Origin of the sequence: Luteipulveratus flavus (assembly GCF_029439465.1) — a bacterium.
In the GTDB taxonomy this organism is placed as follows: domain Bacteria; phylum Actinomycetota; class Actinomycetes; order Actinomycetales; family Dermatophilaceae; genus Luteipulveratus; species Luteipulveratus flavus.
In genome coordinates, this window is the sequence record NZ_JAROAV010000012.1 from 1 (window position 1) to 55302 (window position 55302).

Sequence of the window (55302 nt, forward strand, 5' to 3'; positions counted from 1 at the left end):
GGTGGTTTCGACACGGGCTCGCCCAGCGGCTCGCCCGGCTCAACCGGCGGGAGGCTCACCCGGCTCAACCGGCGGAGCGGCTCGCCCTATTCGACCGGCGGGGGGCCGATGGTCAGCGTTCGCGGGGAAACACCTGGCTCTGGGAGGTGAACTGGATTGTCTCCCAACGAGATTCGGCCGAGCACGCGTGGCTGGTCCGCGCCGGTCATTCCGGGGAGGACGCCGGGGACCTGGTGCCAGGTCAGGTACCCGATCAGCGCCATCAGGTACGCCTCCTTGTCGTCGGCCGGCAGTCCGACCGCGTCGCTGGTCTTCACCTCGACGCGACCGAGCGCCCGCTCCAGCGCAGCCATCAGCACCGGGTTGTGCACGCCCCCGCCGGACACCACCAGCCGATCCACGTCGTACGGCGCCAGTGCCCGCCCGACCGTCCGCGCGGTCAGCTCGACCAGCGTGGCCACCAGGTCGGCGTCGGCCACCGGGGCCACCTTCGCGACGTACGGCTCGACGTACGCGGTCGTGAACAGCTCGCGCCCGGTGGACTTCGGCGCGGGTAGGTCGTAGTACGGCTTGGCGAGCAGCAGGTCGAGCAGGTCCTCGCGTACGGTGCCCGCCGCGGCGATCGCGCCGCCCGCGTCGTACGACGCCTCGCCGCGGGTGATGCGCGTGACGGCGGCGTCGATGAGGCAGTTGGCGGGACCCGTGTCGAACGCCACCGGCTCGCCGTCGGCCGGGACGACGGTGACGTTGGCGATGCCGCCGAGGTTGAGCGCGGCGCGCGTCCCCGGGCCGCCGAACCCCCGCAGCAGCAGGGTGTCGAGCGTCCCGGCGAGCGGCGCGCCCTGCCCGCCGGCGGCGATGTCGCGCGCCCGCAGGTCCGACACCACCGGTAGGCCGGTCGCCTGGACGATCGGGGCCGGCTGACCCAGCTGCAGCGTGCCCTCGGCCCGGCCGTCGGTGACCCAGTGGAAGACCGTCTGGCCGTGGCTCACGACCAGGTCCGCGCCGCCCACGTCGGCGACCACGGCGGTCGCTGCGGCAGCGCAGGAACGCCCCACCAGCTCGTCCAGCTGCGCGACCTCCGCGACCGTGGTGGACGACGGCGGCAGCAGCGCCAGCAGCCGCTCCCGCAGCGACTCGGGCCAGCGCCAGGTGCGCGCCTGCAGCGGCCGCAGGACCAGGTCTCCGGTCTGCGCGCCGGACAGGTCGGCGACCGCGACGTCAAGCCCGTCCATCGAGGTGCCCGAGATCATGCCGACGACGATCATGACCGAGGACGGTACCGTTCTGCGGGTGCGTGTCGTCCGAACGGTCTCCGAGCTGCGTGATGCCCTGCGTCGTGCCCGGCGTGAGGACTCCACGATCGGGTTCGTGCCGACGATGGGTGCGCTGCACGCCGGCCACGAGGCGCTGATGGAGCAGGCGCGGCGCGAGTGCGACGTCGTCGTGCTGTCCATCTTCGTCAACCCGACGCAGTTCAACGACCCGACCGACCTCGAGCGCTACCCGCGCACCGAGGAGGCGGACGTCGCGGCGGCCGAGCGCGCCGGGGTCGACCTGGTGTTCGCGCCGTTCGCGCAGGAGATGTACCCGCGCGGGGCGACCATCGAGGTCCGCCTCGCCGGTCCGCTGGTCGACACGCTGGAGGGCGCCCACCGCGGGTCCGACCACTTCCACGGCGTGACGACGGTCGTCGCCAAGCTGTTCAACATCGTCCAGCCGGACGTCGCGTACTTCGGGCAGAAGGACGCCCAGCAGGTCCTCGTCGTGACGGCGCTCGTCCGCGAGCTGAACTTCCCGGTCCGGATCCAGGCGGTCCAGACCGTCCGGGAGCCCGACGGCCTGGCGATGTCCAGCCGCAACGTGCACGTCCAGGGGCGCGACCGTGAACGCGCGCTCGCGCTCAAGGCAGGCCTGGACTCCGCGCAGGCCACGTACGACGGGGGCGAGCGCGACGCGGACGCCGTTATCGCCGCCTCGGTCGCCGCCATGGCGTCCTACGAGGTGGACCCGGAGTACCTCGCGATCGTCGACCGGGTGACGCTGGAGCCGTTGCGGACGGTCGAGCCCGGAGCGCTCGTCGTCGTCGCGGCGCCGGTCGGCCCGGTCCGCCTCATCGACAACGCCACCATCCACTGATCCACCAGATCCATCCAGATCCATCCGGAGAACGAATGTCCAGCCGCCCCAACGCTTCTCGTACGTCCGACTCCGAACGAGCGCCGCTGACCCTTCCCGCGCTGCGGGCGATGAAGGCCGCCGGGGAACCGGTCGTGATGGTCACCGCGTACGACCACCCGTCCGCGCTCGCCGCGGAGCACGCGCAGGCGGACGTCGTCCTCGTCGGCGACTCCGGTGCGATGACCGTCCTCGGGTACGACTCGACGGTGCCGGCCACGACCGACGAGATGCTGATGCTCACGCGGGCCACCCGCCGCGGCCTGCGGACGCCGGTCCTGGTGGCCGACCTGCCGTTCGGCTCGTACGAGGTCTCCGACGAGCAGGCGGTCGCGACGGCGATGAGGTTCGTCAAGGAGGGCGGCGCGCACGCAGTGAAGCTCGAGCGCGGCGAACCCACCTCGGTCGCGCGAGCGGCGGCGATCGTCGCGGCCGGCATCCCGGTGATGGGCCACATCGGCCTCACCCCGCAGACCGCGACGGCGCTGGGCGGGTACCGCGCGCAGGGCCGCACCGGCGCCGACGCCGCCAAGATCGTCGATCAGGCGGTCGCGCTGCAGGACGCGGGCTGCTTCGCGATCGTGCTGGAGTGCATCCCCAGCCCGGTCACCGAGGCCGTCATGGAGCGGATGGACCGCGCCGTCGTGATCGGCATCGGCGCCGGCCCCGCCACGGACGGCCAGGTGCTGGTGTTCCACGACCTGCTCGGCATCCGCGAGGGCAAGGGCGCCAAGTTCGTGAAGCGGTACGCCGACCTCCAGGACGCGATGGACGCCGGTGTCGCCGCGTACGCCGCCGACGTCCGGTCGCGTACGTACCCCGCGCCGGAGCACGAGTACGGCATGCCCGAGGACCAGGTGGCCGCCCTCCGCGAAGCCCTCGCCGACTGACCCGAGTTCCGGCCCCCAAACTGCGTCTGGTGTTCCTGACCCGGTTCGAACCGCGTCAGGAACACCAATCGCAGTTCAATCAGAGCCCTGCGCGGTACGGCGACCTAGAGTTGCGCCACCGCGACCACTGAGGTCGCCGAGAGACGGGGGTCCCTCATGCCCTACTCCGAACGACGCGGCATCGCCGTGCTCCTGCTGGCCGTCCTGGCCGTCGGGCTGTGCGTGCTCGGCCTCAAGGTCTTCGGCAGCGGCTCGGCCGAGTACAGCTCGGCGGACTGCCCGAGCAGCCAGGCGCCGGTCGGTGCCGACCGGGACAGCCAGCTCGCCGCGTCCCCGGTCGTCCTGAACATGGCGCTGGGGACTCCGTACGACCAGGCCGTCAAGGAGTGGGGCGACATGGCGGACTACCCCAAGACGGAGGCCGAGGCCCGCAGGCTGATGAAGCGGGTCGTCGTCCACGACAACGGCCGCGGCATGCGCTGCACGGACCTACCCAGGTAACTGAGTCGCCCGAGTCTGACCGCCTTGCAATTGCGTCAGATTCAAGTGACTCAGTCACCTTCCAGCCGGGGGGGGGCTGACCGGCGCGCGCACCTCAGCTGGGCCTCAGGCGCGGTGGACGTGGGCCTCGTGCGGGAGATCGTTCCGGTCCAGCAGCAGGGCCGCGCCGTCGAGCGCGTCGCCGACTGCGGCCCGGAGCCGCAGGTCACCGAGCGCCTCACCGAGCGGCCTGAGCAGGAGCGGTCCGAGCCCGGTCAGCCCGCCCACGACGGCCACCTCCCTGACGTCGCCCACCTGACCGGCGGCCTCCGACGCGGTGCTCGCGAGTGCCCCGGCCGCCTCCTCCACGAGCGCGATCGCGTCCGCGTCGCCGGACCGGGCCAGCGCTGCCAGGTCAGGGACGAGGGAGGCGCGCAGCCGTACGTGCTCGTACGACCGGTCGCCCACCAGCTCGCGCCAGTCGCGCCCGATCCGGCGCGCCACGACGTCCGCCCACCGTCCGTACGCCGCGGCTCGGGCGATCATCTCGGCACCGATCCAGCCACCGCTGCCGAGATCGCCGTCGACCGGGCCGAGTCCGTCGGCCACCGCGACCTTGCCGTCGTCGTCGACCGCGACCGCCACCGCTCCGGTACCCGCGACCACCACGACACCGCCTGCTCCGGCGAGCGCGCCGAGGTGGGCGGTCAGCGCGTCACTGGTGACCGCGGCCTGCGGCCCGCCGTACTCCGCGGACAGCCGTTGGGCGAGCTGCTCGGCGGCGACCGGATCGGTCAGAGCCCCGGCGGCGCCGACGGCGATCCGCCCGATGCGGCCACCGTCCGCTGCCCCCACGGCGTCCGCTGCCCGCACGGCGTCCGCTGCCCGCACCGCGCCCGTTTCCCGTACGGCGCCGGCGATGCTCGCCAGGGCCGCGAGCACCCCTGCCGGCGAGGCGAGGCCGGGGGAGCCGGGCGCCTCGGCGACGCCGTCGTCCGATCGGGCTCGGCAGCGCGTCTTGCCCAGGTCCACCACGACATCGGTCACCGCGCCAGCCTTCTGCGGCACGTCAGGAGATGTCAACGTTTTCCCGGGCTGCGGGCGAGAGGTTGGTTGTTGCCATGGCCGGTGGCTAGGGTGACTCCAGTTTCCGACTGGAGGGTGCACATGCCACGGGCCATGAATGCGGCGGGCGCGCCGTCCGGGGGTCAGCCGGGTGATGTGCTCGTCCGTCTGCGCTCCTCGTTGCCGAGCCTGCAGCCGGCCGAGCAGCGGGTCGCCCAGGTCGTCATCGGAGATCCTGCCGCATCCGCGCACCTGTCCATCACCGGGCTCGCCGAGAAGGCAGCCACGTCGGTGGCCACCGTGGCACGGTTCGCCCGCAAGGCCGGCTTCGACGGGTACCCCGAGCTGCGCATCGCGCTCGCCGGCGCGGCTGCCCGCGAGGACATGCTCGGCGTGGGCGGCCGGCAGCCCCCGGCCGAGCTGGACGAGTCGGCCTCGCTGGCCGACGTCGTGAGCTCGATCGTGCACCACGAGACCCGCGCGCTGCAGGAGACGGCCGAGCACCTGGACCTGGACGCGATGCAGGCGGCCGTGGACGCGATCGGAGCCGCTCGGCGCATCGACATCTTCGGCGTCGGCGCCAGTGGCGGGGTCGCCACCGACCTGCGGGCCAAGCTCCACCGGATCGGACGTATCGCGTTCTCCTGGAAAGAGGTTCACGCGGCGTCGACGGCTGCTGCCCTGCTTGGTGAGGGGGACGTCGCGATCGGCATCTCGCACAGCGGTGCCACCCTCGACACGGTCGAGCCGCTCACCGTGGCCAGGAACGCCGGCGCCAGGACGGTGGCGGTCACCAACTTCGCGGGGTCACCGCTCGCCGAGGCCGCCGACATCGTCCTCACCACCGCCGCACGCGAGACGACGTTCCGCTCGGGGGCGACGGCGAGCCGTACGGCGCAGCTCGCCGTCGTCGACATCCTCTTCGTGGCTGTCGCCCGCCTCGACCTGGCCGGGTCGACGTCGGCGCTCAGCAAGACCCACGACGCCCTGTCGGCGCGGCGGCTGAGCTCGTCCCGTGCGGGAGCGGCGGACGGACGGAGCGGTTCGTGAGTGCGCCCCCCGGACCCGACCAGCACCTGGCCCGGCTGGTCACCGAGGCGCGCAACCCGGCCTCCCGCTCGCTGGACCGCATGTCGACGACGCAGGTCGTGGAGCTCATGAACGCCGAGGACTCCCATGTCGCCGCCGCGGTCGCTCGGGCGATCCCGCGGATCGCGCAGGCCGCCGACCTCGTCGCGGGCTCCCTGCAGGCCGGTGGCCGGCTGGTCTACCTGGGGGCCGGCACCAGCGGGCGCCTGGCGACGCTGGACGCGGCCGAGTGCCCGCCCACCTTCAGCACCGACCCGGAGCAGGTCATCACGCTGCTGGCCGGGGGTGACGCCGCGATCACGCAGGCCATCGAGGGTGCGGAGGACGACACCGCCGGCGCGGCGAGGGACGTCGACGCGGCCGAGGTCGGCCCGCGCGACACCGTCGTCGGACTCACCGCCAGCGGGCGCACGCCGTACGTCGTCGCCGGGCTCACCCGCGCCCGCGAGCGGGGCGCGCGCACCATCTCGGTCGCGTGCAACGCCGGTGCGGAGGTCAGCGCGTACGCCGACGTCGCGATCGAGGTCGTCACCGGCCCCGAGGTGCTGAGCGGGTCGACGCGGCTCAAGGCCGGGACGGCGCAGAAGATGGTCTGCAACATGCTCACGACCGCGGCCATGGTGCGCAACGGCAAGACGTTCAAGGACCTCATGGTCGACATGCGCCCGACCAACAGCAAGCTGCTGGACCGCGCCCGGCGAATCGTCGCCGCAGCCGCGGAGGTCGATCTGGCCGCGGCCGGACGCGCGCTGGACGAAGCGGGTGGACGGACCAAGGTGGCGATCGTCATGCTGCTCACCGGTGGTGACGCGGCCTCCGCGGAGGCCAGACTGACCGCCACCGACGGCGTCGTCGCACCCGCGCTCGACGAGGTGAAGTGACCGGAGGAACTCTCGTGGGACGACGCATGTTCGTGGCCGTGGTCCCACCCGAGCCGGTCCAGGAGGATCTCGCCGCCTTCCTCGAGCCACGCGCCGAGCACCCGTGGATCGCGCCCGAGCAGTGGCACATCACGCTGGCCTTCATGAGCGACGTGTCCGCATCGGCCGAGGACCGGTTGGTCGAGGGGCTGGAGGCCGCGGCGGCCCGGCGTACGTCGATGCGGTTGCAGCTGGCCGGTGCCGGAGCGTTCCCGGACCCGTGGGCGGCCAAGGTGCTCTGGGTGGGGGTGCGCGGCGACGTCGACGAGCTGGGTCGCCTCGCCCGCAACGTCCGCAACAGCGCACAGCACGCCGGTGCGACTCCGGACGGGCAGGCGTTCGCGCCCCATCTCACCGTGAGCAGGCTGCGCCGGGTCCAGGAGCAGACCCGGTGGGTCCGGGTGCTCGACACGTATGAGGGACCGTCCTGGGTGGCGGACGAGATCTGCCTGATCGCCTCCGAGCTCGGGGTGGGTCCGCACGGGCGTCCGCGCTACGAGATCGTCGCCACGGCAGGGTTGGGCTGACCCCGCAAGGCTGCGGCTGAGCCCCCGCGGAGCGGCCCGGCCGGTTACGCTGACCGTCATTCGAGCGCGCACAGAACTTGAGTCGCATAGTTTTTCTATGTAATGATGCGCGGATGACGACCTCGAGCCGCCGCGGAGACGAGCTGCTGTCGGCAGTGGCGCGCCTGCACCGCTGGGCCACGCGGAACGCGAGCCTGGACCTCCCCACCGCTCAGGGTCGGGTCCTCGCGCTCGTGGCCGAGCTCGGCCCGTCCCGGATCGGGGACCTGGCGGCCGCCGACCACTGCAGCCAGCCCACGATGACGACGCAGGTCCAGCGCGTCGAGGCGCGTGGCTGGGTGACGCGCGAGGCGGACCCGGCGGACGCTCGTGCCTGGCTGGTCGGCATCACGCCGGAGGGGCGCCAGGCCCTGCGCACGGCTCGGGCGGCGCGCGGGAAGGCCGTCCAGCCGCTGCTCGACTCGTTGAGCCGTGAGGACGCCGCCGTGCTGGAGCGCGCGGCCGAGATCATGCACAGCATGGTCAGCGCCGCCCGGGGCTGAGCCACCCTCGTCGTGGACTACCCGGATTGTCCGCGGCGTTATATATAGACAATAGATACAAATGAGGGAGTACAGCATGTGGCGTCAGCCGAGACCGGTGTGGGCCGTGGCCTTCGCCTCCGTCATCGCCTTCATGGGGATCGGGCTGGTCGACCCGATCCTGAAGCCGATCGCCGATGACCTGGGCGCCAGCGCATCGCAGGTGTCACTGCTGTTCACGAGCTACATGGCCGTGATGGGCGTGGCGATGATCGTGACCGGGGCCGTCTCCAGCCGCATCGGGGCCAAGTGGACACTGCTGGCCGGCCTGGCGGTGATCGTCGTCGGGTCCGCGCTCGCCGGGATGCAGGACGGCGTCGCCGGCATCGTCGCGTTCCGGGCCGTCTGGGGTCTCGGCAACGCGTTGTTCGTCGCCACTGCGCTCGCGACGATCGTCCGGTCGGCCCGCGGGTCGACGGCTCAGGCGATCATCCTGTACGAGGCCGCGCTCGGCGTCGGTATCGCCACCGGTCCGCTGATCGGCGGGCTGCTCGGCAACATCTCCTGGCGCGGGCCGTTCTTCGGGGTCGCCGCGCTGATGGTGGTCGCGTTCGTCCTCACGTCGGTGATGCTGCCGGCCACGCCCACCCATGGCCGGCCCACGTCGCTGGCCGAGCCGTTCCGGGCGCTACGCCACCGCAGCCTGCTCACCGTCGCGCTCACCGCGCTGCTGTACAACTTCGGCTTCTTCACCCTGCTGGCGTTCACCCCGTTCCCGCTCGGCATGGGTGCGATCCCCGTCGGGTTCGTGTTCTTCGGCTGGGGTCTGCTGCTCGCCATCAGCTCGGTCGTGGTCGCGCCGCGCCTGCAGGCCGCGTTCGGCACCCTGCGCTCGACGCTGCTGGCGCTCCTCGGGTTCGCCGTCATCCTCGCGGTGATGGCGCTGTTCACCGACAGCAAGCCGGTGCTGATCGTCTGCGTGATCGCCGCGGGCTTCTTCCTCGGTATCAACAACACGCTGGTGACCGAGTCGGTCATGAAGGCCGCGCCGATCGAGCGCGGCGTGGCCTCGGCGGCGTACAGCTTCGTCCGGTTCGCCGGCGGGGCCGTCGCACCCTGGCTGGCCGGCAAGCTCGGCGAGGAGGTCAGCCCGCACCTGCCGTTCTGGGTCGGCGCCGTGGCCGTGCTGCTCGCGATGGGCGTGCTGTTCTCGGGCCGCCGCGTTCTCTCGCACCTGGACGACGAGGAGTCGGCCGACGAGGAGAGCCTGGACGAGGCCGAGGCGATGACCCTGTCCGACGCCTGAGCGCAGTCAGACCGGTCGCCGCGCAGCGAGTGAGCGTGCCGCGAATCGCCGGGGCAGCGGCGACGAGCTCAGCGCTGGATGTCCCCGCTCGTACGGCGGTGTCGGCCGGCGTGCCGAGTGGGGGCGGCCGCCGTCGTGATCGGGAGGCCGGGCCGCGCGCCGAGCGGCGGCTGGGGTGGGCGCACTCCCGCCGGCACCGCCGGTTCGCGTACGGCCGCGTGCCGGGCCCGGTGGGGCGTGATCGGCTGTAGCGGGGGTAGGTCCGCGGCTCCGGCACCCGCGGCGAGGTGCGCGTCCAGGTCGGCCTGCGCGAACCGCCCGAGGTCGGCCGTCTCCAGCACGTACGCCTCGAACCCCGGCACCGCGAACGACACCCGTCCGCTGCCGGCGCCGTCGATGACGCCCTGCTCGACGAGGCTCTCCCGCACCGGGGCGAGCTCCTGGGCCGGGCGGCCCAGCAGCATCGCGACGTGGTCGGTGCGCGCCTCGCCGATGGGGTTCGTGGTCTGGGCCATCACGCGCAGGTAGGCGCGCTGCTCGTCGGTGGCCCGCCGCCAGGTCGCGCCGAAGGTGCTGGCGTGCAGCCGTTCCTGGACCAGGTCGATGCCGGCGAGCGCGTGCGGCAGCCCGACGTGCGGCGACGCCCCGATCGGTGCGGCCTGCGCCCAGGCCTCGTGCGCGTACGTCCGCAACAGCTGCGGTGATCCCTGCGCCCCGGCGACGATCTCCTCCAGGGCGCGCGGGTCCCACGTGACGCCGAGCCGCTCGGCCGGCTCGAGCACCGCGCGGCGCGCCGCCTCGTCGTCCAGCCGCACCATCGCGACGTACGTGACCGTCTCGTCCAGGCCCCCGGCGGCGGTGATGCGGTCCACGGCGGCGGGCAGCCCCGCCGCGACGACCGCGAGCGGCACCGGCTTCCCGTCCGGGCTCGCACCGACCGCGTCCCGGAGCGCATGGGTCAGCACGGCGAAGTCCTCGGACGAGCCGGCGTGGACGTCGTCGATGGCGACGACGAGCCCGGCGTGACCCTTGCGGACGGCGGTTCTCGCCGCCTTGCGCAGGAGGTCGGCCAACGCGCCGCGGCTTACCTCGGCGTCGGGCCGAGCCTTGGTGGCGACGCCGATCGCGTTGAGGGACAACCCGATTCGGGCCTCCGACTCGTGGGTCGTGTCACGGGCGTGCCAGCGTCGCGCCCACCAGGTGATGCGGCGGAAGCGTTCTCGTACGGCCCGTTCGAGCAGGTGGCTCGCCCGGCTCGTGTCGTCGAGGGTCAGGTCCACGCACACGAACCCGTCCCGTACGGCGTCGTGCGCCAGAGCCTGCATCGCCGCCGACGCGCCGTGCCCCTGGCGACCCACGAGCACCGGGATCTGCGGCATGGCCAGGCCGGTGGCGGCGACCTGGGCCAGTCCGTCCCGGGCGCGACGCAGGGCCGCAGAGGCCGACGTGGACACGGCCGGGCGGATCGTGTCGTCCTGCTCGTACGGGTTGCGCATAGCGGTCTCCTCGGTCGGTCGTACGCGGTGAGCGGCTCAGCGCTCGACGGCTCCGTCGCGTCGTGGCCCGGGGCGGTCGGTCTGGCGGGTGGGCGGCTGCCCGGGGCGTCCGGTCGCGCGCTGCACGGCGGCGGACGGCGGCTGCTGGAACGCGCTGCCTCGCGCGCCACGCACCTGGGCGACGTCGGACGCCGGCCCGGCCGGGGACGTGCGCGAGGCGGAGTCCGACACCAGGCGAGGTGCGGCCTCGCCCTCCGGCAGCCGGTAGCGCACCGTGCGGTGACCGTGCGCCTGCTCGACGTGGTCCACGGTGTGGGCACAGCTCGACCGGCCGTCCTCGTTCTGGAACAGGCTGCGCGCGAAAGCCGGTGGTACCCAACGGCCACCCAGCCTGGCGTCCTGCTCGGTGCGCGTGGTGCCGGTCGCAGCCTCCTCGCGGCCTGAGCGCCACCGGCCGAGCGCCCGTTGCTCGGACTGCGCCTGCGTGCACTCGACGTCGACGACCGTGACGGAGTAGCCCGCGTCGCGCAGCTGACCCATCAGCCGGTCCGCACTCGCCTGATGGCTCAGGGTGCCGTCGATGACGACGCGGTCACCGCGCTCCAATGCGTCGCGGGTCGCCTGCTGGGCCAGCAGACCGGACTCGCCGTGGACGAGCGAGGCGAACTCCCGTGGCTGGAACTCGTGCCCCTGCGCCTCGTACGCCCGCACCTCCGGGCCCTTGATCCACGACTCGTACGACCCGTCGCGCAGCGCCTCGTCCAGCAGCGCGTCCTTGAAGTCGTCGGAGTTGATGACGAGCCACTGCTCCTGCGAGCTGCCCTGGCCGCGGACGACGTCGTCCAGAGACGAGGACTTGCCGGCCCCCGGAGGACCGGCGAGCACGATGGCCTGCCGGTCCTGCACGACGGCGGGGTGGGCGTCCCGGAACTCCTGGAGCACCCGCTCGTGCAGCCGGTCGCGGCCGGCGCGGGGCTCGGGTCCGTCGGGACCCTGTCGCCACCACGACGGGTTGCGCAGCGTGCTGCGCTCGCCGTCGGCGGTCAGCGGGCCGCTCGCCGACGTCAGCTCCTCGAGCGCGTGCTGGTGGGCATCGGTCACGGCGAGATCACCTGCTGTACCCGCGGCGGTCGAGGATCGCGTCGTAGTCCTCGTCGGTGATCCAGCCACGTCGCCGGGCGTCCGTCACGTCGTCCCACGGGTGAGCGTCGGCGACGTAGTTCCACTCCTCGTTCGCGCGCGAGTGGTCGCGGGGCGGGTAGGGCCAGTCGGCCAGCTGCTGGAGCATCGTCGGCCGGTCGATCATCCGGACGGCGTACCGCTGGGCGATCTCCCGAGGCGAGGCGCCGACGAACCCCTCGGGGACCGGGGCCGCGTCACGGGCGACCTTGAGCCGCTGGCTGACGGCGCCCTGGGAGACCCCGAGCGTGTCGGCGAGGGTCTGCTGGCGTACGCCGGCCGCGATCGCGGCGAGCATCGCCCGCTGGGTGTCGAGCCGCGCGACGTCCTCGAGGGCGCGGCTGATCTGCGCCTGGGCGAGGAGCTGCTGCTGCTGGAGGGAGAGAGCGGTCATGGTAGTCATCACCTGAGTCCTTTCATGACAAATATTAGCAACCTTATGAGCGGGCGTCGACTACCCGACCGACGGACCCTGCGTCCGCCGCGACCGACGTGCCGGCCGTACGCGGGCCCTCGCCTGAGCGGGTGCCTGCCCCGGCGGCGAGCCGGCCCGCGCCGGTGTCGCCCGGTCCCGGACCGCCGCGCTCGCGGGGTGCGCCTGGCCACGGTCCGCGTCCAGCCGGGCCGCGCGGGCCTCCGCGCCGACGCCCGCCCGGTCGAGCCGGTCGGCCAGGCCCTCGCGGCGGGCGGAGGAGTCCCACAGCGACCGTTCCTGCGCGTGGTGGCGGGACAGCTCGTCCTGCGGGCCGGCCTGCCGGCCGTGATCGAAGTCGCGGGCGACCGAGGCGTCGACCCCCTGCGCCGACGCCTCGCCCGCACGGACCCGGTCGCCGTCCTCGTCCGGGCGCCGGTCCACGTGCTGCTCCGCCTCGACGGCGGTCTCGCGGGAGAGGCCGCGTGCGCCCTCCCGGTCCAGCTGAGCGTCGTACCGCTCGCGGTCGGCCTGCCGGTGGTCGTGGTGCGCCTGACCGCGCAGGGTGCGCACCTCTGCGTCGCGCCCGGGCACCGGGTCGTCGGCCGCCCAGCGCCGCCCCACCGTCGACTCACGCTCGAGCCGGCGCCGCTGCGCTCGCGTCGATCCCTCCGTGAAGGACCGCCACCCGTCTCGCAGCTCGTGCTCGATGCCGTCGTGCTCGTCCGGGTCCATCGGCTCAGGCCTCCTCGTCGAACAGTCCGGCCGGTGCCGGCTCCAGCGGCAGCGGCGGCAGCGGGCGGGCGGCGTGGCCGCGGGTGACGCCGCACCCCTTGAACGGTCCGTCGCCGTCGGTCAGGGCGGCCAGCTGGTAGTCCGCGTGGTCGCGCCACCAGGACGCCATCCCGAGCGCGGGGTCCAGCCGCAGGCTCTCGAACGCGCGCCACAGCGCGTCCAGCCGCGACACCGCCTCGGCGTGACACCACCAGCGCGGGCACCAGGCCAGGCCGGAGCCGTGCTCGACGGGCCGCCGGTACACGGTCGCCACCCACTCGACGAAGTCCGGCAGCGTCGGGAAGTGCAGCCGCGGCTCCTCGGGCACGTCAGTCCAGTCCTGGGCGAAGTCGGTCATCGAGCTCATCGCACGGCCTCCTGGGCTGCCACGGCGTCGGCGCTCTGCCGGGCCTGGGTGATGGTGGTCGCCGCGCCGGGGTCGTACGCCGCTATCGAGGCCTGCACGGCCTCCGCGTGCGGTCCGGTCATCCACGGCTGCGTACGGATCAGGACGGGCCGGGCGCCGGAGGGGAACACCACCGCGCGCCCCTTCGGCATCGAGGCGAGGTCGGCGACGGACAGCACGCGTGTCTCGCGGTACTGCCGGGACGTCGACCGGCCGTCCTTGCCGCGGTTCACCGAGGTGGACACGACCTCGAAGTCGCCCACCAGCTCGGACATCTCGCGCAGGAACTCCGCCTCGGAGACGCCGCCGCCGTACACCCGGATGTTCGCGGCCGACCACAGCTTGCGCATCCCGTCACGGCCCCACACCTCGACGCCCTGCGACCACGACTGCAGGATCGTCATCGGGATGATCCCGCGAGATCCGTAGTGGGAGTAGAGGTTAGGCAGCTCGCGCCAGCGGCAGACGTTGGCCGCCTCGTCGAGGACGGCCAGCATGGGTACGCCGAGCCGGCCGCCCGGGGACACCTTCGCCAGGTCTTCGGCCGCGTTCGCGACGGCGACGGTCATCGACGTCACGAGCGGACCCGCCGTACCGCGCCCCTCCTTGGAGAGCATGTAGAGCGTGCCGCCCTGCGCGACGAACGCGCGGACGTCGAACCGTGGCCGCCCGTCCTGCGGGTCGCCGGTGCACCAGCGCAGCGCCTCGCGGTTGGTCAGCCACGACGCCGCCTTGAGCGCGGTGCCGTAGACACCCCCGCGCTGCTTGTCGGGCGCGTTGACGTGCGCTCGTACGGTGGCGGCGGTCAGCGGGTACCGCTGGTCCAGCAGGAAGGCCGGCTCGTCGTCGGTCGGGTTCGTCAGCCACAGGTAGACCTGGGTGACCGGGCGCCCGTCCTCGGCGGCGGCCAGGATCAGACCGGCCAGCAGGTCTTGCGCGGCCGAGTCGAAGAACGCGTCCGTCTTCGCGTCGGCCGCTCGCGAGTACGCCATCCACAGGTCGGCCATCTCCGCGGCGCGCACCTCGTCGGTGATGGCGTCCAGCGGGTTCCACCACCACGCGGGGCGCTCGCCGACGATGCCCTGTGGGTCGAACACCCACACCTGCCCGGCGGACTGCCGCGGCCCGCGAGTGGCGTCGACGACGTCCCGCTTGTTCGAGGTGACCAGCACCGTGCCGGGCGCGGCCAGGATCGCCGGGATCGCCCGCGACGTCGTCTTGCCCGTCCGCGGCCCCCAGATGTCGATGTGCGTGTCCTCCCACGACCCGTACACCGGCGTGCCACCGGCGACCGCGCGCCCGACGGGGACACCCGGCTCGCCGCTCACGCCGAGGCGCTGCGCGGTCTGCTGGACGCCATGACGGGACTGAGCCTGCAGGTCACGGCCGTGGCCCATGTGCCGGGCGGCGCGGTCCGCGGTCGGGCGCCGCTTGCGCCGCCGCCACCACACGAGCGTCGGGACGAGCAGCAGCAGGAGCAGGGCGACCTCGCCGCCGAGGACGAGGCTGGTGCTCGGCGTCCACGGGACCGTGCCGCCGAGCACGCCGAAGAACGTCTCGAAGAATCCGTTCGTCGGCAGGGTCCGGTCGTCCAGGGACGCGGACAGCTGTACGGCCGCGTACACCGCGCCGACCACACCCGCGATCAGGGCGACGCCTCCGAGGACGAGCGCGCCCTCGGCTCCGTCAGGACTTCCGGTACGCCGGTTCGTCTGGGCCATCAGACCGTCACCTCCTGCTGTACGGGCGCGGGTACGTCGTCCCGCTCGACCAGGCCGATGCGCGAGGTCTCGGCCCACTTCTGGTTGGTGTTGTTGACCGCGAGCTCGGCCTGGGTCAGCTGCACCGAGACCGGGATGCCCGGACGGCCACCGACCTTGATCAGGAACTTGCCTCGCCCGGGCGGTGCGGACTCACGGCCCGACTTGGGGTCCCAGGCCGGCGGGTCGGTCCAGGAGACGAGCTCGTTCTGCTCGACCCGCGACAGGGGGACGACGTCGGTCAGTGACGGCATCTCGGCCGACGGGAGGCCACCGCAGACGACCATGCCGGCCCGCTCGACGAAGCCCTTGGCCTTCATCACGTCCTCCGAGGTCGCCAGCGCCTGGAGGTCGTTCATCGTGTGGCTGATCATCGCCTGGCCCACGCCGTACGTGCGGTTCAGCCGGGTGAGCGCGTCGACGCGGTCGACCATGCCCTTGCCCGAGCGCAGCGCCCGCCACAGCTCGTCCAGCACCACGAAGTAGTGCCGGCGCGGCTCGAGGCCGGCCTCGGCGAGCTCGTTGGCGATGTTGACGGTGGCGAACCCGCTGGACCAGCAGGCCATCAGCACGGCGGCCTGGAGGTCCTTGTCGCTGTCGCCGAGCGCCGAGACGTCGTACACGACCGGGCGGTCGCGCATCATCGGGTTCGTCGTTTGCGCGGAGAACAGCTCGCCGAACCGCCCGATGCCGGACAGGCCGAGCAGGCTGGCCTCCAGGGCGTCGATGCGGTCGCGGTAGCGGTTCATGTCGCCGCGGTCCAGGGCGACCGAGCGGACGTCCTCGGGCGCCTCGCGCAGGATGCGCAGCAGGTCGGCCAGCACCGGGATGCCCTCGTGCTTCTCGTCCAGCACCCGCAGCGCGCGGTCGATGATGGTGACCTCGTGGTCGGTCGGCTCGGTCTTGCGCGAGATCGTCAGCAGCGCCTCGACCATGGTCAGGCGGCGGGCGTGCGCGTCGGCCAGGACCCGCTTGCGCGCCTCGCCGGTGAGCCGGGCCGCGGCCGAGGTCGCCTCACCGGGGTCGAGCACGTTGATCGACCCGCGCCCGTGGCCGAGGGTGATGACCTGGCCGCCGAGCGCGACGATCAGGTCCACGTAGTCGGGCTTGAGGTCGCCCAGCACCAGCGGCATCACGCCGTAGCCGGAAAGCCCTGTGCACCAACGCCGTACGAGCGTGGACTTGCCCAGGCCGGGCTTGGCGAGGATGAACGCGGACGGGTTGGAGATGAGCGCCGCCCGCTGGAACCAGCTGATCGGGTCGCAGCAGATCGCCGAGCCGGTCATGGTGTGCCGGCCCAGCGGTACGCCGACCGTGGGCGCTCCGGTACCCGCGGCGAACGGCCACATGCCGCACACCTGCACGGTCGTGCCACGGAACTCCTCCGCCGGCTGCACCACGACGCTGCCGCCGTTGGCCGCGCCGAACCAGCCACGGGTGCCGGGACGCGCTCGGGCGGCGCGGGACTTGGCCGCCCGCTCGGCCTTGTCCTCCGCCTTCTTGGCCTGCTTCTCGCTGGGCTCCGCGGGCTCGGCCGGCGCCTGGTCCTTCTGCTTGGCCTGCTTCTTGGCGGCCTTCGCCTGCTGCCGCATCTCACGCTTGCTCGGCTGCGCGTCGGCCTCGGGCGTGCCCGGTCCATCGGTCGACTGCGCGGGTGCGGCTGGAGCGGTCGGCTGGTCGGGTACGGCCGTCGGCGGCGTGGACCACTGGCCGCCGAGCGAGCCGGCCGGCTGCGGCTCCACCGGAGCCGGCGGTGCGGCGGGCGTGGGAGCCGGGGCCGCGGGGGCCGGCCACTGACCACCCAGCGAACCGGGAGGAGGTGGCGTCATCCGGCGAGCTGCCGGAGCGGGCGGCCGCGGCGCCACGGGTGCGTCGGCCCGCTCCGGGGCGGGCACCAGCGGCGGCGGAGGCGTCAGCGACGGGCGACCGGTGATCGGGGGTGGGGGCACCAGCGGGGGACGCGGTGCGGGCGACGGAGTGCTCATCGGTGTCTCCTCACAACCGGCCGGAGATGTCGGCAGGGACCTTCAGGTGGCGGCGCAGCACCAGACCCAGCGGGAGCGCCGCGGCGAACGCGGAGTCCTGCGAGCCGTACACCGGCCGCAGCCGCAGCCGGGCGGTGGCGCCGAGGTTGTCGACGGCGGCGATCGCGTCCGGGAGGCCGTCACGCTTGGCGACGGTCGCCGTGACGAGCAGGCCGAAGTTGACCAGTCCGGCTCCGGCGGCTTCCTCCCGCGCGGTGGCCTCGGCGGCGCGGCGGACCATGACGCTGCGGGCGGTCGGCTTGTCGCTGGTCGACGACAGGAACTCCGCCGTCCGCAGGTCCGACTCGACCATCGCCGCCGCGCGGGCCGCGTCGATCGGGCGGTAGAGCAGCGTGACCCGCTTGCGCGCGACGTCCCGGTGCGGTGCGAGCAGCCGGGCCAGGATGTTCGCCTGCACCAGGCCGCGCGGCGCCTCGGTCATCGACCAGGTCACCGAGGTCGCGTCGTCGTGCCGGTAGGAGTCCCAGTCCGACTGTGCCGCAACGGGACCCACCTCGGGCCAGGTCAGCTCGGGCTCGTGACCCGCCGCGTACGCCTCGTGCAGCGTGAGTGCGACGCCGGGGTTGTACGCGGTCCGGATGACCTCGCACAGCTCCTGCGCGGTCATCGGGCGTGCCGCACCCGCACCGGAGGACACCAGGCCGTTGGCGAGGTGGGGGATGCGTGTGGCGAGGTCGCGGGCGATCTCCTCGTGCGAGCGTCGCTTGCCGCCGACCCGGGTGTTCGCGTTGAACGTCAGCGCGACCATCACGGTGGTCACGGCCGAGCCCTCCGGGTAGCGCTGCACCGCCTCGCGCAGCACGGACTGCGCGAACGCCGGCGCCGACTGGTCGATGTTGGCCTCGACCTCCTGGTTGAGCCGTACGCCCGTGTCCGGGGCGGTCTCGACGGTCACGGACGCGGCGTCCAGACCGGGCTCGTCGCCGAGGTCGGTCAGCCAGTGGCTCCAGCCGGACACCCACTGGTCGATCTGCTCCTCGTCCACCAGGCCGGAGCCGTCCGGCTCGGCGCCGAAGACGATCGTGTAGTGCTTGGTCGACGGGGTGTGGACGAGCGCGAACCGCTGCCCCGACACCGTCTCCGCCTCCAGCAGCTTCGTCTGGGCCGCGAGCCCGGGCAGCTGCGCGGTGCCCCAGCCCTGCCCGAGCGGGCCCGAGCGGTAGATCGTCGCCCGCTGCTGGCGCGCCCGCCAGAAGCCGGCCCGTGCGAAGCCGCGGTTCATCACGTTCTTGCCGTGCCTGTCCTTGGTCTTGACGGTGAGGACGAGCAGGCCGACGACGGCGAACATCCCGACGCCGGCGAGCACGCCCAGCACCATCACGGTGATGACCGAGGCGACCAGGCCGCCGAGCAGGATCGCCGTGCCCAGGCTGCCCAGCCCGAGCAGGCCGGGTGACGCCGGCCGGACCCAGTTGCCGTACGTCCGCGGCGTGTGTCCCGCGGTGGTCTGTGCCGCCATGATCAGCGTCCTTCCTCGGTCGAGCTCATCGCACTGTCAGCGGTGGCCTGACCGACCCGCTTGGTGCCGTCGACGGCGGCCTTGCCCGCCATGTACGCGCCCGCAGCGGCCAGGCCCACCGGACCGGCTGCGGCTCCGGCGCCGGCCGCGGCAGCTCCGCCACCGCCGGCCGCTGCACCGCCACCGGCTGCGGCTGCACCGCCCCCGGCGGCTGTCGCGCCACCGCCGGCCGCTGCACCGCCACCGCCCGCCGCCGACGCACCGCCGCGACCGGCTGCCGAGGCCCCGCCGGAGGACGGACCTGCGGATCCCGGCTGGCCGCTCGTGCCCTGAGCGCCGCGCGACCCGGCCGTACCGGGTGAGCCGGAGGCGCCAGGAGCACCCGAGCCGCCGGACGAGGACGAGCCGCGGCCCTGGCTGCTGGACCCGGACGGGCCGGACCCTCCGCCCCCGTTGCCGCCGCCACTGCCGCGGGCCCGCAGCGCTGCCCCGGACGGGCTCGCCGCAGCACCGGCCGCGGCGCCGCTGAGCGCGAGTCCCGCGCCGCCGCCCGCGACCGCTGCCGTCATCGGGTTCACGAACCGGATCAGCCCCGGCAGCGCGAAGATCGCGACGAACAGCAGCATCACGCCCATGAGGATCTTGGTCGGGCCGGAGTCGCCGTACACGTTGGCGTTGAGAAGCTTGAACGACACGGCGTAGATCAGCGCAGCCGTCGGCTTGTAGAGGATGAACGCCAGCGTCCACGAGCAGGACTTGCGGAACCACGCACGGCCGGACTCCAGGTTGGTGAAGCTCGCGGTCAGCGGGAGGATGCCCGTCAGCAGGATCAGCATCGACGCCCGGACCAGCATCAGCAGGAACTGCACGAGCCCGGCGATCATCGCGAAGCCGAGCACAATGATGGACATCACCGCGCCGAGCGTGCCGACCGCGGCGTTCTCCGGGCCGACGCCCATCATGTCCATGAGGGTGCTGCTGAAGGACTTCCCGCCCAGCGACTGGTCGATGATCCAGCTGCTGAACTGGTCACCCATGTAGATGCCGAACGCGATCACGGTGTTGGCCGCGCCGACGACCCCGAGGATCGTCAGCAACGACCGCAGGACGTCCCTACCGGCCTTCGCGTTCTGCTCGATGGCCATCTTGGCGCCGCCGATGATCACCGACAGCACCATCAGACCGGCCATGTACCACCACAGGTGGTCCTGGATGAACGCGACGATGTCGGTCCGCGGGGTCTGCGCACTCGGGGCGCCGTCCACGCCGAGGCCCGGCGTGGACGGGCGCACCCACCAGCTCGCGAGCCACTCCATCGCCCGGCCGACCGAGTCGGCTGTCATGTGGGCGAGCTTGTCCATCGCCTTCTCGAAGGCGCCGGACGCCGCCTCGACGACGTGGCACTTGATGTCGGTGACGCCACACATGGCTCAATCTCCTTGGGTGGGGATCCACGGGGTGAAGCCGTCCAGGGACGTGATGACCTGGACCTCTCCACCGGGGAGGCTGCCGTCGGGCAGGGTGGTGACCTTCCAGTCGCCGTGCCGCCAGGCCAGGTCGACGGTCAGGGCCGCGAAGACGTTGTCGGGGAAGCTGACGCTCACGCTGACCCGCGCCTGGTCCTTGCTGTACGACAGGATCCGGAAGCCGGACACGTTGCCGTGGCCGATGTCGGAGCCGCTGGAGCTGCCCGGCTCGTGCATCGTGTCGATGAACTTCTGCTTGCCCGGTCCGTCCAGCAGCATCGCGCGGGCCTGGTCGGCGCCCGTACGGTCGTCGCTCGCGCCGGCCATGAAGGCCGCCCCGGCGAACAGCGCGCCGGTCGGGGAGTGGGCGAAGCAGGTGGTGCTGCCGCCGGTGCCGATCCGGCCGGGGCCGAACCTGCGCGCGTCCTGAGGTGCGGCGACGAGCGTGCCGACGTCCTTCCAGTCCCCGCCCGGACCGGCCTGGGGCTGGACCTGCGAGCCCGCGGGCAGCCCGCAGAACGACGCGGAGGAGGACGGGGCCGGGCCGCCGGCCGACGTGGCCGGAGCCGACGGTGCGGGCGCGGTCGCAGACGGGGCCGACCCGGTCGGCGCCCCGGCCACGGTGGTGCTGCCGCCACCGGGCAGCACCACGACCACGATGCCGATGACCGCGGCGGCGAGTGCGCCGACGGCGACGATCCACCACCGGCGGGACAGCGCCGGGGCGACGTCGGGCTCTGAGTTCGACATGACGAGGGGAGTCGGGTCGGTTACTGACCGACGAGGAAGCCGATGAGCGAGACCGCGGCCGAGATGACCATCACGCCACCGAGCACGTAGCCGACCTTCTGCAGGTGCTCGCCGCCGTCACCGCGACGGCTGCCCATGGCCATCGAGACGCCGGCGCCGATCAGGGCGATGACGCACAGGCCGAGCGCGATCCACTTCACCCAGCCCATGACGTCGGTGAACTTGTCGAAGCCCGGCGGCTTCTTGCCCGAGCCGGGGTTCGGGACCTCGGCGGGCAGATGTGCCGCGAGACGAAGAGATGCGTCCTGGATCCACATGAGGGGGTACTCCTAACGGTTTCAGAGGGGCCGGAGCTCCCGGCCTCCACGGCTACCTGGATGCACCTCGTCCGAGTCCGGTTCCGTTCATCAGCAACCTTCTTCGCAGCCGGTCGACGATGGAACCGAACGGCTGTGAGCCGCGTCAGCACCGCCGAGAACGCCCTTCCCGCAGCCGTTCTCGAACACCTGAGACAAGCACCGCTGCACGTCCGTGTGAGCGGTGTTTCGCGACGCCCGGAACCAGCCGCTGCGTCGCCCGGCGGGTCGTCAGGACACGAGAGGAGCGGCGTGAGCGAGCAGGAGACCGCCAAGCGCAGCACGCTTCTCATCGCGGCTGCCGTCGTGGTGTCGCTCGTCGCGTTCGGGCCGTTCGGCTTCCTGCTGATGATGATGGCGAGCACCGCCGCCGGCACGACGGTTGCGTGCGAGAACGGTTACACGACAGGGAATCCCGCGACCGGCGCGTGGCGTGCACCGTTCCAGCAGGCGTACACCACGACCAGTCCGTACGGCTGGCGCATCCACCCGATCACCGGCATCCGCAAGCTGCACGCCGGCCAGGACCTGGTGTCCCAGCCCGGCCCCGGTCCGGTCGTCGCAGCCTCCGCGGGCACCGTGGTCCGCTCCGGCTGGTACGGCGGGCTCGGCAACTCGGTCGAGATCATGCACGCGGGTGGCGTCTCCACCGTCTACGGCCACATGAGGTCGATCGACGGGTCGATGAAGGAGGGCGCACCCGTCCGGATCGGCCAGCAGATCGGCATCGAGGGCACCACGGGCGCGTCCACGGGCGAGCACCTCCACTTCGAGGTGCACCTGAACGGCCATCCGACCGACCCGACGCCGTTCATGCAGCAGCACGGGGCACCGCTGGACGGCCGCGCGATCGCGCCCTCACCGCAGAGCGGCGACGCGACCGCGGTCCCCGTCGCCGCACCGGCTGCGCCCTCGGACGGTCAGGGCGCGGGCGACGGCGAGGGAGGCGGCGGGTTCCAGCTGCCGCCGCCCGGGGAGCCGCGCCAGGACTCGCTGCACAACAAGCCGTTGCCGATCCCGGACCAGATCAAGCAGTACTACGTGAACGCGGCGAACCGGTACAAGGTCCCGTGGACACTGCTCGCCGGCGTCGGGATGGAGGAGACCGCCCACGGCCGCAACAACCGGCCCTCCTCGGTCGGCGCGCAGGGCCTGATGCAGTTCATGCCGGCCACGTGGGAGTCGATGGGGGTCGACGGTGACGGCGACGGCAAGGCGGACATCAACAACGACGCCGACTCGGCGATGTCGGCGGCCAACTACCTGACCAAGTCCGGCGCGCACAAGGGTGCGGAGGGCGTACGGAAGGCGATCTTCGCGTACAACCACGCCGACTGGTACGTCAACGACGTCTTGTACTACGCCCAGCAGTACGGCGGTGGTGTCGTCCCCGGCGACGGCCAGGCGTGCGCGCCCTCGGGGGCGAACGCGGGCAACCCGAGCCTGCCGCCGATCGACGACGCGAAGATCGCCACGGTGCTGCGCTGGGCCCAGTCGCACGTCGGTGACGACTACGTGATGGGCGCGAACGGGCCGCACACGTGGGACTGCTCGTCGTTCAGCCAGAACGCGTACGCGCAGATCGGGGTGTCGATGCCCCGGACCGCGCAGTCCCAGCGCGACTGGCTCGCGCGGGGTAACGGGTTCCGGGTGCAGCCCGGTCAGGAGAAGCCCGGCGACCTGATCTTCTGGGACAGCTACCTCGGGCCGAACACCATCGGGCACGTGATGCTGGTGTTCGATCCGGCCAAGCAGCAGACGGTCGAGGCGATGGGCAGCCAGTACGGCGTCGTCTACGGCAGCTACAAGGGAAAGGCGCAGACGAAGCACATCTTCGAGATCTGGCGGGTGGGTCAGACGAAGCCTCAAGAGAAGGTCTGAGTTTGGTCTAACCCTTTCGGCGGGTAACAAGCCGTTGCATACTCGCGGCAGTAGCGAAAAATTTCCGGCACCCGGTCACAGGAGGGGGAAACGTGGGCAAGCATCGTGCGCCACGTCCTGTCCGTTGGTCGCCGGCGCACACCGTTTCCGCCGCTCGTGCGGGTGCGACCTGGGTGGTCGTGCCGGTGCTGCTGGCGTCGGTCGGGGTCGCGCTGGGGACGAGTACGGCCTCGGCGGCGAAGGCGCCGCGCGATGCTTGTCAGGTCGCGACCGGTGGGGGTGCGTGGCGGCTGCCGTTGACGCAGGAGTTCACGATCTCCAGCCGGTTCGGGGAGCGGTTCCACCCGATCGACAAGGTGACCAAGATGCACGCCGGTACCGACCTGGTGTCGCGTCCGGGGCGTGGCAAGGTCGTCGCGGCGGCTGCGGGCACGGTGGTGCGGGCGGGGGTGTACGGCGGCCTGGGCAACGCGGTGGTGCTGCGCCACCCGGGCGGGGTGACCTCCACGTACGGGCACCTGGCCCGGATCGATGCGGACGTGCGGCCCGGTGAGAAGGTCCGCATCGGTGAGGTGCTGGGCCTCGAGGGTTCGACGGGTAAGTCGACCGGGGATCACCTGCACTTCGAGATCCGGGTGCAGGGGGTGCCGACCGATCCGGTGCCGTTCATGCGTCAGCACCAGGCGCCGTTGAACGGTGACCTGGCCGGTGACACCGCGGTCGCGGCCGGGTCGCGGCTGCCCGCGGCGGGGATGCCGCGCAAGCACACCGTGCACACCAACGCGATGCCGGTGCCGGCGAAGACGTTGCGGCTGTACCAGCAGGCCGCGCAGGCCTACGACGTGCCGTGGACGTTGCTGGCGGGGATCGGGATGGAGGAGACGCTGCACGGCCGCGTCGATGCCACCTCCTCGGCCGGTGCGCGGGGGCTGATGCAGTTCCTGCCCTCGACGTGGGAGCTGATGGGTGTCGATGGTGACGGGGACGGCAAGGCCGAGATCGACAACGACGCCGACAGCATCATGTCCGCGGCGAACTACCTGACCCGCTCCGGTGTCCGCAAAGGCCCGGCCGGGGTGCGGCGGGCGCTGTTCGCGTACAACCACGCCGACTGGTACGTCAACGACGTGCTGGCCTACGCCCAGGCGTACGGCGGCGGCACCCTCAGCTGCGTACCCGGTGAGGCGGACAGCCTCTCCAGCGAGGTGCCCAAGCAGGTCGAGCCGACCCTGCGGTGGGCCGAGCAGCACGTCGGCGACTCCCACCAGCTCGGGGCCGCGGGTCCGCGGACCTGGGACGCCTCCTCGTACGTGCAGCGGGCGTACCGGCAGGTGCGGGTGTACCTGCCGCGTACGGCCGCCGGTCAGCGCGACTGGCTCGCCGACGGGCACGGGACGCGGGTGCATCCGGGGCAGGAGCGTCCGGGCGACCTGATCTTCACCGACAGCTATCGCGGACCCAAGGAGGTCGGCGACGTCGCGCTCGTGCTCGACCCGGTCGAGAAGACCACGCTCGAGGCCAAGGACCCCGCCTCCGGGGTGATCACCGGCTCCTACGCCGAGACCGAGACCGAGTCGCACATCTTCGAGATCTGGCGCCCGGAGGTCCCGCGCAAGCACCACCGCCGCTGACGGCCAACCTCCGCTGGTTGAGCCGCTCCGCACCTCCGCTGGTTGAGCCGCTCCGCCCCTCCGCTGGTTGAGCCGCTCCGGAGCGCTAGCGAAGGAGCGAGTCGAAACCCGGTGCCGCGGAGGGAGACTCTCCCTGCGCGGCACGTGGTTTCGACTCGGTCTCGCCCAGCGGCTCGACCGGCTCAACCGGCGGGGTGGCCGGCTCAACCAGCGGGTGTGCGGCTCAACCCGCGTGGGGGTGGAGCTGGTGGAGGGTGAGGAGGACCAGGGCTGCGGTCCAGGACAGCGGGGCCACGGCGGCGGGGCTGCCGTCGTCCAGCACCTTCTCCGGGAACGAGCCGGCGCTCGTCCGGTGCGCTGCCAGCCAGCGCAGACGGCTCTGCGCGGCCGCGCGGTCGCCGGTCGCGGCCGACGCCAGCGCGAAGGCGGCGGTCTCGGGCGTCCAGCTGATCCCGTCATCCTTCCAGCCCGCTCCGGGGGCGAGCCCGCCCGCGGGCCGGATCATCCGCCCGGCCGCGTGAGCGAGCGCGTCGGTGGCGCCGGCGGGCGCGGTCCGCGCGAACGGCGGTAGTGCGAAGGCGATCGCGGCGTCCTGGTCGTCACCGCCCTTCTCGCGTGGCCAGCCGTGGGCACCGAACGCCTTGCTGACGGCCTCGGCCAGCTCGTCGTGCCGGTCGGCCGCCGCGGCCGCCAGCTCGGTCTCGCCGATCGCGGTCAGGAGACCGGGCGCGACACCGAGGCCGGCCAGCAGCGGCGCGACCGTACCCAGCGTGAGCTCGTCGGTGTCGACCTCCCAGTAGTCCGGTGAGGGAGCGGGAAGGAAGTCAGGAGTGTTGGTACTGATGAGGATTCGGCCGACCGAACGCTTCAGCAGCGTCCGCATGGATCGCACCAGCTCCAGCCCGGCGGGCGGGATAAGGCTCCGGCGTACCTGCTCGGTGGCCCACACCACCCAGCCGGAGCCGTCGAGCTGCCGGGCGCGGTCGTCCGGTGCCTCGTCGGTGCCGGGCAGGTACCTCGCCTCGAACCAGCCGTCCGCGCGCTGGACCCGCTGGAGGTAGCCCAGGGTCGCGACCGCCTCGCTCGGATGACCGGCGACCGCGAGGGCGCTCGCCGTCGCGGACGCGTCGCGAGGCCACACGTACCGCCAGCGCGGGGACCAGCCCGCGACGGTGGCACCGCCGGTGACGCCGGAGGTGAGGACGTGCAGGTCCAGCAGCGCCGAGCGGGCGAGGTCGTCGAACCCGCCCAGCCCGCGAGTCCAGGCGGCCGAGGAGGAGAGCCAGCGCTGCTGGTCGGAGCGCAGTGCTGCGGCCTGCGGCGCGCTCCGCATGACACGGGAGCCCGGCAGGATCAGGTCGGCCCGCCCGGCCTGGACGAGCTCGCGCGACGTCGGCGAGGTCAGCGCGACGGACTCGGCGTACAGCGGCGGCTGATCGTGCCGGCGTTCGGACCACCAGGTCGCCCCGCCGGCGCCCCCTACGACGAGACCCGCGACACCGCCCCGCAGCACCGTACGGCGCGACAGGGGGCGGTAGCGGTCCTTTCCCCCGGACATGCTGCGAGTGTAGGTCGGTGTGCCGATGGTCGGCCTCCCGGGCGTTCTCGCGGCTACGGCGCGGACCTGAGACGGACCGGCCGACCACGGCGGGATCCGCAATAGGCTGGCCCGCATGGTGAAGGCGCACCCTGCAGCACGAGCCGAGGACGCGTTCAACGCGCAGCTGGCCCGGCGGCTGAGCGGCCGTGGATGGACCCACCAGATCCTCCCGTACACGGGGTACGCCAACGCGAGCACCGCGCGGGTGCTCGGCCGGGTGGCGCTCGGCCGGGACGGTCAGCCCGGCACCCGGCCGGCCGACGAGGAGGCGCCCGTACGCCGAGGCATCCGGGAGTTCTTCTCCGCGCCGGTCCGCGAGGTCCCGGTGACGGTCACGTTCGGCGACGCGATCACCCGAGCCACCTCCGACCGCGGCGGGTACTTCGACGTCGACCTGCGCGGGCACGGGCGTCCCCCGGGCTGGCACGACGCGACCATCACCTCGGGCGACATCGAGGTGAGTACGCCGGTGCAGGTCATCGGCGAGGACGTCACCTTCGGGATCGTCAGCGACATCGACGACACCTGCCTGATCACGATGCTCCCGCGGCCGATGCTCGCGGCGTACAACTCCTTCGTCCTGCAGGAGACCGCCCGGCGGGTCGTGCCGGGCATGGCGGCGATGTTCCGCTCGCTGCTGGCGCAGCACCCCGGGGCGCCGATCGTCTACCTGTCGACCGGCGCGTGGAACACCCATGCGGTGCTGGGCCGGTTCCTGCGTCGGCACGGCTACCCCGCAGGCCCGCTGCTGCTCACCGACTGGGGTCCGACCGAGACGGCGTGGTTCCGCAGCGGCCGCGAGCACAAGCGGCACCAGCTGCGCCGGCTCGCGCAGGAGTTCCCGAACATCCGGTGGGTGCTCGTCGGGGACGACGGCCAGCACGACCCCGCGATCTACGAGGAGTTCGCGCTCGAGCACCCGGGCAACGTCGAGTGCGTGGCGATCCGCCAGCTCACCCCGACCCAGCAGGTGCTCTCGCACGGCCACCCGCTCTCGCACGACGAGATGTCCGGTCGGCCGCAGCACGTGCCGACGCTGGAGGGCCCGGACGGCTACACGCTGCACCGGCTGGTCACCTGGACGATGAGGAAGGCGCGCCACCATGCCTGAGCTGCCCGAGGTGCAGGCGCTCGCGGACTTCCTGCGCGGGCGCGTCGTGGACCTGGCCGTCGCCGGGGTCGAGCTCGGCTCGTTCAGCGTGCTGAAGACGTACGACCCTGCGCCACAAGCGTTTTCGGGCCTGATGGTCACGGACGTACGCCGCTACGGCAAGTTCGTCGACCTGGACGTCGACGGGCTGCACCTGGTCTTCCACCTGGCTCGCGCCGGGTGGCTGCGCTGGTCGGAGTCGATGCCGGCCACCGTCCTACGGCCGGGCAAGTCACCCATCGCGCTGCGCGTCCGCTTCTCCGACGGATCCGGCTTCGACCTCACCGAGGCCGGGACGAAGAAGGGGCTGGCGGCGTACGTCGTGCGTGACCCGCAGGAGGTCCCCGGCATCGCGACGCTCGGGCCCGACCCGCTGGCGGACGACTTCGACGAGGCGGCGTTCGCGGCCCTGGTCAACGGGCGACGGACGCAGATCAAGGGCCTGCTGCGCGACCAGTCGGTGATCGCCGGCGTCGGCAACGCCTACTCCGACGAGGCACTGCACGCGGCGAAGCTGTCGCCGTTCGCGATGGCCGCGTCGCTGAGCGACGAGGAGGTCAGCCGGCTGTACGCCGCGCTCCGCGAGGTGCTGACCTCGGCCGTCGCGGCGTCCTCAGGCAAGCCCGCCAAAGACCTCAAGGACGCCAAGCGGTCGGGCATGCGGGTCCACGGTCGGACCGGCGAGGCGTGCCCGGTGTGCGGCGACGTGATCCGCGAGGTGTCGTTCGCGGACCGGTCGCTGCAGTACTGCCCGACCTGCCAGACCGGCGGCAAGCCGCTGGCTGACCGCCGGATGTCCCGCCTGTTGAAGTGACGGTGAGGGCCTCGTCGGGTGCTGTGCACTGCCCCACGGGGTTTGTTACTGGTGGGTAGCGCGGGTTAGGTTCGGAGCGTGACCGAGTTCGACGACGCGCTGCGGCTGACCCCGACCGACACCCCCGGCGCGTACGGCGTCGACCTGTCCGGCGACTGGACGATCGGCGGTGGCATCAACGGCGGCCTGCTGCTGTCGGTGATGGGCAACGCGCTGTCGCAGACGCTCGGGGCCGGCGGGCATCCGGATCCGTTCTCCATCTCCGCGTACTACCTCGCGCCCGGCCGCCCCGGACCGGCCACGGTCGAGACCGCGCTCGTCCGCAAGGGTGGCAGCGTCTCGGTGGGCAGCGCCTCGCTGGTGCAGCGCGACGCCGACGGCAACCCGGTCGAGGCGATCCGGGTGCTCGCGACGTTCACCGACCTGGACCGCACGCCGACCGACAGCGACGTCCGCCTGACCCCGCCGGAGCTGCCGCCGCTGGACAAGTGCGTACGCGCCTCCGACGCTCCGCCGGCCGTGCTCAAGGAGGCGGACCTGCTGCAGCGTAGCGACCTGCGGCTCGACCCGGCCACCGCGATGTGGGCCGTCGGCCAGCCGTCCGGCCGCGGCATGATCCAGGGCTGGTGGCGGTTCGCCGACGGGCGTGAGGCGGACGCGCTGTCGCTGCTCTTCGCGTGCGACGTGCTGCCGCCCGTCTCGATGGACCTCGGCAAGCTCGGCTGGGCGCCGACGATCGAGTTCACCGTGCACGTGCTCGGCAAGCCCGCGTCCGGGTGGTTGCGGATCAAGCACTTCACCGAGCACGTCGCGGCCGGCCACTTCGTCGAGGACTGCGAGGTGTGGGACAGCGAGGACCGGCTGGTCGCCCAGTCCCGCCAGCTCGCCCGACTGCCGCGACCCCTCGGCTGAGGAGGGTGCCTCGCACACCGCCCGCGTTGCCTGGCTCGAACTGCGTTTGGTGTTCCTGACGCAGTTCGAACTGCGTCAGGAACACCAAACGCAGTTCGAGCGGCGGCGGCGGCGGTCTTAAGGGCGCCGGGTCAGATGACCTCGGGCTCCTTGCCGCTGTCGGACACGACGGGCTTGCCGCCCTGGGCCCACGCCTGCATGCCGCCCTCGACGTTGACGACGGGGTAGCCCTGCGCGCTGAGCCACTGCACGGCACGTCCGGACCGGCCGCCGCTGCGGCAGATGACCGGCAGCGGCTCGGCGTCGGGCAGCTCGTCCAGCCGGTTCGGGACCTCGGCCAGCGGAATGTGGACGGCGCCCGGCGCGTGCCCGGCGTCCCACTCGTCCTGCTCGCGCACGTCCAGGACCACTGCGTCGTCGGTCAGGGCCTGCGGTGTCGTCGGCTGATCGCTCATTCCCCCATCGTGCCCTGTCCGTCCCTAGGGTGCGGAGGAGGCCGAGAACCGGCCTTGTGCCAAGAACCGGAGGAACCCATGCGGACCCTGAGCACCATCGCCGCGACCGTCGCCCTCGGCGTCGTCGGCGTCCTCGCCCCCGCCGCGTCCCACGCCGCCGAGGCGCCGTCCGGCACCGCCCCGACCAAGGGGCCGTGCGCGTACACGCCGCTGGAGGACCAGACGTACTCCACCTGGGTCGGGCTGCCGAAGGACCCCGCCCACACGCCGTCGAACGGGACGACGAAGGTGACGCTCGAGACCAACCAGGGCGACATCCCGCTGGTGCTCGACAAGGCCGCCGCGCCCTGCACCGTGCAGAACTTCACCTTTCTGACCCACCGCAAGTACTACGACGACACGACCTGCCATCGGCTGACCGCCTACCAGACACCGCCGTACGCGCTGTCGGTGCTGCAGTGCGGCGACCCGCTGGGTACGGGGTGGGGAGACCCGGGGTACGCGTTCAAGGACGAGCTCGACAGCGCGAAGTCGCTGCCGAACTGGCCTGGCTTCCCCGACGGCAGCCGGAAGGTCTACCCGCGCGGCACGCTCGCGATGGCCAACGGCGGGCCCGACACCAACGGCAGTCAGTTCTTCCTGGTCTACCGGGACTCGCGGCTGCGGCCGGACTACACGGTCTTCGGGCACGTGACCGAGGACGGGATGCGCACGCTCGACAAGATCGCCGCCGGTGGCATCGACCCGGGCACGGAGGGCACCGCCGAGGACGGTACGCCGCGCCTCACGACGACCATCGACCGCGCCAAGTCCGGCCGGTAGCCGACCCTTCCGCCGGTCAGGCGTGCCTCGCTGGTTGAGCCGGGCGGAGCGTTAGCGCAGCCCGTGTCGAAACCCCGTGACTGCGGACGGCCCGTCTCCCTTCGCGGCACCGGGTTTCGACACGGGCTCGGCTAACGCCTCGCCCGGCTCAACCAGCGGGTGGGGCGGGTCGGTCAGCGGGTGATGGTGGTGGCGAGGGTGACGAGGCTGGGGCGTTGTGGCGTGCTGCTGAAACCGAAGCCGGGCTCGGGGCTCACCGGCGCCAGCTCGCCCAGCGGTTCGCCCGCCCAGGTGCCGCCCAACCCGGTGACCGCGCGCATGTCGGTGGCGCCGTACGTCTCGCGCCGCCCCTGACCTGCGGTGCCACGGGTGCGGACCCCGCGCAGCACGACCCGGGCGACGGGGTCGGTGACGTACGCGAGCGCCGTGCTGCGGGCGACCCGCGGCGGGACGAGCCGGAGCAGGCGGCCCAGCGCCGTACGACCACCCAGCTCGACCGAGACCTGCAGCGGGCCGGCGTCGATCCGCCACCGAGTCTCGGACGCATCGACGGAGACCGGCGTACGGACCACCTCGTCGAACGAGTAGGTCGCGCCCACGTACGTGGCGACCTCGGCGGACGGCGCGAGAAGGGTGCGCCGACCGTCCGGGGCCGCGAGCATCACGTCGGCGAACCCGCCGAGCGGTGAGTCGAGCCAGCGCCCGACGACGATGCGCACCCCGCTGGTCGAGCCGGCGCCGAGGATCTGGCCGTGGAAGACGTCACGCACCGGGCCAGTGTCCCCCGCCCGGCCGGCGACTACCCTCGCGCGGGTGAAGATCCTCTCCATCCAGTCGTCCGTGGCGTACGGGCACGCCGGCAACAGCTCGGCCGTCTTCCCGCTGCAGCGCCTCGGTCACGAGGTCTGGCCGGTCTACACCGTGCACTTCTCGAACCACACCGGGTACGGCCAGTGGAAGGGTGTCGTCTTCGAGCCGTCGACCGTGGCGGACGTCATCAGCGGCATCGAGGAGCGCGGCGTCCTGCCGGAGTGCGACGCCGTACTGTCCGGCTACCAGGGCGCGTCCGCCATCGGCGAGGTCATCCTGGACGCGGTCGCGCGGGTGAAGGACGCCAACCCGCGAGCCGTCTACTGCGCCGACCCGGTGATGGGCGACGTCGGCCGCGGCTTCTTCGTCCAGCCGGGCATCCCGGAGTTCATCCGCGACCGTGTCGTCCCGGCGGCCGACATCGTGACGCCGAACCAGTTCGAGCTGGAGTTCCTCACGGGTTCGGAGATCCACTCGGTCGCCGACCTGCTCGGCGCCGCGCAGCAGCTGCGGTCCAAGGGGCCGGAGACCGTGCTCGTCACCTCGGTGCAGACCGACGAGACGCCCGCCGACTCCGTCCAGATGGCCGTCGTCACCGGGAAGGGCGCCTGGTCGGTGACCACCCCACTCCTGCCGCTGTACGTCAGTGGGGGCGGCGACGCGACCGCGGCGATCTTCCTCGCGCACGTGCTCTCGGACGGTGCTGCCGTCGCGCTCGGCAGGACGGCCGACTCCGTGTTCAGCATCATCGAAGCGACGCACGAGGCGGGGACCCGGGAGCTCCAGCTCGTCGGTGCGCAGGAGGCGATCGCGCACCCGCGGGACCGGTTCGAGGTGACCCGCCTGGGCTGAGCGCGCCCAGTGCTCGGCCGTACGGCCGGGCGTCGGGAGCGGTTGACGCCGCCCGGCCGCGGGAGGACCGTGAGCAGATGGCCCTGCAGATGGCCGCCCACAGCTTCGAGCAGGTGGGCGAGCTGCGAATCCATCCCAGCCCCAAACGCGTTCGGGCGTTCTTCGGTGGCCGACCGATCGTGGACACCACGCAGGCGATCGTCGTCTGGGAGCCGCGACGCGTCGTCCCCTCGTACGCGGTGCCGCTCGTCGACATCGACGCCCAGCTGGTGCCGGCCACGAGTCGTGGCGGCGAGGAGCACGCAGTCATGATCGGAGAGGGACCGCCCGTCCTCGATCCGAGCACCGGCTTCTCCGTCCACACGACGCCGGGCCAGTCGTACGACATCGACGTCGGGACGGTCCTGGACCAGGCCGCGTTCGCGCCCGAGGACCCGGACCTCCAGGGGTACGCAGTGCTGGACTTCGCGGCCTTCGACGAGTGGCGGGACGAGGACGAGGTGGACGTCGTCCACCCGCGCGACCCGTTCTCGCGGGTGGAGTGCCGGCGCAGCAGCCGCCACGTGGTGGTGGAGAGCGACGGCGAGGTGCTGGCCGACTCCCACGCCCCGATCATGCTGTTCGAGACGCTGCTCCCGACCCGGTACTACCTGCCCCGGGACGACGTCCGGATGGACCTGCTGACGCCGAGCGACAGCCGAACCGGTTGCGCCTACAAAGGATTCGCGTCCTACTTCAGCACGGCGACGGTGCCGGACATCGCCTGGACGTACCTGGACCCGGAGCACGACGCCGCCCCGGTGAAGGACCTGATCTGCTTCTACAACGAGCGGGTGGACATCACGGTGGACGGCGATCGGCTGGAGCGACCGACGACGCCGTGGTCGTGATCGCGCCGTCCGTCACCCGAGCGAGAAGGCGATCGCCGGTGGCCGGAGGCGAGCGCACCGAGGGCCGCCTCGCTCGTCGGTGAGCTCGACGGTCGCGACCAGCCGGCGTCCGGGTGAGTCAGCGATCTCGACGAGCTCGCGGTCGACGGCGCCGAGCATCAGCTTGGCCCGCCGGAACATCGCGAACTCGTCCCCGTCGACGTCGCCCCAGGTCAGGTAGACGAAGCGGTCGCCCCGCCTGCCCTGCACCGCCGGACCGGCGAAGTCGAGACCGTCCGCGCTCCGGCGGAGCGCGATCTCGACCTGCCAGGTCGCTGCCTCGGCATCGCCGGGCACGAGGTCGGCCGGCTTCCTGCCGACCTGGACGCCCACGTGCACGTTGGTGGCGTTCCCGTCGCTGTGCGCGAACGACCGACCAGGCAGGTGACGGCCGCGGATCTCCAGCAGCATGCCGCTCAGTCAACCAGGCCTGTCGGAGACCCCGCGGCTGGTCGGAACGCCCTCGCGGTCGGCAGACCCGCCGCGACGCTCGTAACGCCAGGCCGGCCTCGCTCTGGTGGTGAGCCAGCCGCCGTTGCGCGCCCACCACCAGTCCGGCGGGAATGCGTTGGCAGGTTTGACGACCAGGTGCGCCGGCAAGCGCCGTCCGGCGTTGTCGCGTGCGACCAGATCACGGGACGGGGCCGCTCCGCTGGGCCGCAGCTGTCTGCGGTGCGACCGCAACGCGTGGGCGAGGTCCTCGCGGACGTCCACGGTCGCCCAGGCTCGGTCGACGGCTGCGTCGAAGCCGGCGACGATGCTCAACGGGTTCTGCGTCATGCGGTCAGCATCGCCGCCCGACGTGCCCACTCGTGCCGGGCGCGGAGCGACTGTGGACGACGTCGCGCTAGCCACGGGGATGTGGACGGTCGGTGAGCGCGACCGCAACGTGTGGGCGAGGGAGGACGGCGGGTCGGTCGTTGCTGTGCACTGGTGCGCCGGGGCGGCCACCGGGCGGAGGCGATCGGTGGCAGGCACCAGTGCACAGCAATCGTCGAAGACCATCGGCGGCCGACTGACGCCCATCGGCCGCGGGCGCCGAGGGCCGGGCCGCCGGCGGGGGCTGATCAGGTCGGTCGTGCGCCGCCGCCCAGTGGGCGGCCGTCGAGACGGCGGGCCATCGTGACGTCGTCGCGCGTGCCGAACGAGAACTGGAGACCGCCCGGGAGCCGGCCGGTCTCTACGTACCCGACGCCCGCGTAGAAGTCGCCGAGGCCGGTGCCGCCGCGGTACGCGATCTCCGCGATGGCCCGCCCGTGCGAACGAGCACGTGCGTGCAAGGTCGAGATCAGCAGTCGCCCCAGGTTGCGACCCTGCAGGTCCGGGTCGACCATCACCCGCAGGAGTGTCGTGCGGTGAGCGAGCTTGGGGTCGTCCGGCAGCGTCACGAACCCGAAGCCCAGCAGCGGGCCGTACGCGTCCGGGTCGGCCCATGACGCCAGGGTGGGCGCGGCGATGCGCACGAGCTCGGCCCGGCCGGACCGGCAGTCGACGAGGTGGGCGTCCAGGGCGGCGGCCACGTCCGACCGCGGTGCGTCCTTCTCGAAGCCGACGGCACCGCCCGCTCCGTTGACGCGGACCCAGAGGTCGAGCACCTCGTCGTACGCGGCGCTGCCGGGCTCGACCGGTCCGACGACGGTGTCCGGGGCGCGCAGCAGCCGGGAGTCCGGCTCGTCGGCCGGGTCGTGCTCCGCGCGCCAGGGGCCGATGTCGGTCATCCCGACAGCGCGGGCGGTGTGCAGGGACGGCTCGTTGCGTGGGTTGATCCGGCAGGTCACCATCAGGCCCGGGACCCACTCAAGCGCGAAAGCCGTTGCGGCAGAACCGATCTGCCGCGCGTACCCGTGACCGCGAGCGTCCGGGGACAGGCGGTAGTAGAGGTTGAGCGAGTCCTTGCCGGGGCCTGGCGTCCGACGTACCCCACCGATGCCGACGGGCACGCCGTCCGCGAGCCGCTCGGCCACCCAGTAGCCGTACCCGTCCCGCTCCCAGGCGTCCGCCCACGTGTGCATGACCTCGCGGGCGCCGACGTCGTCGTACGGCTGCTCGTTCATGAGCGCGTACCCCTCGGCGGCCGTGTGCCAGCCCCGGATGTCCGCGCGGTCGGCGTCCTCGTGCCGCAGCCGCCGCAACCGCAGGTCGCGGGTGGCCGACTCGGCGACGTGTGCGGGAGGGCGGCGGGCGGCGTCCATGGCGCGAGCCTAGGTGGCGACCTACTCTCGAGAGATGGCCAGTGGGGACTGGCCGACAGGGAGGTACGTCATGAAGCGCACTCTGATCGCCGGCATCGTGCTGATGGTCACCGCGGGTACGGCACTCGTCCCGGAGGCAGGCGCCTCCACCACAGCGGACGGACCCACCGGCCGGTTGCTCTACGTCGACCTGACCGCGTCCACCGACAGCGGCGGGCCGCTGCGCAGCGCCACACCGAGCGGCGGCAGCGTCCAGGACCTCGGGAAGGAGGTCAGCTGGTACGCCTCGCCGTCCTACTCACCGGACGGCACCCAGATCGCCTACACCGGGGGTGACATCGGCTTCTCGGTCATGCTCATGAACGCCGACGGCACCGGTGACCATCGCTTGATCGACGCGCCGTGGGCGCCGGCCTACCCACGCTGGAGGCCGGACGGGCGGGCGATCGTCTTCCAGTACGACGGCATCGCCCAGGTGCCGGTGACCGGTGGGCCGTTCACCCAGCTCACCCCGAAAGGGAGGTACGAGCTGATGGCGTCCTGGGCGCCGTCCGGAAAGGCGTTCGCGACGGCGGCGCCGGTGGAGCCGGCCAACGAGCCCGACCCGTCGACCGGATCCGTACGGATCTGGGCGCCACGAGGTCAGACGGTCAGGAAGATCTTCAGCCTCCCGGGTGCCATGCGGGTGGACTGGAGCCCGGACGGTCGCACCATCGCCGCCTCGGCCAATGGCGACCTGTACTTCGTCGACTCGCGCTCCGGTGCGGTCCGCCGCATCACCAACACTCCCGGCGCCCAGGAGCGCGACCCGATCTGGTCACCGGACGGCAGCTGGCTGGCGTACTCCGTCGACCCGACCGACGTGACGGACAGCCCGCCGTCCTCGGCGTCCACGATCTGGTTCATGGACAGGAACGGCGGTAACCGACGCACCGCGGGAGTCCACGGCGTCGCGACGTCCTGGCGGTCCGGCGGCTGAGCCGGCGAGCGGATTCGGGCCCCGGACCGGTCCGGGCCTGCGAGCATGGCCGGATGGCGGGATCCGAGACACCGATCACCAGGCACGCTGGGATGCCCGACGCCGACCGGGTGACCGACGTCGCACCCACGACAGACGTCGTACCTGAGACGGACGCGGGGCCTGCGACGGGTGCGGCGGGGTCGTACGGGCAGGACGTCCGGCTCGGCGGGCTGGTCACGATGCTGCTGTGGGACATCGGTCTGCCCGTGCTCGCGTACTACCTCGGCCGGGCCTCGGGGCTCAGCACGTTCAACGCGCTGCTCCTGGGCACGGTCGTCTCCGCGCTGCGTCTGCTGTGGGTGGTGTGGCGGACCAAGGAGCTGGACGCGTTCGCCGCGTTCATGCTGTTCATCTTCTCGGCGGGCACGATCGCCTCGTTCGTGACCGGCGACCCCCGGTTCATGCTGCTGAAGAACGCGGCGCTGACGCTGGTGGCGGGGCTGGTGTTCCTCGCGTCCTGCCGGTTCGGCAAGCCACTCTGCTACGCCGTGGCGCGCCGGCTGGCCGGCTCGGCGGAGTCCCGCGCGGACCTGGCCCGCGGTTGGGACGAGTCGGCCGACTTCCGGTGGATGTTCCGGATGCTGTCGGTGTTCTGGGGGCTCGGGCTGATCGCAGAGGCGCTGGTCCGGGTGGTGATCATCTACGCGACCTCGGTGGACGTCGCCGTCGCCGCGTCGGTGGCCGTGCAGGTCGTGGCCTTCGTGGTGATGACCGCGGTGACCATCCGCTCCATCAAGAAGGCCCGCTCCCAGGCAACGGCCCCCGCACCCGCCGGCTGACCACCGCACACCCGCCGGTCGAGCCCCATACACCCCGCCGGTCGAGTAGGGCCGGAGCCGCACACCCGCCGGTCGAGTAGGGCCGGAGCTTGCGGAGGCCCGTATCGAGACCAGGTGACCGCGTGCGGCTGGTCTCGATACGGGCCTCACTTCGTTCGCCCTACTCGACCGGCGGTATGGACCGGTTCGCCCTACTCGACCGGCGGTAGGGACCGGTTCGCCCTACTCGACCGGCGGAGGGTGACTCACTGGCCGTTCGGGGGTGGCCAGCCCTGCTGGTTCCAGCCCTGACCGATCGAGCCCGGGTCCTGAGCCGGCGCGTTCTTGCGGCGCACCGCCATCCAGACGCCGCCGCTCACCAGCGCCAGCAGCAGCACCGCACCGCCCGCGATCAGCGGCAGCATCGGCAGGCCGTCGTCGTCGCCGGCGTCGACCGGGGCCGCCGCGGCGGGCGTCGAGTCGTCGGTCGGCGTGGAACCCGGGGTCGAGCCGTTCCCCGTACCGCCCGGCGTACTGGACGGGCTCGGCGACGGGGTCTCGTCCTCGTCCGGGGCGGTCGGCTGGACCGCGCCCGGCTCGCCGTACGTGGGCTGCCCGGTCGGCGTACCCGTCACGTCTCCGCGGATCAGGAAGCTCACCGGACCACCGCCGGCCGCGACGTCCTCGGCGGCCACGGCGATGAAGTAGTCGCCGCCCAGGTAGGAGGGGCTGCCGTACGACTCACGGTTGCGCCAGGTGACCTGGCGGGTGTCGCTGGCGATGTCCTGCCGGTCGTCGGTGTACTCGCTCAGGCTGACCGAGTCGTACCCGGAGAACGACTGGCGCTCGGGGTTGAACAGGCCGAGCCGGACGCCGAGGAACTTGCCGGAGGTGCCCAGCGTCGAGCGCATCTGCAGGGACGGCGGCGCGACGTTGGCGCGGGCGACGAGCTTCTGGCCGTACTGCACCGGCACCTTGAAGATCTGCACCTCGCCCGGCAGCAGCGTGCCGCTGTACGTCGTGTTCGGCGTGATGCGCGGCGCGTCGCTGAAGCCCGCTCCGCCCGTGGTCGGCGTGCCGGTCAGGTCGTACGTCCAGTCGCTGTCCGGGGAGGGGTCGTCCTTGGACGGCGCGGGCAGCGAGGGCACGTTGGTGACCGGGCGCTCCTCCACGACGCGCAGCTCGAACGGCATCGCGTCCTTGCCGAGCGTCTGCTGCGGCCGGCCGCCGCCCTCGGTGGTCACCTTGATCGTGAGGTTCTCGACGTGGCCGCACTCCGTGTCGTTCGCGTCCACGCGGGCGACGGCGCCGATCGGCATGGCGGTGGTGCGCCAGTCCGAGCTCCAGGTGGAGTCGTCGGCGAAGCACGAGTCGCCGTCGGTGCGGCGGACCGCGACGCCGAGCGTGTGGCCGGAGTCGTCCCGGGTGACCGGCCGGCCGGCGACCGACACGTGCAGGGTCGTGCCCGGTGTGTGCTTCACCTGGTAGTAGCGCTCGTCCTTGTTCTCACCGATCTTGGAGACCCACTGGCCGGGTGTGACGACCGGCGCGCCGTCGATGATGGGCGTCCCGTTGACGGGTTTGCCGCTCACCGAGAACGGCCGAAAAGCCCTGGTGGACAACGTCTTCAGGCTCGCGGTGAGGTCCTGCGCGTTGCTCGCGTCGTAGTACGAGCCCCGGCCGACCGTCGCGATGCACTGCAGGTCCTTCTGCGCCTTGCCGCTCACCCGGAAGCCGACGACGTCGATCTTGAGGTCGATGCCCTGGTCGGCGATCTGCTGGGCGATCTGGCACGGGTCCGGGCTGCAGGTGTCCTCGCCGTCGGAGACCAGGATCATGCTGCGCTTGCCGGTGGTTCCGAGGTCGCGGGCGGCCTGCTGCATCGCGTACGCCATCGGGGTCTCGCCGTACGGCTTGTACCGGTCGACCGCCTGGTTGAGGACGGCCTGGTTGCCGGTGCCGATCGGGACGGACAGCTGGGAGTCGGTGCAGGCGCTCGGGCTGGTCTTGTCCTCGACCGTCGCCCCGAAGACCCGCATGCCCGCCTGGGCACCGGACGGCAGGCCGTTGACGACCTGGTGCAGCGCGGTGCGGGCGGACTCGATCTTGGGTCGACCGGTGGCGTCCGGAGCGCTCATCGAGCCGGACGAGTCGAGCAGCATCATCAGCCGGCCGCCGTCGGTCGGCGCGGTGGAAGGGGCAGTGGTCTGGGCGGTGATGCCGGCCGGGGTGGCCAGGTACGGGGTCGCGGACGCGGCGGGCGTCGTACCGGCGAGAACACCGAGGCCGCAGGCCGCGACGAGTGGGGCGGCGAAGGGGCGACGTGCCATCGGGATCAGCTCCTGAGGGGTTTGCGCTAGCAAATTTACAGAAGCAAAGACGGGCCTCGGGTCGGACGGGTTCCACGCAGATGCCGGCGGGCTCGACGCGGATCAGCGACGTCGATGTGTGACAGAAGGTGCGCCATGGCGCACTCTTCGGCACAGGTCAGCGGCGCGGATCGCCGGCGCCTCCGGGCCGGCCTCGCCGCTTGTCTGCGGTGACGGCTCCCGGGGAGGACGAGGAGGCGATCGCCGCGTCTGACCTGGTCTTCGGTGTGGGCTAGACGGCTGGATACATCGGCAGCGTGCGTCAGTCGCCGGTTCGGGCGTGTTCCGTACGAACTCGTCGGAGCAGCCCTCTTTACAACGTTGTCGTCCAAGGGCAAGGTCCGGTCATGGTGCCTCGCGCTGCTGCCCCGGTCGTCCGGCTCGTCACCCTCCTCGCGATGCTCGTCTGGGGGCTCGCCGCTCCCGCGCACGCCGCGCCACAGGCGGCCGCGCCACCGAATCCGTTCGGTCCGAACACGTACGTCTTCACCCCCGACATGCCGCAGGCGCAGATCCAGGCCACGGTCGACCGGATCGCCACCCAGCAGAAGGACAACCAGTTCGGGTCGGAGCGGTACGCGCTGCTGTTCGCGCCCGGCACGTACGGCACCGCGGCGAATCCGCTGAACTTCCAGGTCGGCTACTACACCGAGGTCGCCGGCCTCGGGCGCAACCCGGGCGACGTGACGATCAACGGGTCGGTCGAGGTCTACAACCGGTGCGTCACGAACGCCGACGGCTCGACCAGCTGCTACGCCCTGGACAACTTCTGGCGCTCGCTGTCGAACATGAAGATCGCGCTCGCGGGCAAGTCCGGCTGCCAGGCGAGCGCCAACTTCTGGGCGACCTCGCAGGCGGCGTCGCTGCGCCGGGTGCAGGTCATCGGCGGCAACCTCTCGCTGATGGACTACTGCTCGGCGGGGCCGCAGTACGCGAGCGGCGGCTTCATCGCCGACTCGGACCTGTCCGCCGGCACGACGATCAACGGCTCGCAGCAGCAGTTCCTCGTCCGCGACAGCAAGCTCGGTGGCTGGTCGAACGGCGTGTGGAACCAGGTGTTCAGCGGCGTCGAGAACGCACCGGCGCAGAGCTTCGGCCAGCCGGGTGGCCAGCCGTACACCACGCTGCCGCGCACCGAGCTCTCCCGCGAGCGGCCGTACCTCTACCTGGACGCGAGCGGCCAGTACCAGGTGCTCGTACCGACCGCGCGGCACCAGTCGTCCGGGACGACGTGGGCGAACGGGCCGACCGCGGGGACGTCGATCCCGTTGAGCGACTTCCTGATCGCGAACCCGGCGACGTCCGGGCGCGACATCGACAAGGCGCTCAAGGCGGGCAAGAACCTGCTCCTCGCGCCGGGCGTGTACGACGTGAGCTCGCCGATCCACGTGAAGCGCGCCGACACCGTGGTGCTGGGTCTGGGCTTCCCGACGCTGCGACCGACCGGTGACTCGCCGGTGCTGCACACCGCGAGCGTGCCGGGCATCAAGGTCGCCGGCATGATCGTGGACGCCGGCCCGGCGCTGACGCCGACGCTCGTTCAGCTCGGCGACTGCGGCAAGTGCGCCAAGGGCAGCAACGGCGACGACCCGACCACGCTGAACGACGTGTACCTGCGCATCGGCGGTGCCAGCGCCGGTCGCACGCAGGACGCGCTGACGGTCAACGCCTCCGACGTGGTGCTGGACAACATCTGGTCGTGGCGGGCCGACCACGGCACCGGCGTCGGCTGGACGACCAACACCGCCGACCGGGGCCTCGTCGTCAACGGCGACCGCGTCCACGGGCTCGGCCTCTTCGTCGAGCACTACCAGAAGGACAACGTCGTCTGGAACGGCGAGGACGGCCGGGTGGTGTTCTTCCAGAACGAGTTCCCGTACGACCCGCCGAGCCAGGCGGCCTGGTCGGCGAGCCCGACGATCAAGGGGTACGCCGCGTTCCTGGTCTCCCCGGGGGTCCAGCGGTTCACCGGTTGGGGGATGGGCGCGTACTCGTTCTTCAACCAGGGCGTCGACATCCACGCGACGCGGGCGTTCCAGGTGCCAGTGACGCCGGGAGTGCGGATGCACGACCTGCTGACCGTGTTCCTGAACGGCTCCGGCGGCATCGACTCGGTCGTCAACGGCGTGGGCGCCCCGGTCACCCAGGCCAACTCCGGCCAGGCCTCCCAGGTGGTGTCCTACCCCTGACGACCCCGCTGGTTGAGCCGGGACCACTCGCCGGTCGAGTAGAGCGAGGCGCTGGCCGAGCTCGTCATCGAGACCCGGCGACCGCGGCCCCGGACCCAGCCACCGACGTACCGCTGCGTGACGACTGCGCACTGGTGCCAGTGAGTGGCCAGGTCAGTGGTCGGGCGTGTCCGAGAGGAGGTCCCAGAGGTTGCCCCATGGGTCGCGGACGACGCACACCCTGCCGTACGGCTCGTGGCGGACCGGCCGGACGACGTCGCACCCGGCCTCGACGAGGCGGGCCAGCGTGAGGTCGAGTTCGTCGACCCGCAGGAACAGCCCGACGCGTCCGGCGAACTGACGCCCGATGGCCTGCTCCTGGTCGGTTCCGTCGGCGCGGGCGAGGACGATGCCCGCGCCGCTGCCGCCGTGCTGGACGACGACCCAGCGTTTCGGTCGGCCGTCGGTGGTGGCGGAGGGCGAGTCCTCGACCAGCGAGAACCCGAGCGCCTCGGTGAAGAAGGCGATGGCGGGGTCGTAGTCATCGACGATCAGGGTGACGAGGGCGAGCGGCATGCCGTCACGCTAGGCCGGATGCGCGATCAGGGTCTGCTGGGAGTTCTCGACTCCCCGCTGGTTGAGCCGGTCCGGAGCGCAGCGGAGGCCGAGTCGAAACCAGGGCGACCGCGGCCCCGAACCGGACCCCTCGTACGAACTGTGCGTTGCCCCACAGGTCACCACTGGTTGCGCCGCTCCGCAGCCGGGTAGGCCGGCCGGGCCCCCGGGCGATCGGGCTCGCTAGCGAAGTCTCAGACGAACGCTAGACACCGCCGTACGAGGCACGCCGGCGATGCTCATCCGTTGCCGCTGGCGAGGAGGAAGGCCGCCGCGCTCGCCGCTGAACACGGCCGCGCGGCCACGTCATACGGCAGGATCGTCGGCATGCGCGGGGTGAATGTTCGGTGGTGGCGGCTCGCCCTGGCGGTCGTAGGGGCGATGGGGCTCGGGGTGCTGTCGTCGGTCCTCGACCTCTCACCGTGGGTGCTGGCTCTGCTGTTCGTCGTCGTCATCGTCGTCATGATCCCGTTCGTCATGGGCGTCGACCTGGCGACGATGCGCGAGGGATGGTCGGGATGTCACCCGCTGCGCTCGCCGCTCACCGGTGCACTGATGCTCACCGGTGGAGCTCTCGATCTCGTCGGTGGGGTGCTGGGGATCGCCGTGTCGGGTGCGTGGCTGGCGGTGTGCGTGGTCGGCCTCGCGTTGTTCTTCGGGGCGTTCGTGCTGCACGACCGCGGCCACCGCCGCCGAGGTGAGCCGCCTCATGCCATGTGGGGACCGAGCGATGCCAAGCGGCCAGCCTGGCTGGGCGGCCCGCCTACGGCGAGTACCGGGACTTCCAGCTCGGGTTGAGCTGAACGACTCTCTCCACTGCTGATCTGCGGCAGCGGCGGCCAGGATGAAGCCGTGATCGAGACCTACCGGCAGTGGATCGAGCGCCATCCCGTGGTGGCCGCATTTCTCGTGTGCCCGCTCGCGTGTGCCGTCTGTTACGTCGCGATCGATGCCACCGGCGCGTTCGGGCACCGCGGGGTCTTACGAAGTGTCGTGATGGGGGCGCTCACCGGCGTGCTCGTCGGGGCGCTGCTGCTGTACGGCGGCTACATCCGCCGGCAGGACTGACCTCTTCACGTGTCGAGCGGCGTCGGCGCGCTGCGGCGAGCTCCCGGGGAATGGACCGCGTCGCCTGCCACCAGCCGTACCCACCCGTCACCACGGCCGCCGCGGTGACGCCGACGGCGGGCGGCAGCTTCGTGGCCAGCATGACGGTGATCAGCCAGGGAGCGGTGGCGGCCGCGGCGCGCCAGGTCGATCGCTCGTGGTCACGCGGCGGCGGCTCCTTCGGCCAGGTGCCGTACGCCTGCCGGCGCGCGCCGTCGGGCGGGAGCGAACTCATCAGCCGTGCCAGGGCGACCCAGGACATCACGAGCGGGATCGGGATCAGGGCAAGCACCCAGCCGGCATCGAGCAGACTGGCGCCGTCACGGTGCTGGTGCGCGCCGATGGCGACGAAGATGACGGCGCCGATCGCCGGGCCGAACGAGGCAGCCAGGACGCGCGGGTCGCGCCAGGTCAGCATCTGCACCTGGTCCCGGTCATCCCCCATGCGCCGCACGCTACTGCCCGAACCAGCTGGTTGAACCGGCCGTCACGATCGCTGGTTGAGCCGACCCGAGCCGTCCCCGCTGGTTGAGCCGGTCGAGCGCCCAGGCGCGAGACCGAGTCGAAACCACCGCAGCCGCGGACGACAACCCCGCCTCCGGCGTACCCGCTGGTCAGGTCAGGAGATTGAGGATCACCGTCAGGATGATCGACAGCACGACCGAGATCAGGATCATGGCGAGGCAGCCGGGCAGGCCGCCCGCGACGCGTACCTCCGAGTTGCCGATGCGCATGCGTCCACCGTACGCGCGACACGCGATCGGCCTCGCTAGCGAAATCTCAGGCGAGCGCTAGAGCCCGCCATACGCTGCGATCGTGGACCCGATCAGGAACCCGTACGCCCCGGGCGCGGGCCAGCGCCCACCCGAACTCGCTGGTCGTGACAGCGAGCTGGAGACGTTCACCGTCGTGCTGGAACGCATCGCGCGCGGTCGCCCCGAGCGGTCGGTGGTGCTGACCGGCCTGCGCGGGGTCGGGAAGACGGTGCTGCTGAACGCGTTGCGCTCGGCGGCGGTCCGGGCGGACTGGGGGACGGGCAAGCTCGAGGCACGGCCGGACCAGCGGCTGCGCCGGCCGCTGTCCGCGGCGCTGCACGTCGCCGTACGCGAGCTCGGGCACCCGCAGGCGGACGACGTCGACCACGTGCTCGGGGTCATCAAGTCGTTCGCGCACCGGGCGGTCGAGCCGGGTGCCAAGCTGCGCGACCGGTGGAACCCGGGCATCGACGCGCCGGCCGTCAGCGGGCGTGCGGACTCGGGCGACATCGAGATCGACCTGGTCGAGCTGCTGTCGGACGTGGGCGGGCTCGCGGCCGACGTCGGCGAGGGCGTCGCGATCTTCATCGACGAGATGCAGGACCTGCACCCGGACGACGTGTCCGCGATGTGCGCCGCGTGCCACGAGATCAGCCAGTCCTCGCTGCCGGTCATCGTGGTCGGCGCCGGGCTGCCGCACCTGCCGGCGGTGCTGTCGGCGTCGAAGTCGTACAGCGAGAGGCTGTTCCGGTACGCCCGCATCGACCGGCTGCCGCGCGACGCCGCCGACCGCGCGCTGCAGATGCCGGCGAAGGAGGAGGACGCCGACTTCACCGCCGAGGCGCTGGAGGCGATGTACGCGGCGACGGGCGGGTACCCGTACTTCATCCAGGCGTACGGCAAGGTCGCTTGGGACCTCGCGCCCGGCACGCCGATCACGGCCGAGGACGTCGCGGTCTCGGCGCCGGAGGCGGAGTCGGAGCTGGCGGTCGGATTCTTCGGATCCCGTTACGAGAGAGCGACTCCCGGCGAACGCGACTACCTGCGCGCGATGGCCGACGCGGCCGTCGCGCTCGCGGAGAACGCGCACGAGCAGCTGGACGAGATCGAGTCCGTCCCGACCGCGGATGTCGCGCTGATCCTCGGCCGCAAGCCTCAGTCGCTGTCGCCGGCGAGGGACGCGCTGCTGAAGAAGGGCCTGATCTACTCGGGCGAGCGAGGCCGGATCGCGTTCACCGTTCCCCACTTCGGCCGCTACCTCCGCGCCCACACCTAACAAGTGGCATGATTCCATCAGACATCTTCGCCGCTGCTACGAACGCGCAAACGAAGGATGGCGCTAGAGCTTGGAATCGGACCTTCGGATGCAGCGCGAAGCGGGGCAGGTACCAATATCCGGGGAAGCAGATCTGACATTCACGGCGTAGCTCGTGACAGCAAAGGGGTAGGCGTGGCGGCACAAATTATCGCAATGTTCAATCACAAAGGCGGCGTATCCAAGACGACAACGACCTTCAATTTGGGCTGGAAGCTTGCGCGAAAGGGCAAGCGAGTGATCCTCGTGGATGCCGACCCACAGTGCAACCTCACTGGCGTCGCACTTGGACTCAATGCCGAATGGCCTCCCGAGGATGTTGCTATCGACGGCGAAATGGAAGACTCTGTCGAAGGCGAGCAAGTCGATGATTCGGGGTCGACGGAATACGCCGACGTTCAACAAGCGAGCGAAGATTTCTGGAGTAAGAACTTTGAGCGAACGCTCTACGGTGCACTTCGGCCAGCGTTTGAATCGGAGCCAAAGCTGCTCTCTGCTGTGGATTGCTTTCCCATCGAGGCTTGTCCGGGGCTTTTCCTTCTACCCGGTCATTTGCGGCTAGGCGAATACGAGGTCACGTTGGGGGTGGCGCAAGAGCTGGCCGGCTCCCTTGTGGCACTCCGCAATCTTCCCGGCGCTTTTCATTACTTGCTGACGGAGACGGCCAAAAAGTTCGAGGCTGACTACGTGATAGTGGACATGAGTCCTAGCCTTGGTGCGATAAACCAGAATATTGTTGCGACCAGCGATCTTCTAATTGTGCCTACGTCGCCTGACTTCTTCTCCATTATGGCCCTACAGTCGCTAGCCGGGATCTTGCCAAGGTGGATGAGGTGGGCGCAGCTTGCAAGCAAGAATGAAGTACTTGCGGAGGCAACATACCCATTCCCTTCTCCGCGACTTCGACTTGCGGGAACAGTAATCCAACGCTATAGACTATATAGGGCACCAACCGAAGCCAAGCCATATGGCACGCCGACCGGCCCTTTCCGGGCTTGGATCGAAAAGGTTCGAGGGGCAAATAGATACGAGTTTGTCCCTGCGCTCGAAGCGGCAAATCTCACATTCGAACAGGACGCCTACAAAAGTGCTGGGATTGATGATGCGCGCATTCTTGCCCAGATCCAGGAATTTAATAGTCTCTTGCCCAAGTCGCAGGAGCATCGTGTTCCGGTTTTTGAGTTGACACCTGACCAATTGGAGCAGGTTGGAGTGGTTCTTCAAGGGTCACTTAGGCAAATTAGAAGCGTCAATAGGATATACGAACAGTTTGCCGACAGAGTAATCGGACTGGGCGAAAGTCGGAGTTAATGAGTTCGCCCCCATTGGCTGTTTTCGAACGGTTGATGCAACAAGTGGACCAAGTGCGGGCCGCAGCGAACCGCGAAGTTCAGGCTGGGCATGAGACGACCGGGCCGGTGCTCCTCCGCTCGGCCCTGGTGTTGACCGTCGCGGCTTTTGATACCTTTATTCACGAACGAGCGATTGGCCTCCTTCGAGATCATGCCGCGAAAGGCGCTACCGAGGCGCAGTTGGTTGCGACCTATCTTCGAGGCGGTACTACCGAATTCGACGTGTCAAGCGGTTCCGCGGAACTGTTCATTCGGTATCGCTTGTCGTATCGAACCCTCGTATCTCCAGATAAGATCGACGAGGTGTTAGCTGCCGCAGGAGTAGACGCAACCCACTGTTGGCTGCACGCATCGATAGCGATGGGCTCACGCCCAGATCGAGTGCGGGCGCAACTTCAGCTGCAGTACGATCGAAGGAATCAAATAGCTCATGAGGGTGACTGGGATCCTGTCGCGCTGGATTTTCGATCGCTAGGGCAAGCCCATATTGAGGATTGTGTCAATCACGTGGTGTCCGTCGTTAACGAACTCAACGGCCAGCTGCCTTGACGAGGATGGGTGCGTCGCCACCCCGATTGATACAGCGACGAGCTGACGTACGGGTTCACCGTTCGCGCGCGACACAGAGGACCTGAACGGATCGGACACTGCTCGATCCGGGTCTCGCTGCGGCCGGGGTGTCGGGACACGTGCCACAGCGCGGTCGGATCGGACACGCGACGGGAGAGGGAGCTGAGGTGCAGGAAGCGAACTGGTCCGCGGTAGGGCGCCTCGTGGAGGAGATTTCCTGGGAAGGCCGGACGGTCCGGAAGTACCGCTACGGCGGCCGCGGCCTGGAGAACGCACTACCTGCCTCGCGAGGTCTTCCTCGCCGAGGTCACACGTAGTCCATCCGCTCGAACACCTGGTAGTGATCGGCGTTGACTCTGACGGGCCGCCCACAGCGCGCGCACACGAGAAGCGTCCCGGGTGGACAGGATGCCAGCAAGCTCATCGGTGGGGTAGCTCATACGAGGTCCGAGGCGCGGCAGCCGATGGGGGCGCCGACCGGCATACGGTCACGAGGTGGCGGGTGAGTCGAAGGTGCTGGCAGTGGGCATCGAGCTGGTGCTCCTGACCGCCGCCGATGGAGGGCGCCGGACGCCGATCATCACCGACCGAGAACGGGCTTGGGCGTATCGACCGAATTGGGGGCCTGCCCTCGATGGAGCCTCCGGACCAGACCGGCGCGCCTGTCCTCGCCTTCTCGCGCGCCGAGGTAGCGCCCGGGGAGTCGGTGCGTGCGGTGATCATGCCGCTGTTCCCCGAGGTGACCCACCGATGGCGCAGTGAGGTCGCACCAGGTGTTGTGCTCCCGATGTACGAGGGGCCGCGGGTGTGCGGCCACGGCAGTGTCCTGTGGGTGTGTGACTCGCGGCTTCCGTTGCCCGAACAGGACGAGCGGCGGTTCCGGGCCTGGCTCGCGGGCGGAGGCTTCGACCAGACCGAATCCGAGTCGTCCGACGCCACGACTCGGTCCATTCCTCGCATGAATTTCGTCATACGATATTGGGATGGTCGGGGACGAGCAGGTCCAACGGTGGTCGGAAGAGGCTGAAGCCGGCTACGACGTCGACAAGCTCCAGCATCGCGGCCGTGGTCGTCCGGGGCGCGCGGCCGAGCCGATGCGGGTCGTGGCCGTGCGCCTGACCGCGGAAGAGCTGGCCGCCGTGGATGCGGTGGCCGCGCGGGAGCATCTGAGCCGTTCCGAGGCAATCCGGCGGGCGCTGGCCGACTTCGCGGCGTGCCCGTGACGGCGACTCGACGTCGCGGCGTGCGCGTCCAGCTGTCCCGGGCCGCGGGGTGGCGGCTTCCTCCCAGGGCTCGCTCGGTGGCGTACCCGACGCCGTACGCCAATCCGTTCCGACCCGAACGCCGGACGGTCGAGGCCAACTCCGTTGCGGTCGAGCGCTACCGGCAGTGGCTGGCCGAACGTCCGGACCTGATCGAGCAGGTGCGTGGCGAGCTCGCCGGGAAGGACCTCGCATGCTGGTGCGCGCCGCACCTGCCGTGTCACGCGGACGTCCTTCTCGACGTCGCCGCCGGCGCCGACCCATGACGCGCCTCGACCCGAGAGGCCGAGAGTCCACCCGCCACGGACTCGGTAGCGGCGCCCCGTCCTGACGTACGAGCGGACGCGCGCCGCCGGACGTCTCAGGACGAGAGGGGGACTCTGCCGAGCGCGGCGAGGTCCTCGGCGTACGACAGCGGGAAGCCGGTGGGCACCGTCCGGCCGTCCTTCAGCACCACGCACACGACCCCACCGCACGCGCCCGGCCGACGCACGTGGTCGACGTCGGCCCAGTGGACGACCCGCCAGCGCTCCTTCGGTCGGATGGCCACGGCGTCCGCGGACACGTCCCAGCGCACCGCGATCAGGCTGAGCGACACCAGCAGCACCAGGCCGATCGGGAAGGCGAGCCGCCACCCGAACTCGCCCTTGACCAGATCACCCACGATGCTCAGCGCGACGACGGCGAGCACGATCAGCGGCAGCCACGGCCGCATCCGTCCCTCGCGCCACTGATGAGTGATCTGCTGCGTCATCCCCGCCCCCATCACATCGCCGTACCGACGGGACGAAACCTACCGAGCCCAGCGCCGGGGCGTACGCGTCAGCCGTCGACGACGAGTCCGCGCAGCGGGCCTTGCAGCCGGTCGAGGCGCCGGGAGAGGCCGGACAGGCGGCGTACGCGGTGCTGGGGCTCGCCGCCGCGGGCGCTGATCGCGTCCTGCTCGTCGCAGATGCGCCGCCACAGCCCGTCCACCACCTCGTGCACCGGCCCGTCGAGCTCCTCGGTCGGGCGGCCGGTGTGCTCGGCCCACAGCCGCAGCCGGGTGTCGCGCGCGAGCGCGCGGTCGTCGGTGAGGACGTTCATCTCGGTGTCGTTGAAGAGGGAGTGCTCGTTCAGGTTCGCCGACCCGACGGTGAGCCAGCGGTCGTCGACGATGCCGACCTTCGCGTGCACGTACACACCGGTGCTGCGGGCGGTCGGGCCGATCACGGTGACGGCGAGCTGCCGGCCCGCGTCGTCGTCGGCGGCGATGAGCCGGCCGAGCTGCCCGCAGGTGGTGTCGCCGCCGTTGTTCGGGTGCGCCGGCAGCACCAGCAGGACACGGAACTCCTCGCTCGGCGGGTTGCGCAGCTTGTCGATGAGGACGTCCACCACCTCGGGCGACCAGAGGAACTGGTTCTCCAGGTGGATGAACGACGTCGCCGCGGACAGCGCCCGCAGGTAGGCCTGCAGGATCGTGAACTCCCCGTCGGGCAAGAAGTCGTACGTCCCGTTCGGCACCGTCCGCAGCACCTGAACGCTGCTCGTCCCCGCGACCGGTTGCGGGCGCGGCGCCGGGATCGTGCGCCCCGTGACCTCCTGCCAGCGGTGACGGAAGTGGCCCGCGACGTCCTCGACCGCCGGCCCTTCGAGACGGGTCGCGCAGTCGTGCCAGCCGAGGGAGTCCGCCCGCGGGTGGTCCGGGCTGTCGAACCTGTTGCCGGACAAGGCGGTCAGGTCGATGCCCCCGACGTACGCCACCCGGTCGTCGATGACCACGATCTTCTCGTGGTGGCAGTGCATCGACCGCTCCCGCCGGTCCAGCGCGCACTCCAGCCGCGAGTCGCGGACGAACTCGGCGCGCGCCTTCGCCACCAGCTTGCGGGCCGGCGTGATCACCGGCAGTGGCGCACCCGCCCAGAGCAGCAGCCGTGTCGGTACGCGCTCGGCGGCGATCGCGAGCACATCGCGCAGCGGAGCCGCGTCCGGTCCGGGGGAGAGCCTGAAGTCGGGACTCGCGTGCCACCCGGCGATGTGCACCGAGTGCTCCGCCCCGGCGATGGCCCGCTCGATCTCGGGCAGCGCCGCGCTCCCGTCGATCAGGACCTCCAACCGGTTGCCGTCGCGCATCCTCGCCCGGGGCGCCCACCAGTCGTCGTCGACCGCGGGTGACGGGTCGAGCGCGTCCGCCCAGCCGTGTCGCGTCAGACGGCGTCGGTGGTGGGCGCGCGTCGCCGCCTCGACGGCGTCCCCCAGGCGGTCGTCGATCGCCGGGACACGGAACGGACGGCGGGTGAGGTCCACCCGCTCGACGCTAGCGCGTGCCACGTCGAGGACGCCCGACGTCGCGTTCGAGCCGTCGCAGCCGCGGGCGTGGGTACGCCTGCGTCCTGCCCGACTGACCGATGAGCACGGGGTGGGTCCTCGCGCGATGACATGATCGGCGAATGGTCCTGCCGACTCCTACCCTCCGCACAGAGCGCCTGGTGCTTCGCCCGTTCGAGGACTCCGATGCCGAGGACCTCTTCGCGCTGCTCTCCGACGCACAGGTGCTGCGGTACTGGGACGAGCCGCCGTGGACCGACCGCGGACGAGCCAAGGAGTTCGTCGCGAAGTGCCGCCGGATGTCCGACGAAGGCACCGGCGCACGGCTGGCGGTCGACCGAGCCGACGACGGGGCGTTCCTGGGCTGGTGCAGCCTCACCCGGTGGGACCCCGACTACCGCAGCGCCGCCATGGGGTTCTGCTTCACCGAGGCTTCGTGGGGCCACGGCTACGCGACCGAGGTCGTACGGGCGGTCCTGGACTGGGCGTACACGACACTCGACCTCAACCGCGTCCAGGCCGAGACCGACACCCGCAACCTCGCGTGCGCTCGCGTCCTCGAGAAGGCGGGTTTCGTGCGTGAAGGGCACCTGCGGCAGGACTGCATCGTCAACGGAGAGGTCTCCGACTCGTGGGTCTACGGGCTGATCGCGAGTGACCGCGAGGGCGGATGAGCCCGGCCCATGAGCTGACGTCGTCAGTGGCGCTGGACGCCGCTCGGCCGCCGGCCCACACGGACGTCAGGCGTCGAGGGCGTCGCCCAGCATGAACGCTGCCCAGATCGACCCGACCACGAGGACCGCCCCGAGCATCGACACAGCAACGCCCCGCTGACCCTGGGTTTGTCGGCGCGTCCGACCACCGACGACGATGCACCAGATGCCCACCCCGTTCATCGGCACAGCGACCAACCATGCCCATCGTTCGAGCGCGAAGGCGCCCACCGTGAACGCCACCGCGATCAGGACGCCGATCACGATGAGCGCGATCCGATTGATCGCGATCCTGGACTCGAGCGACGGGTTGGTCACCGCGAATCTCCCTGACGTCTGGTGGCGGGCATCTGCCGGCCGGCGGCTGACAAGACCCTAGCCAGTCGAAGCGGTGAGGCTGTCATGGCCGCATGGTTGGGTGCGGCCATGGACATCACCGACTTCCACGCGATGAGCACCGGCACCGCACCCGACGACCTGGGCGAGAAGCGTGCCTTAAGGGTCCACGACCTCGGGAGTCTCAAGGTCGCGTCAGGCCGCCTCGGTGTCTGTGACCCTTTCGTCAGCCTCGACCAGCCGCTCGTCGTGCCGGTGCCGCCTGGTGAGTACACCGTCCGGGTCACGGTCGCCGACGTGAGCGACGCCCAGGACGGCTCGCACCTGCGCGAGGCATACCTGAGCGTCGTGATCGCCGAGGGGCTTGCCCGCCGGGTCGCGCCCGCGGTCACCGAAGCAGGCGAGGCGCGCGAGGGAGAGGTCTACGGCATCGGGGTCGACGCGGGCACGGTCGGTTTCGTGGACGCCGACGCCGTGGCGTCAGGAATGCCCGACGTCGGTGAGTCCGACTGGTACACCGACGTCTTCGACTCCGACGCCGAGGGCTCCTGGTTCGACGCGATGGACTCGGAGGGGCCGTTGCCGAAGGGCACCGCCAACGTTGTCATGCCACGCGCGACCTCTGGCGAGAACGTCGTCCTCTCCCACTCTGGCTGGGGTGACGGCTTCTACCCGGTGCTGGCGACGACAGACGGCGAAGGGCGCTTGCTCGGCGTCCACATCGACCTCGGAGTCGTCGGCCGCTTCGAGGACGAGGACTGACCGCCAGCTTCGTGCGCTCTCGTACGTGCAGAAGGAACGCGCGCTATGACGCCCGTTCCTTCTGCACGAACGGGCGAGCTGCGCTACGTCCCGGTGGGCCGCGGCAGGGCCATCGGGTTGGGCCAGGGGAGCATCGCGCGCAGTGGCTCGGCGAGCGTGCTCAGGGCGGCGTACGCGTCGTCGGTCCGCCGGTCGCCGAGCGTCGACCAGGGTGAGTCAGCGAGCTCGTCGGTGAGAGCCTCGACCGCGCGCTCCACCTGGCGCCCGGCATCGGTGGCCGCTCCGCCGGCGTCCAGCAGCCCGCGGGCTTGCAGGCTGTCGGCCGTCGTGTCCCACTCCTCGTCGGTCCACCCGCGATTGGGCTGCAGCACCGACCGCGGCGTCCCGAGCCCGGCGCGCAGCACGAGCGACTCGCACGGCCCGATCTCGTGCCGCCGCAACGCCGTCACATGGCCGTCACCGCGCGCCTCCCTCAGGACCGTCGCCGCGTGCCAGACCCCCCCGATCGGGTCGGTCGGGCGCTCGACGTCCCGGTTGGCGGATCCGAGCGGTCGCCCGTCGAGGTCGGCACCGTCGACCGCGGCCGTGAGCAGCTGCTCCGCGACGAGGACCGTGTCGTCGAGCCCGGCCCAGGCCCGAGCGAGCGTGTCGCGGACGCCGGCCAGCCGTGCGTCCAGCGCGGCCGCGGGCGACGTCAGCTCCCAGATCGAGGGAAGCGCCCGCTCGACGTGGCGGCGCGCGAACCCGTGGAAGTACCGCACGACCGGGTCCGCACCCACCGCACCGAGCGGCGCGACCCGGCCGGCGTAGTAGCCGCGCCAGTACCCACGCAGGCCGAGTGCGGCGTACGCGGCGAGCGGCTCGGGCGCGAAGTAGACCGGGACGTGGACCACCTCGAAGACGGTCCACAGACGTCGAGCACGGCTGACCACGGGCGGCGCTCCGATCCGGTTGAGGCGGCTTTATGACGAACGTACTACTTTGGCGGCCACGGCCGGCGAGCCAGCAAGATACTTGACACATTGGAAAGTAGCGATTGATACTTTCCGACATGGAAACCACACCGCAGTCGAGTCCGGGTCCGAACGATGCCGTCGCCCAGCTCGAGGCCGCCGACCTCGCTCGCCAACGCCTCGCCGCCGACCTCCGTCTGCCGTCCGGGCTGCACGCCTGGCTGGGCGCTGCGGTGGCCGTCCAGGTCGCGACCGCCGCCTTCGGGATCGCCGCCTTCAACGACGACGACCGGAACGCCTGGGAACTTGTCCTGCTGGCGGCCGGGTGCGCGGTGTTCGCGGTCGTCGCGCTGGTGCAGATCGCGCGGTTCCGGCGGCTCAACCGCGCGACCGTCGGTGGCTGGGTGAGTCAGGCGGTGCTGGGCTCGTCCAACCTCGCCTCGGTGGCGTACGGCGGCGGGCTCGCGGCCACCATGTGGGCCGCGTTCAGTGACCATCCGGTGCTCGCGGTCGCGGCGGCGCTCGCCACGGGGGCGGCCTACGCCGCGGCCGCGCACCACTGGTGGCGCGCCTACCGCAGCGATCCGGCTCGCCACGCGCGCGGGGCGTCCCGGGCGTTCCTCGCGGCGTGCGTGCTCGCGGCCGTGGTCGGCCTCGTCGCGCTGCTGGTCGCGTCGCGATGACCGGCCTCGACCCGGCCATCCACCCGCCCGTACGACTGCAGCTCATGACCAGCCTGACGGCCGTGTCCAGCGCCGAGTTCGTCCACCTGCGTGAGGCGTTGGTGGTCAGTGACTCGGTGCTCTCCAAGCACATCTCCGCGCTCGCCGAGAAGGGGTACGTCGTCAGCCGCAAGGGCGTGGTCGACGGGCGGCGTACGACCTGGGTCTCGTTGACCCGTCAGGGCGAGCGGGCACTGCGTGGTCACGCTGCCGCGCTGCGCGCGCTGATCGACGGCGTCACGTGAGCGCCCGGCGCGCCGCCTCCTCGGGCTGACGGACCGGCACCCCGCTGCGTTGCCGGTGCTCGACCGCGTGGACGACCGAGATCATGTCCTCCGCGTCGTGGCCGAGGCGCAACGCCTCGCCGAACAGGTCCAGGCACAGCTCGTGCAGCGGCAGGTCGATGGCGCGGTCGCGGGCCGCGTCCGCGATGAGGCAGGCGTTCCGGTGGACGTCCGGCATTGCGGCTTGAGGCGCGTAGTCGTCGCGGCGCAGTTTGTCGAGCTTGACGGTCGTGATCGGCGAACCCATCTGGCCGTTCGCGATGGCGGACGCGAACACGTCGAGGTCGAGGTCGAGCGACCGCGCGAAGTGCCACGACTCGACCAGCGACGTCACGACCGCGATCAGGTGGGTGTTGACCGCGAACTTCATCAGCGCCGCCGACGGGGGCGCACCGCACCGGAGCACCTGCGCGCACATGGCCTCCAGCAGGGGCGCGACGCGGTCGAGGTCGGCGTCCTCGCCCGCGACCATGGCGACGAGCCGGCCCTGCTCCGCCGGCACCCGCGAGCCGGACACCGGCGCCTCGACGTACCAGCCGCCGGCCGCCCGGACCGCGCGCTGGACGCGGAGCGACCAGTCGGCGGATGTCGTGCTCATGTGCACGAGCCCGCGCCCCGCGACCGCGGCGGCGAACTCATCGCCGTCGATCCGCAGCGCCTCGTCGACCGCCCGCTCGGTGGAGAGCATCTCGATCGTGACATCCGCCGACCGGATCGCGTCGTACGGCGTGGTGGCGCGCGTCGCGCCGAGCGCGACGAGTCGTACGGCCGCCGGGTCGGAGCGGTTCCAGACGACGACCTGATGG

At 71.6% G+C, this 55302-nt stretch carries 57 protein-coding genes (1 of these 57 only partly in view); 30 read left to right on the top strand and 27 right to left on the bottom strand.

Annotated elements, in window-relative coordinates:
* Positions 1-86: 86 nt before the first annotated feature.
* A complete protein-coding gene (locus P4R38_RS04450; protein WP_277191215.1) occupies positions 87-1268 on the bottom strand; it encodes an anhydro-N-acetylmuramic acid kinase in 1182 nt (393 codons plus the stop codon).
* Positions 1269-1293: 25 nt separating this feature from the next.
* Here P4R38_RS04450 and panC point away from each other — a divergent pair, with 25 nt between their 5' ends.
* The 3 genes from panC to P4R38_RS04465 all read left to right on the top strand — a co-directional run bounded on the left by panC (position 1294) and on the right by P4R38_RS04465 (position 3569).
* Positions 1294-2139, top strand: coding sequence for a pantoate--beta-alanine ligase (gene panC / locus P4R38_RS04455; RefSeq protein WP_277191216.1), 846 nt, complete (start codon positions 1294-1296; stop codon positions 2137-2139).
* A 35-nt stretch (positions 2140-2174) separates the two neighbouring features.
* The gene (panB, locus tag P4R38_RS04460; protein ID WP_277191217.1) at positions 2175-3068 is read left to right on the top strand and encodes a 3-methyl-2-oxobutanoate hydroxymethyltransferase; all 894 of its coding nucleotides are present in this window, start codon (positions 2175-2177) and stop codon (positions 3066-3068) included.
* A 156-nt stretch (positions 3069-3224) separates the two neighbouring features.
* A complete protein-coding gene (locus P4R38_RS04465; RefSeq protein WP_277191218.1) occupies positions 3225-3569 on the top strand; it encodes a hypothetical protein in 345 nt (114 codons plus the stop codon).
* A gap of 105 nt (positions 3570-3674) precedes the next feature.
* Here the strand turns inward: P4R38_RS04465 and P4R38_RS04470 are convergent, their stop codons facing one another.
* A complete protein-coding gene (locus tag P4R38_RS04470; RefSeq protein WP_277191219.1) occupies positions 3675-4595 on the bottom strand; it encodes a BadF/BadG/BcrA/BcrD ATPase family protein in 921 nt (306 codons plus the stop codon).
* A gap of 120 nt (positions 4596-4715) precedes the next feature.
* Here P4R38_RS04470 and P4R38_RS04475 point away from each other — a divergent pair, with 120 nt between their 5' ends.
* The 5 genes from P4R38_RS04475 to P4R38_RS04495 all read left to right on the top strand — a co-directional run bounded on the left by P4R38_RS04475 (position 4716) and on the right by P4R38_RS04495 (position 8976).
* Positions 4716-5663: a MurR/RpiR family transcriptional regulator gene (locus P4R38_RS04475; RefSeq protein WP_277191220.1), complete on the top strand. Its 948-nt coding sequence runs from the start codon at positions 4716-4718 to the stop codon at positions 5661-5663.
* Positions 5660-6583, top strand: a complete 924-nt coding sequence (murQ, locus tag P4R38_RS04480; RefSeq protein WP_277191221.1) for an N-acetylmuramic acid 6-phosphate etherase — start codon at positions 5660-5662, stop codon at positions 6581-6583. Before P4R38_RS04475 ends, murQ begins: the two co-directional genes overlap by 4 nt.
* A 14-nt stretch (positions 6584-6597) precedes the next feature.
* Positions 6598-7149 carry an RNA 2',3'-cyclic phosphodiesterase gene (gene thpR / locus P4R38_RS04485; protein WP_277191222.1) on the top strand — a complete coding sequence of 184 codons (552 nt, stop codon included), beginning with the start codon at positions 6598-6600 and terminating at the stop codon, positions 7147-7149.
* A gap of 113 nt (positions 7150-7262) precedes the next feature.
* Entirely contained in the window at positions 7263-7691 is a 429-nt protein-coding gene (locus tag P4R38_RS04490; RefSeq protein WP_275239104.1) for a MarR family winged helix-turn-helix transcriptional regulator, read from the top strand.
* Positions 7692-7752: 61 nt separating this feature from the next.
* Entirely contained in the window at positions 7753-8976 is a 1224-nt protein-coding gene (locus tag P4R38_RS04495; RefSeq protein WP_277191223.1) for an MFS transporter, read from the top strand.
* Between the two features lie 68 nt (positions 8977-9044).
* Here P4R38_RS04495 and P4R38_RS04500 read toward each other — a convergent pair whose 3' ends face one another.
* Genes P4R38_RS04500 through P4R38_RS04550 form a run of 11 tightly spaced genes read right to left on the bottom strand, consistent with a single transcriptional unit; the run spans position 9045 to position 21040 of the window.
* Positions 9045-10472 (bottom strand): hypothetical protein, encoded by a 1428-nt coding sequence (locus P4R38_RS04500; RefSeq protein ID WP_277191224.1) that lies wholly within the window; start codon positions 10470-10472, stop codon positions 9045-9047.
* Between the two features lie 36 nt (positions 10473-10508).
* Positions 10509-11573 carry a zeta toxin family protein gene (locus P4R38_RS04505; protein WP_275239107.1) on the bottom strand — a complete coding sequence of 355 codons (1065 nt, stop codon included), beginning with the start codon at positions 11571-11573 and terminating at the stop codon, positions 10509-10511.
* 7 nt (positions 11574-11580) lie between these two features.
* A complete protein-coding gene (locus tag P4R38_RS04510) occupies positions 11581-12054 on the bottom strand; it encodes a hypothetical protein (protein ID WP_275239108.1) in 474 nt (157 codons plus the stop codon).
* 51 nt (positions 12055-12105) lie between these two features.
* Entirely contained in the window at positions 12106-12798 is a 693-nt protein-coding gene (locus tag P4R38_RS04515; protein ID WP_275239109.1) for a hypothetical protein, read from the bottom strand.
* 4 nt (positions 12799-12802) lie between these two features.
* On the bottom strand, positions 12803-13204 hold the full coding sequence (locus P4R38_RS04520) for a DUF4913 domain-containing protein (protein ID WP_275239110.1): 402 nt from the start codon (positions 13202-13204) through the stop codon (positions 12803-12805).
* Positions 13201-14964, bottom strand: a complete 1764-nt coding sequence (locus tag P4R38_RS04525) for a type IV secretory system conjugative DNA transfer family protein (protein ID WP_277191225.1) — start codon at positions 14962-14964, stop codon at positions 13201-13203. Before P4R38_RS04525 ends, P4R38_RS04520 begins: the two co-directional genes overlap by 4 nt.
* A complete protein-coding gene (locus tag P4R38_RS04530; RefSeq protein WP_342803882.1) occupies positions 14964-16988 on the bottom strand; it encodes an ATP/GTP-binding protein in 2025 nt (674 codons plus the stop codon). Before P4R38_RS04530 ends, P4R38_RS04525 begins: the two co-directional genes overlap by 1 nt.
* 10 nt (positions 16989-16998) lie before the next feature.
* The gene (locus P4R38_RS04535) at positions 16999-18507 is read right to left on the bottom strand and encodes an SCO6880 family protein (protein ID WP_277191226.1); all 1509 of its coding nucleotides are present in this window, start codon (positions 18505-18507) and stop codon (positions 16999-17001) included.
* Positions 18508-18509: 2 nt separating this feature from the next.
* Positions 18510-19934, bottom strand: a complete 1425-nt coding sequence (locus P4R38_RS04540; protein WP_277191227.1) for a hypothetical protein — start codon at positions 19932-19934, stop codon at positions 18510-18512.
* Between the two features lie 3 nt (positions 19935-19937).
* On the bottom strand, positions 19938-20723 hold the full coding sequence (locus P4R38_RS04545; RefSeq protein ID WP_277191228.1) for a hypothetical protein: 786 nt from the start codon (positions 20721-20723) through the stop codon (positions 19938-19940).
* A gap of 20 nt (positions 20724-20743) precedes the next feature.
* Entirely contained in the window at positions 20744-21040 is a 297-nt protein-coding gene (locus P4R38_RS04550; RefSeq protein ID WP_275239115.1) for a hypothetical protein, read from the bottom strand.
* A 291-nt stretch (positions 21041-21331) separates the two neighbouring features.
* Between P4R38_RS04550 and P4R38_RS04555 the strand changes: the two genes are divergently transcribed.
* Both P4R38_RS04555 and P4R38_RS04560 read left to right on the top strand, forming a co-directional pair.
* Positions 21332-22960: a peptidoglycan DD-metalloendopeptidase family protein gene (locus P4R38_RS04555; RefSeq protein ID WP_277191229.1), complete on the top strand. Its 1629-nt coding sequence runs from the start codon at positions 21332-21334 to the stop codon at positions 22958-22960.
* 173 nt (positions 22961-23133) lie between these two features.
* Entirely contained in the window at positions 23134-24591 is a 1458-nt protein-coding gene (locus tag P4R38_RS04560; RefSeq protein ID WP_277191230.1) for a peptidoglycan DD-metalloendopeptidase family protein, read from the top strand.
* Positions 24592-24814: 223 nt separating this feature from the next.
* Here the strand turns inward: P4R38_RS04560 and P4R38_RS04565 are convergent, their stop codons facing one another.
* A complete protein-coding gene (locus P4R38_RS04565) occupies positions 24815-26149 on the bottom strand; it encodes a glycoside hydrolase family 15 protein (RefSeq protein ID WP_277191231.1) in 1335 nt (444 codons plus the stop codon).
* Positions 26150-26264: 115 nt separating this feature from the next.
* Between P4R38_RS04565 and P4R38_RS04570 the strand changes: the two genes are divergently transcribed.
* The 3 genes from P4R38_RS04570 (at position 26265) to P4R38_RS04580 (ending at position 29067) form a co-directional block, all read left to right on the top strand.
* A complete protein-coding gene (locus P4R38_RS04570; protein WP_277191232.1) occupies positions 26265-27302 on the top strand; it encodes an App1 family protein in 1038 nt (345 codons plus the stop codon).
* Positions 27295-28155 carry an Fpg/Nei family DNA glycosylase gene (locus P4R38_RS04575; RefSeq protein WP_275239120.1) on the top strand — a complete coding sequence of 287 codons (861 nt, stop codon included), beginning with the start codon at positions 27295-27297 and terminating at the stop codon, positions 28153-28155. The genes P4R38_RS04570 and P4R38_RS04575 overlap by 8 nt, the downstream gene beginning before the upstream one ends.
* A gap of 78 nt (positions 28156-28233) precedes the next feature.
* The gene (locus P4R38_RS04580; RefSeq protein WP_277191233.1) at positions 28234-29067 is read left to right on the top strand and encodes a thioesterase family protein; all 834 of its coding nucleotides are present in this window, start codon (positions 28234-28236) and stop codon (positions 29065-29067) included.
* A gap of 131 nt (positions 29068-29198) precedes the next feature.
* On the opposite strand, the gene P4R38_RS04585 is transcribed toward P4R38_RS04580, so the two are convergent.
* Positions 29199-29522: a rhodanese-like domain-containing protein gene (locus P4R38_RS04585; RefSeq protein WP_277191234.1), complete on the bottom strand. Its 324-nt coding sequence runs from the start codon at positions 29520-29522 to the stop codon at positions 29199-29201.
* Positions 29523-29600: 78 nt separating this feature from the next.
* On the opposite strand from P4R38_RS04585, the gene P4R38_RS04590 reads away from it, so the two are divergent.
* Entirely contained in the window at positions 29601-30344 is a 744-nt protein-coding gene (locus P4R38_RS04590) for a peptidylprolyl isomerase (protein WP_277191235.1), read from the top strand.
* 173 nt (positions 30345-30517) lie between these two features.
* On the opposite strand, the gene P4R38_RS04595 is transcribed toward P4R38_RS04590, so the two are convergent.
* Positions 30518-31114: a hypothetical protein gene (locus P4R38_RS04595; protein ID WP_277191236.1), complete on the bottom strand. Its 597-nt coding sequence runs from the start codon at positions 31112-31114 to the stop codon at positions 30518-30520.
* Between the two features lie 43 nt (positions 31115-31157).
* On the opposite strand from P4R38_RS04595, the gene pdxY reads away from it, so the two are divergent.
* Positions 31158-32006, top strand: coding sequence for a pyridoxal kinase PdxY (gene pdxY, locus P4R38_RS04600; protein ID WP_277191237.1), 849 nt, complete (start codon positions 31158-31160; stop codon positions 32004-32006).
* Positions 32007-32083: 77 nt separating this feature from the next.
* Positions 32084-32896: a DUF427 domain-containing protein gene (locus P4R38_RS04605; protein WP_277191238.1), complete on the top strand. Its 813-nt coding sequence runs from the start codon at positions 32084-32086 to the stop codon at positions 32894-32896.
* A 12-nt stretch (positions 32897-32908) separates the two neighbouring features.
* Here the strand turns inward: P4R38_RS04605 and P4R38_RS04610 are convergent, their stop codons facing one another.
* The 3 genes from P4R38_RS04610 to P4R38_RS04620 all read right to left on the bottom strand — a co-directional run bounded on the left by P4R38_RS04610 (position 32909) and on the right by P4R38_RS04620 (position 35127).
* Entirely contained in the window at positions 32909-33346 is a 438-nt protein-coding gene (locus P4R38_RS04610; protein ID WP_277191239.1) for a DUF5990 family protein, read from the bottom strand.
* A 9-nt stretch (positions 33347-33355) separates the two neighbouring features.
* Complete coding sequence (locus tag P4R38_RS04615; RefSeq protein ID WP_277191240.1) at positions 33356-33715, bottom strand: hypothetical protein; 360 nt, start codon at positions 33713-33715, stop codon at positions 33356-33358.
* A 287-nt stretch (positions 33716-34002) separates the two neighbouring features.
* Positions 34003-35127, bottom strand: a complete 1125-nt coding sequence (locus tag P4R38_RS04620; RefSeq protein WP_277191241.1) for a GNAT family N-acetyltransferase — start codon at positions 35125-35127, stop codon at positions 34003-34005.
* A 70-nt stretch (positions 35128-35197) separates the two neighbouring features.
* On the opposite strand from P4R38_RS04620, the gene P4R38_RS04625 reads away from it, so the two are divergent.
* Together P4R38_RS04625 and P4R38_RS04630 are read left to right on the top strand one after the other, a co-directional pair.
* Positions 35198-36106 carry a hypothetical protein gene (locus tag P4R38_RS04625; protein WP_277191242.1) on the top strand — a complete coding sequence of 303 codons (909 nt, stop codon included), beginning with the start codon at positions 35198-35200 and terminating at the stop codon, positions 36104-36106.
* Positions 36107-36198: 92 nt separating this feature from the next.
* Complete coding sequence (locus P4R38_RS04630) at positions 36199-36927, top strand: VC0807 family protein (protein ID WP_277191243.1); 729 nt, start codon at positions 36199-36201, stop codon at positions 36925-36927.
* Between the two features lie 245 nt (positions 36928-37172).
* On the opposite strand, the gene P4R38_RS04635 is transcribed toward P4R38_RS04630, so the two are convergent.
* Entirely contained in the window at positions 37173-39236 is a 2064-nt protein-coding gene (locus P4R38_RS04635) for a vWA domain-containing protein (RefSeq protein ID WP_277191244.1), read from the bottom strand.
* 386 nt (positions 39237-39622) lie between these two features.
* Between P4R38_RS04635 and P4R38_RS04640 the strand changes: the two genes are divergently transcribed.
* The gene (locus tag P4R38_RS04640; protein ID WP_277191245.1) at positions 39623-41464 is read left to right on the top strand and encodes an adenylyl cyclase; all 1842 of its coding nucleotides are present in this window, start codon (positions 39623-39625) and stop codon (positions 41462-41464) included.
* 153 nt (positions 41465-41617) lie between these two features.
* Here P4R38_RS04640 and P4R38_RS04645 read toward each other — a convergent pair whose 3' ends face one another.
* The gene (locus tag P4R38_RS04645; RefSeq protein WP_277191246.1) at positions 41618-42019 is read right to left on the bottom strand and encodes a VOC family protein; all 402 of its coding nucleotides are present in this window, start codon (positions 42017-42019) and stop codon (positions 41618-41620) included.
* Between the two features lie 366 nt (positions 42020-42385).
* Between P4R38_RS04645 and P4R38_RS04650 the strand changes: the two genes are divergently transcribed.
* Both P4R38_RS04650 and P4R38_RS04655 read left to right on the top strand, forming a co-directional pair.
* Entirely contained in the window at positions 42386-42856 is a 471-nt protein-coding gene (locus tag P4R38_RS04650) for a hypothetical protein (protein ID WP_277191247.1), read from the top strand.
* A gap of 54 nt (positions 42857-42910) precedes the next feature.
* Positions 42911-43126, top strand: a complete 216-nt coding sequence (locus P4R38_RS04655; protein WP_277191248.1) for a hypothetical protein — start codon at positions 42911-42913, stop codon at positions 43124-43126.
* Here the strand turns inward: P4R38_RS04655 and P4R38_RS04660 are convergent.
* Positions 43065-43610: a hypothetical protein gene (locus P4R38_RS04660; RefSeq protein WP_277191249.1), complete on the bottom strand. Its 546-nt coding sequence runs from the start codon at positions 43608-43610 to the stop codon at positions 43065-43067. The two genes, P4R38_RS04655 and P4R38_RS04660, sit on opposite strands and share 62 nt — an antisense overlap.
* A gap of 371 nt (positions 43611-43981) precedes the next feature.
* Between P4R38_RS04660 and P4R38_RS04665 the strand changes: the two genes are divergently transcribed.
* From P4R38_RS04665 to P4R38_RS04685, 5 genes are all read left to right on the top strand, one after another.
* The gene (locus P4R38_RS04665; RefSeq protein ID WP_277191250.1) at positions 43982-45196 is read left to right on the top strand and encodes an ATP-binding protein; all 1215 of its coding nucleotides are present in this window, start codon (positions 43982-43984) and stop codon (positions 45194-45196) included.
* 174 nt (positions 45197-45370) lie between these two features.
* On the top strand, positions 45371-46546 hold the full coding sequence (locus tag P4R38_RS04670) for a ParA family protein (RefSeq protein WP_409201235.1): 1176 nt from the start codon (positions 45371-45373) through the stop codon (positions 46544-46546).
* Positions 46546-47136: a HEPN domain-containing protein gene (locus P4R38_RS04675; protein ID WP_275236476.1), complete on the top strand. Its 591-nt coding sequence runs from the start codon at positions 46546-46548 to the stop codon at positions 47134-47136. Before P4R38_RS04670 ends, P4R38_RS04675 begins: the two co-directional genes overlap by 1 nt.
* A 1004-nt stretch (positions 47137-48140) precedes the next feature.
* On the top strand, positions 48141-48380 hold the full coding sequence (locus P4R38_RS04680; RefSeq protein ID WP_275236477.1) for a ribbon-helix-helix protein, CopG family: 240 nt from the start codon (positions 48141-48143) through the stop codon (positions 48378-48380).
* Between the two features lie 20 nt (positions 48381-48400).
* Entirely contained in the window at positions 48401-48685 is a 285-nt protein-coding gene (locus P4R38_RS04685; RefSeq protein WP_275236478.1) for a DUF4326 domain-containing protein, read from the top strand.
* Positions 48686-48780: 95 nt separating this feature from the next.
* Here P4R38_RS04685 and P4R38_RS04690 read toward each other — a convergent pair whose 3' ends face one another.
* Both P4R38_RS04690 and P4R38_RS04695 read right to left on the bottom strand, forming a co-directional pair.
* Complete coding sequence (locus P4R38_RS04690) at positions 48781-49173, bottom strand: hypothetical protein (RefSeq protein ID WP_275236479.1); 393 nt, start codon at positions 49171-49173, stop codon at positions 48781-48783.
* A 68-nt stretch (positions 49174-49241) separates the two neighbouring features.
* Complete coding sequence (locus P4R38_RS04695) at positions 49242-50705, bottom strand: phospholipase D-like domain-containing protein (RefSeq protein ID WP_277191251.1); 1464 nt, start codon at positions 50703-50705, stop codon at positions 49242-49244.
* 182 nt (positions 50706-50887) lie between these two features.
* Between P4R38_RS04695 and P4R38_RS04700 the strand changes: the two genes are divergently transcribed.
* A complete protein-coding gene (locus P4R38_RS04700; protein ID WP_277191252.1) occupies positions 50888-51400 on the top strand; it encodes a GNAT family N-acetyltransferase in 513 nt (170 codons plus the stop codon).
* 66 nt (positions 51401-51466) lie between these two features.
* Here the strand turns inward: P4R38_RS04700 and P4R38_RS04705 are convergent, their stop codons facing one another.
* Positions 51467-51757, bottom strand: coding sequence for a hypothetical protein (locus tag P4R38_RS04705; RefSeq protein WP_275236482.1), 291 nt, complete (start codon positions 51755-51757; stop codon positions 51467-51469).
* Between the two features lie 84 nt (positions 51758-51841).
* Here P4R38_RS04705 and P4R38_RS04710 point away from each other — a divergent pair, with 84 nt between their 5' ends.
* Positions 51842-52537 (top strand): DUF4241 domain-containing protein, encoded by a 696-nt coding sequence (locus P4R38_RS04710; protein WP_277191253.1) that lies wholly within the window; start codon positions 51842-51844, stop codon positions 52535-52537.
* A gap of 83 nt (positions 52538-52620) precedes the next feature.
* Here P4R38_RS04710 and P4R38_RS04715 read toward each other — a convergent pair whose 3' ends face one another.
* Positions 52621-53469: an SCO6745 family protein gene (locus P4R38_RS04715; protein WP_277191254.1), complete on the bottom strand. Its 849-nt coding sequence runs from the start codon at positions 53467-53469 to the stop codon at positions 52621-52623.
* Between the two features lie 119 nt (positions 53470-53588).
* On the opposite strand from P4R38_RS04715, the gene P4R38_RS04720 reads away from it, so the two are divergent.
* Together P4R38_RS04720 and P4R38_RS04725 are read left to right on the top strand one after the other, a co-directional pair.
* Positions 53589-54173 carry a hypothetical protein gene (locus P4R38_RS04720; protein ID WP_277191255.1) on the top strand — a complete coding sequence of 195 codons (585 nt, stop codon included), beginning with the start codon at positions 53589-53591 and terminating at the stop codon, positions 54171-54173.
* Positions 54170-54457, top strand: coding sequence for a transcriptional regulator (locus P4R38_RS04725; RefSeq protein ID WP_277191256.1), 288 nt, complete (start codon positions 54170-54172; stop codon positions 54455-54457). Before P4R38_RS04720 ends, P4R38_RS04725 begins: the two co-directional genes overlap by 4 nt.
* Here P4R38_RS04725 and P4R38_RS04730 read toward each other — a convergent pair.
* Positions 54450-55302, bottom strand: the 3' portion of a protein-coding gene (locus tag P4R38_RS04730) for an NAD(P)-dependent oxidoreductase (protein ID WP_277191257.1). It continues 68 nt past the right edge of the window; the window shows 853 of its 921 coding nt (coding positions 69-921); its start codon lies beyond the right edge, outside the window; it ends in the stop codon at positions 54450-54452. The two genes, P4R38_RS04725 and P4R38_RS04730, sit on opposite strands and share 8 nt — an antisense overlap.

Coding starts and splice junctions, on each gene's coding strand:
- P4R38_RS04605 (WP_277191238.1), top strand. CDS start 32,084: ATGGCCCTGCAGATGGCCGCCCACAGCTTCGAGCAGGTGGGCGAGCTG.
- P4R38_RS04500 (WP_277191224.1), bottom strand. CDS start 10,472: ATGCGCAACCCGTACGAGCAGGACGACACGATCCGCCCGGCCGTGTCC.
- P4R38_RS04675 (WP_275236476.1), top strand. CDS start 46,546: ATGAGTTCGCCCCCATTGGCTGTTTTCGAACGGTTGATGCAACAAGTG.
- P4R38_RS04640 (WP_277191245.1), top strand. CDS start 39,623: ATGGTGCCTCGCGCTGCTGCCCCGGTCGTCCGGCTCGTCACCCTCCTC.
- P4R38_RS04535 (WP_277191226.1), bottom strand. CDS start 18,507: ATGGCGGCACAGACCACCGCGGGACACACGCCGCGGACGTACGGCAAC.
- P4R38_RS04625 (WP_277191242.1), top strand. CDS start 35,198: ATGAAGCGCACTCTGATCGCCGGCATCGTGCTGATGGTCACCGCGGGT.
- P4R38_RS04450 (WP_277191215.1), bottom strand. CDS start 1,268: ATGATCGTCGTCGGCATGATCTCGGGCACCTCGATGGACGGGCTTGAC.
- P4R38_RS04490 (WP_275239104.1), top strand. CDS start 7,263: ATGACGACCTCGAGCCGCCGCGGAGACGAGCTGCTGTCGGCAGTGGCG.
- P4R38_RS04565 (WP_277191231.1), bottom strand. CDS start 26,149: ATGTCCGGGGGAAAGGACCGCTACCGCCCCCTGTCGCGCCGTACGGTG.
- P4R38_RS04635 (WP_277191244.1), bottom strand. CDS start 39,236: ATGGCACGTCGCCCCTTCGCCGCCCCACTCGTCGCGGCCTGCGGCCTC.
- P4R38_RS04725 (WP_277191256.1), top strand. CDS start 54,170: ATGACCGGCCTCGACCCGGCCATCCACCCGCCCGTACGACTGCAGCTC.
- P4R38_RS04570 (WP_277191232.1), top strand. CDS start 26,265: ATGGTGAAGGCGCACCCTGCAGCACGAGCCGAGGACGCGTTCAACGCG.
- P4R38_RS04475 (WP_277191220.1), top strand. CDS start 4,716: ATGCCACGGGCCATGAATGCGGCGGGCGCGCCGTCCGGGGGTCAGCCG.
- P4R38_RS04575 (WP_275239120.1), top strand. CDS start 27,295: ATGCCTGAGCTGCCCGAGGTGCAGGCGCTCGCGGACTTCCTGCGCGGG.
- P4R38_RS04465 (WP_277191218.1), top strand. CDS start 3,225: ATGCCCTACTCCGAACGACGCGGCATCGCCGTGCTCCTGCTGGCCGTC.
- P4R38_RS04620 (WP_277191241.1), bottom strand. CDS start 35,127: ATGGACGCCGCCCGCCGCCCTCCCGCACACGTCGCCGAGTCGGCCACC.
- P4R38_RS04545 (WP_277191228.1), bottom strand. CDS start 20,723: ATGTCGAACTCAGAGCCCGACGTCGCCCCGGCGCTGTCCCGCCGGTGG.
- P4R38_RS04680 (WP_275236477.1), top strand. CDS start 48,141: ATGGTCGGGGACGAGCAGGTCCAACGGTGGTCGGAAGAGGCTGAAGCC.
- P4R38_RS04720 (WP_277191255.1), top strand. CDS start 53,589: ATGGAAACCACACCGCAGTCGAGTCCGGGTCCGAACGATGCCGTCGCC.
- P4R38_RS04660 (WP_277191249.1), bottom strand. CDS start 43,610: ATGGGGGATGACCGGGACCAGGTGCAGATGCTGACCTGGCGCGACCCG.
- P4R38_RS04615 (WP_277191240.1), bottom strand. CDS start 33,715: ATGACGCAGAACCCGTTGAGCATCGTCGCCGGCTTCGACGCAGCCGTC.
- P4R38_RS04530 (WP_342803882.1), bottom strand. CDS start 16,988: ATGAGCACTCCGTCGCCCGCACCGCGTCCCCCGCTGGTGCCCCCACCC.
- P4R38_RS04610 (WP_277191239.1), bottom strand. CDS start 33,346: ATGCTGCTGGAGATCCGCGGCCGTCACCTGCCTGGTCGGTCGTTCGCG.
- P4R38_RS04495 (WP_277191223.1), top strand. CDS start 7,753: ATGAGGGAGTACAGCATGTGGCGTCAGCCGAGACCGGTGTGGGCCGTG.
- P4R38_RS04650 (WP_277191247.1), top strand. CDS start 42,386: ATGCGCGGGGTGAATGTTCGGTGGTGGCGGCTCGCCCTGGCGGTCGTA.
- P4R38_RS04510 (WP_275239108.1), bottom strand. CDS start 12,054: ATGACTACCATGACCGCTCTCTCCCTCCAGCAGCAGCAGCTCCTCGCC.
- P4R38_RS04550 (WP_275239115.1), bottom strand. CDS start 21,040: ATGTGGATCCAGGACGCATCTCTTCGTCTCGCGGCACATCTGCCCGCC.
- P4R38_RS04630 (WP_277191243.1), top strand. CDS start 36,199: ATGCCCGACGCCGACCGGGTGACCGACGTCGCACCCACGACAGACGTC.
- P4R38_RS04690 (WP_275236479.1), bottom strand. CDS start 49,173: ATGACGCAGCAGATCACTCATCAGTGGCGCGAGGGACGGATGCGGCCG.
- P4R38_RS04590 (WP_277191235.1), top strand. CDS start 29,601: ATGCGGACCCTGAGCACCATCGCCGCGACCGTCGCCCTCGGCGTCGTC.
- P4R38_RS04520 (WP_275239110.1), bottom strand. CDS start 13,204: ATGAGCTCGATGACCGACTTCGCCCAGGACTGGACTGACGTGCCCGAG.
- P4R38_RS04645 (WP_277191246.1), bottom strand. CDS start 42,019: ATGCCGCTCGCCCTCGTCACCCTGATCGTCGATGACTACGACCCCGCC.
- panB (WP_277191217.1), top strand. CDS start 2,175: ATGTCCAGCCGCCCCAACGCTTCTCGTACGTCCGACTCCGAACGAGCG.
- P4R38_RS04525 (WP_277191225.1), bottom strand. CDS start 14,964: ATGGCCCAGACGAACCGGCGTACCGGAAGTCCTGACGGAGCCGAGGGC.
- P4R38_RS04515 (WP_275239109.1), bottom strand. CDS start 12,798: ATGGACCCGGACGAGCACGACGGCATCGAGCACGAGCTGCGAGACGGG.
- P4R38_RS04540 (WP_277191227.1), bottom strand. CDS start 19,934: ATGTGTGGCGTCACCGACATCAAGTGCCACGTCGTCGAGGCGGCGTCC.
- P4R38_RS04585 (WP_277191234.1), bottom strand. CDS start 29,522: ATGAGCGATCAGCCGACGACACCGCAGGCCCTGACCGACGACGCAGTG.
- P4R38_RS04710 (WP_277191253.1), top strand. CDS start 51,842: ATGGCCGCATGGTTGGGTGCGGCCATGGACATCACCGACTTCCACGCG.